Source organism: Methanobrevibacter sp. (genome assembly GCF_017427765.1).
In the GTDB taxonomy this organism is placed as follows: domain Archaea; phylum Methanobacteriota; class Methanobacteria; order Methanobacteriales; family Methanobacteriaceae; genus Methanocatella.
Genome location: NZ_JAFRSC010000034.1, coordinates 1 through 57,671 on the forward strand (window position 1 = coordinate 1; position 57,671 = coordinate 57,671).

At 34.9% G+C, this 57,671-nt stretch carries 54 protein-coding genes (1 of these 54 running past the window's edge); 30 read left to right on the top strand and 24 right to left on the bottom strand.

The features are described 5' to 3' along the window. The 9 genes from IJL02_RS11330 to IJL02_RS11370 all read left to right on the top strand — a co-directional run. Window positions 1-132 (top strand): 50S ribosomal protein L39e (locus tag IJL02_RS11330; RefSeq protein WP_292816608.1); only part of this gene is annotated, 132 nt, incomplete at its 5' end. 11 nt (window positions 133-143) lie between these two features. After that, window positions 144-389 (top strand): 50S ribosomal protein L31e, encoded by a 246-nt coding sequence (locus IJL02_RS11335; RefSeq protein ID WP_292816495.1) that lies wholly within the window; start codon window positions 144-146, stop codon window positions 387-389. A gap of 44 nt (window positions 390-433) precedes the next feature. Continuing rightward, a complete protein-coding gene (locus IJL02_RS11340) occupies window positions 434-1,108 on the top strand; it encodes a translation initiation factor IF-6 (RefSeq protein ID WP_292816497.1) in 675 nt (224 codons plus the stop codon). Window positions 1,109-1,132: 24 nt separating this feature from the next. Next, window positions 1,133-1,357, top strand: a complete 225-nt coding sequence (gene rpl18a / locus IJL02_RS11345) for a 50S ribosomal protein L18Ae (RefSeq protein ID WP_292816499.1) — start codon at window positions 1,133-1,135, stop codon at window positions 1,355-1,357. Window positions 1,358-1,373: 16 nt separating this feature from the next. Further along, complete coding sequence (pfdA, locus tag IJL02_RS11350; protein ID WP_292816501.1) at window positions 1,374-1,808, top strand: prefoldin subunit alpha; 435 nt, start codon at window positions 1,374-1,376, stop codon at window positions 1,806-1,808. Window positions 1,809-1,952: 144 nt separating this feature from the next. Next, window positions 1,953-3,398, top strand: coding sequence for a signal recognition particle-docking protein FtsY (ftsY, locus tag IJL02_RS11355; RefSeq protein WP_292816504.1), 1,446 nt, complete (start codon window positions 1,953-1,955; stop codon window positions 3,396-3,398). A 4-nt stretch (window positions 3,399-3,402) separates the two neighbouring features. After that, complete coding sequence (locus tag IJL02_RS11360) at window positions 3,403-4,455, top strand: CapA family protein (protein WP_292816507.1); 1,053 nt, start codon at window positions 3,403-3,405, stop codon at window positions 4,453-4,455. Next, entirely contained in the window at window positions 4,448-6,262 is a 1,815-nt protein-coding gene (locus tag IJL02_RS11365; protein WP_292816509.1) for a putative glycoside hydrolase, read from the top strand. The genes IJL02_RS11360 and IJL02_RS11365 overlap by 8 nt, the downstream gene beginning before the upstream one ends. Window positions 6,263-6,669: 407 nt before the next feature. Then, window positions 6,670-7,818 carry an Ig-like domain-containing protein gene (locus IJL02_RS11370; RefSeq protein ID WP_292816512.1) on the top strand — a complete coding sequence of 383 codons (1,149 nt, stop codon included), beginning with the start codon at window positions 6,670-6,672 and terminating at the stop codon, window positions 7,816-7,818. A 24-nt stretch (window positions 7,819-7,842) separates the two neighbouring features. On the opposite strand, the gene IJL02_RS11375 is transcribed toward IJL02_RS11370, so the two are convergent. Then, a complete protein-coding gene (locus IJL02_RS11375) occupies window positions 7,843-8,220 on the bottom strand; it encodes a DUF4258 domain-containing protein (RefSeq protein WP_292816514.1) in 378 nt (125 codons plus the stop codon). A 40-nt stretch (window positions 8,221-8,260) separates the two neighbouring features. Between IJL02_RS11375 and IJL02_RS11380 the strand changes: the two genes are divergently transcribed. Continuing rightward, entirely contained in the window at window positions 8,261-9,715 is a 1,455-nt protein-coding gene (locus tag IJL02_RS11380; RefSeq protein WP_292816516.1) for a sodium-dependent transporter, read from the top strand. Further along, window positions 9,712-9,993 carry a hypothetical protein gene (locus IJL02_RS11385; RefSeq protein ID WP_292816518.1) on the top strand — a complete coding sequence of 94 codons (282 nt, stop codon included), beginning with the start codon at window positions 9,712-9,714 and terminating at the stop codon, window positions 9,991-9,993. Before IJL02_RS11380 ends, IJL02_RS11385 begins: the two co-directional genes overlap by 4 nt. A 226-nt stretch (window positions 9,994-10,219) precedes the next feature. Here IJL02_RS11385 and IJL02_RS11390 read toward each other — a convergent pair whose 3' ends face one another. The 3 genes from IJL02_RS11390 to IJL02_RS11400 all read right to left on the bottom strand — a co-directional run bounded on the left by IJL02_RS11390 (window position 10,220) and on the right by IJL02_RS11400 (window position 11,443). After that, window positions 10,220-10,441: a hypothetical protein gene (locus tag IJL02_RS11390; RefSeq protein WP_292816520.1), complete on the bottom strand. Its 222-nt coding sequence runs from the start codon at window positions 10,439-10,441 to the stop codon at window positions 10,220-10,222. A 282-nt stretch (window positions 10,442-10,723) separates the two neighbouring features. Then, window positions 10,724-11,140: a HEPN domain-containing protein gene (locus tag IJL02_RS11395; RefSeq protein WP_292816522.1), complete on the bottom strand. Its 417-nt coding sequence runs from the start codon at window positions 11,138-11,140 to the stop codon at window positions 10,724-10,726. 9 nt (window positions 11,141-11,149) lie between these two features. After that, the gene (locus IJL02_RS11400; protein WP_292816524.1) at window positions 11,150-11,443 is read right to left on the bottom strand and encodes a hypothetical protein; all 294 of its coding nucleotides are present in this window, start codon (window positions 11,441-11,443) and stop codon (window positions 11,150-11,152) included. Window positions 11,444-11,658: 215 nt separating this feature from the next. Here IJL02_RS11400 and IJL02_RS11405 point away from each other — a divergent pair, with 215 nt between their 5' ends. Beyond that, entirely contained in the window at window positions 11,659-12,090 is a 432-nt protein-coding gene (locus tag IJL02_RS11405) for a hypothetical protein (protein ID WP_292816526.1), read from the top strand. A gap of 61 nt (window positions 12,091-12,151) precedes the next feature. On the opposite strand, the gene IJL02_RS11410 is transcribed toward IJL02_RS11405, so the two are convergent. The 9 genes from IJL02_RS11410 to IJL02_RS11450 all read right to left on the bottom strand — a co-directional run bounded on the left by IJL02_RS11410 (window position 12,152) and on the right by IJL02_RS11450 (window position 24,437). After that, the gene (locus IJL02_RS11410) at window positions 12,152-12,853 is read right to left on the bottom strand and encodes a type II CAAX prenyl endopeptidase Rce1 family protein (protein WP_292816528.1); all 702 of its coding nucleotides are present in this window, start codon (window positions 12,851-12,853) and stop codon (window positions 12,152-12,154) included. 198 nt (window positions 12,854-13,051) lie between these two features. Further along, a complete protein-coding gene (locus IJL02_RS11415) occupies window positions 13,052-13,468 on the bottom strand; it encodes a hypothetical protein (RefSeq protein WP_292816530.1) in 417 nt (138 codons plus the stop codon). Between the two features lie 4 nt (window positions 13,469-13,472). Continuing rightward, window positions 13,473-13,733 (bottom strand): hypothetical protein, encoded by a 261-nt coding sequence (locus IJL02_RS11420; protein WP_292816532.1) that lies wholly within the window; start codon window positions 13,731-13,733, stop codon window positions 13,473-13,475. Window positions 13,734-13,953: 220 nt separating this feature from the next. Then, on the bottom strand, window positions 13,954-14,844 hold the full coding sequence (locus tag IJL02_RS11425) for a DUF11 domain-containing protein (protein WP_292816534.1): 891 nt from the start codon (window positions 14,842-14,844) through the stop codon (window positions 13,954-13,956). Between the two features lie 32 nt (window positions 14,845-14,876). After that, window positions 14,877-21,089 (bottom strand): C1 family peptidase, encoded by a 6,213-nt coding sequence (locus tag IJL02_RS11430; RefSeq protein WP_292816536.1) that lies wholly within the window; start codon window positions 21,087-21,089, stop codon window positions 14,877-14,879. 35 nt (window positions 21,090-21,124) lie between these two features. Beyond that, window positions 21,125-22,000: a toll/interleukin-1 receptor domain-containing protein gene (locus tag IJL02_RS11435; RefSeq protein WP_292816539.1), complete on the bottom strand. Its 876-nt coding sequence runs from the start codon at window positions 21,998-22,000 to the stop codon at window positions 21,125-21,127. An 11-nt stretch (window positions 22,001-22,011) separates the two neighbouring features. Further along, a complete protein-coding gene (locus tag IJL02_RS11440; protein ID WP_292816542.1) occupies window positions 22,012-22,821 on the bottom strand; it encodes a toll/interleukin-1 receptor domain-containing protein in 810 nt (269 codons plus the stop codon). Further along, window positions 22,818-23,312, bottom strand: a complete 495-nt coding sequence (locus IJL02_RS11445; protein ID WP_292816544.1) for a hypothetical protein — start codon at window positions 23,310-23,312, stop codon at window positions 22,818-22,820. The genes IJL02_RS11440 and IJL02_RS11445 overlap by 4 nt, the downstream gene beginning before the upstream one ends. Window positions 23,313-23,684: 372 nt before the next feature. Then, entirely contained in the window at window positions 23,685-24,437 is a 753-nt protein-coding gene (locus tag IJL02_RS11450) for a hypothetical protein (protein ID WP_292816546.1), read from the bottom strand. A 139-nt stretch (window positions 24,438-24,576) separates the two neighbouring features. On the opposite strand from IJL02_RS11450, the gene IJL02_RS11455 reads away from it, so the two are divergent. Further along, window positions 24,577-24,750 (top strand): hypothetical protein, encoded by a 174-nt coding sequence (locus tag IJL02_RS11455; RefSeq protein WP_292816548.1) that lies wholly within the window; start codon window positions 24,577-24,579, stop codon window positions 24,748-24,750. Window positions 24,751-24,874: 124 nt separating this feature from the next. Here IJL02_RS11455 and IJL02_RS11460 read toward each other — a convergent pair whose 3' ends face one another. Genes IJL02_RS11460 through IJL02_RS11470 form a run of 3 tightly spaced genes read right to left on the bottom strand, consistent with a single transcriptional unit; the run spans window position 24,875 to window position 26,793 of the window. Further along, window positions 24,875-25,375, bottom strand: a complete 501-nt coding sequence (locus IJL02_RS11460) for a hypothetical protein (protein WP_292816550.1) — start codon at window positions 25,373-25,375, stop codon at window positions 24,875-24,877. Window positions 25,376-25,395: 20 nt separating this feature from the next. Then, window positions 25,396-26,193: a hypothetical protein gene (locus IJL02_RS11465; protein WP_292816552.1), complete on the bottom strand. Its 798-nt coding sequence runs from the start codon at window positions 26,191-26,193 to the stop codon at window positions 25,396-25,398. 12 nt (window positions 26,194-26,205) lie between these two features. Further along, window positions 26,206-26,793, bottom strand: coding sequence for a stage II sporulation protein M (locus IJL02_RS11470; protein WP_292816554.1), 588 nt, complete (start codon window positions 26,791-26,793; stop codon window positions 26,206-26,208). Window positions 26,794-27,063: 270 nt separating this feature from the next. Between IJL02_RS11470 and IJL02_RS11475 the strand changes: the two genes are divergently transcribed. Further along, a complete protein-coding gene (locus tag IJL02_RS11475) occupies window positions 27,064-27,999 on the top strand; it encodes a hypothetical protein (protein WP_292816556.1) in 936 nt (311 codons plus the stop codon). Between the two features lie 122 nt (window positions 28,000-28,121). Here the strand turns inward: IJL02_RS11475 and dmpI are convergent, their stop codons facing one another. Further along, window positions 28,122-28,310, bottom strand: coding sequence for a 4-oxalocrotonate tautomerase DmpI (gene dmpI / locus IJL02_RS11480; protein ID WP_292816558.1), 189 nt, complete (start codon window positions 28,308-28,310; stop codon window positions 28,122-28,124). Between the two features lie 30 nt (window positions 28,311-28,340). Then, the gene (locus IJL02_RS11485; protein ID WP_292816560.1) at window positions 28,341-29,240 is read right to left on the bottom strand and encodes a hypothetical protein; all 900 of its coding nucleotides are present in this window, start codon (window positions 29,238-29,240) and stop codon (window positions 28,341-28,343) included. A 203-nt stretch (window positions 29,241-29,443) separates the two neighbouring features. On the opposite strand from IJL02_RS11485, the gene IJL02_RS11490 reads away from it, so the two are divergent. From IJL02_RS11490 to IJL02_RS11510, 5 genes are all read left to right on the top strand, one after another. Beyond that, a complete protein-coding gene (locus tag IJL02_RS11490) occupies window positions 29,444-29,902 on the top strand; it encodes a deoxyuridine 5'-triphosphate nucleotidohydrolase (RefSeq protein WP_292816562.1) in 459 nt (152 codons plus the stop codon). Beyond that, the gene (locus tag IJL02_RS11495; protein ID WP_292816564.1) at window positions 29,899-31,431 is read left to right on the top strand and encodes a thiamine pyrophosphate-binding protein; all 1,533 of its coding nucleotides are present in this window, start codon (window positions 29,899-29,901) and stop codon (window positions 31,429-31,431) included. The genes IJL02_RS11490 and IJL02_RS11495 overlap by 4 nt, the downstream gene beginning before the upstream one ends. A gap of 67 nt (window positions 31,432-31,498) precedes the next feature. Then, window positions 31,499-32,521 (top strand): hypothetical protein, encoded by a 1,023-nt coding sequence (locus IJL02_RS11500; RefSeq protein ID WP_292816566.1) that lies wholly within the window; start codon window positions 31,499-31,501, stop codon window positions 32,519-32,521. An 18-nt stretch (window positions 32,522-32,539) separates the two neighbouring features. After that, on the top strand, window positions 32,540-36,169 hold the full coding sequence (locus IJL02_RS11505; RefSeq protein ID WP_292816568.1) for a right-handed parallel beta-helix repeat-containing protein: 3,630 nt from the start codon (window positions 32,540-32,542) through the stop codon (window positions 36,167-36,169). A gap of 84 nt (window positions 36,170-36,253) precedes the next feature. Then, the gene (locus IJL02_RS11510) at window positions 36,254-36,652 is read left to right on the top strand and encodes a hypothetical protein (RefSeq protein ID WP_292816570.1); all 399 of its coding nucleotides are present in this window, start codon (window positions 36,254-36,256) and stop codon (window positions 36,650-36,652) included. Between the two features lie 48 nt (window positions 36,653-36,700). Here the strand turns inward: IJL02_RS11510 and IJL02_RS11515 are convergent, their stop codons facing one another. The 5 genes from IJL02_RS11515 to IJL02_RS11535 form a co-directional block, all read right to left on the bottom strand. Continuing rightward, the gene (locus IJL02_RS11515) at window positions 36,701-36,967 is read right to left on the bottom strand and encodes a hypothetical protein (RefSeq protein WP_292816572.1); all 267 of its coding nucleotides are present in this window, start codon (window positions 36,965-36,967) and stop codon (window positions 36,701-36,703) included. Next, window positions 36,960-37,418, bottom strand: a complete 459-nt coding sequence (locus IJL02_RS11520) for a DUF2953 domain-containing protein (protein ID WP_292816574.1) — start codon at window positions 37,416-37,418, stop codon at window positions 36,960-36,962. Before IJL02_RS11520 ends, IJL02_RS11515 begins: the two co-directional genes overlap by 8 nt. A gap of 130 nt (window positions 37,419-37,548) precedes the next feature. Continuing rightward, window positions 37,549-37,968 carry a GerW family sporulation protein gene (locus IJL02_RS11525; protein ID WP_292816576.1) on the bottom strand — a complete coding sequence of 140 codons (420 nt, stop codon included), beginning with the start codon at window positions 37,966-37,968 and terminating at the stop codon, window positions 37,549-37,551. Window positions 37,969-38,367: 399 nt separating this feature from the next. Then, window positions 38,368-39,510 (bottom strand): alanine--glyoxylate aminotransferase family protein, encoded by a 1,143-nt coding sequence (locus tag IJL02_RS11530; protein WP_292816578.1) that lies wholly within the window; start codon window positions 39,508-39,510, stop codon window positions 38,368-38,370. 222 nt (window positions 39,511-39,732) lie between these two features. After that, window positions 39,733-40,713, bottom strand: coding sequence for a hypothetical protein (locus IJL02_RS11535; RefSeq protein ID WP_292816580.1), 981 nt, complete (start codon window positions 40,711-40,713; stop codon window positions 39,733-39,735). Window positions 40,714-40,932: 219 nt separating this feature from the next. Here IJL02_RS11535 and IJL02_RS11540 point away from each other — a divergent pair, with 219 nt between their 5' ends. Together IJL02_RS11540 and IJL02_RS11545 are read left to right on the top strand one after the other, a co-directional pair. Further along, complete coding sequence (locus IJL02_RS11540; protein ID WP_292816582.1) at window positions 40,933-41,652, top strand: 6-hydroxymethylpterin diphosphokinase MptE-like protein; 720 nt, start codon at window positions 40,933-40,935, stop codon at window positions 41,650-41,652. A 24-nt stretch (window positions 41,653-41,676) separates the two neighbouring features. Continuing rightward, window positions 41,677-42,795 (top strand): ORC1-type DNA replication protein, encoded by a 1,119-nt coding sequence (locus IJL02_RS11545; RefSeq protein ID WP_292816584.1) that lies wholly within the window; start codon window positions 41,677-41,679, stop codon window positions 42,793-42,795. 110 nt (window positions 42,796-42,905) lie between these two features. Here IJL02_RS11545 and IJL02_RS11550 read toward each other — a convergent pair whose 3' ends face one another. Next, on the bottom strand, window positions 42,906-43,085 hold the full coding sequence (locus tag IJL02_RS11550) for a hypothetical protein (protein ID WP_292816586.1): 180 nt from the start codon (window positions 43,083-43,085) through the stop codon (window positions 42,906-42,908). 88 nt (window positions 43,086-43,173) lie between these two features. Here IJL02_RS11550 and IJL02_RS11555 point away from each other — a divergent pair, with 88 nt between their 5' ends. The 9 genes from IJL02_RS11555 to IJL02_RS11595 all read left to right on the top strand — a co-directional run. Continuing rightward, window positions 43,174-43,587, top strand: coding sequence for an archease (locus IJL02_RS11555; RefSeq protein ID WP_292816588.1), 414 nt, complete (start codon window positions 43,174-43,176; stop codon window positions 43,585-43,587). Window positions 43,588-43,619: 32 nt separating this feature from the next. Next, a complete protein-coding gene (locus IJL02_RS11560) occupies window positions 43,620-43,940 on the top strand; it encodes a hypothetical protein (protein ID WP_292816590.1) in 321 nt (106 codons plus the stop codon). A gap of 197 nt (window positions 43,941-44,137) precedes the next feature. Beyond that, window positions 44,138-44,533, top strand: coding sequence for a hypothetical protein (locus tag IJL02_RS11565; protein ID WP_292816593.1), 396 nt, complete (start codon window positions 44,138-44,140; stop codon window positions 44,531-44,533). Window positions 44,534-44,546: 13 nt separating this feature from the next. Further along, window positions 44,547-44,951 (top strand): hypothetical protein, encoded by a 405-nt coding sequence (locus tag IJL02_RS11570; protein WP_292816595.1) that lies wholly within the window; start codon window positions 44,547-44,549, stop codon window positions 44,949-44,951. A 63-nt stretch (window positions 44,952-45,014) separates the two neighbouring features. Then, window positions 45,015-46,463, top strand: a complete 1,449-nt coding sequence (locus IJL02_RS11575; protein WP_292816597.1) for an RtcB family protein — start codon at window positions 45,015-45,017, stop codon at window positions 46,461-46,463. 6 nt (window positions 46,464-46,469) lie between these two features. Further along, window positions 46,470-47,228 carry an S-methyl-5'-thioadenosine phosphorylase gene (gene mtnP, locus IJL02_RS11580; RefSeq protein WP_292816599.1) on the top strand — a complete coding sequence of 253 codons (759 nt, stop codon included), beginning with the start codon at window positions 46,470-46,472 and terminating at the stop codon, window positions 47,226-47,228. A gap of 9 nt (window positions 47,229-47,237) precedes the next feature. Continuing rightward, window positions 47,238-47,558 carry a NifB/NifX family molybdenum-iron cluster-binding protein gene (locus IJL02_RS11585; protein ID WP_292816601.1) on the top strand — a complete coding sequence of 107 codons (321 nt, stop codon included), beginning with the start codon at window positions 47,238-47,240 and terminating at the stop codon, window positions 47,556-47,558. Window positions 47,559-48,111: 553 nt separating this feature from the next. Then, complete coding sequence (locus IJL02_RS11590; RefSeq protein ID WP_292816603.1) at window positions 48,112-48,693, top strand: 30S ribosomal protein S3ae; 582 nt, start codon at window positions 48,112-48,114, stop codon at window positions 48,691-48,693. A 655-nt stretch (window positions 48,694-49,348) separates the two neighbouring features. Continuing rightward, window positions 49,349-57,671 carry the 5' portion of an Ig-like domain repeat protein gene (locus IJL02_RS11595; protein ID WP_292816604.1) on the top strand. Its footprint extends 8,468 nt past the window's final position, so the window shows 8,323 of its 16,791 coding nt (coding positions 1-8,323); the start codon lies at window positions 49,349-49,351; its stop codon lies off the right edge, out of view.

The window sequence follows — 57,671 nt, forward strand, 5'->3', positions numbered from 1 at the left end:
AAAAAATTAAGAATGGCAAAAGCAAACAAACAAAATAGGAGAATTCCAATCTGGGCTTATGCTAAAACTAACCGTAAACTTAGATACAGACCAAAACCTAGACATTGGAGAAGAAACAGTCTTAAATTATAAGAGGGGTTAATATGGAAAGAGTTTACACAATTCCACTTAGAAATGTAAAAAATGTCAAAAGGACTATCAGAGCTCCTAGAGCTATTAGAGAAGTACAAAACTTCTTAACTAAACACATGAAAGCTGAAGAAGTTAAACTTGATGAGTCTATCAATCATGCAATTTGGGAAAGAGGTATTCAAAAAATACCTTCTAAAATTACTGTAAAAGCAGTTAAAGATGATGATGGTGTTGTAAAAGCTACTTTAGTAGAATAGCTACAGTGCCTTCGCCATATATTTGATTAATGTGAGGTAACAATATGTTGAAAAGAGTTGATATTGTAGGAAATCCGAATATAGGAGTATTTATTCTTGCAACTGATGATGTAGCTATTGTTCCTTATAATCTTTTGGATGAAAAAGCTGAAATAATTAAGGAAACATTGGAAGTTGATATTGTTAAATCTTCTATTTCCGGCAGTAATCTTATAGGATCTTTAGCTGTTGCTAATTCAAATGGTATCGTTGTTTCCCCACACATTTTAGATAGAGAAGTTAAGCAATTTGAAGAATTGGGCTTGAAAGTCGCTGCAATTCCTTCACAGTATACTGCTGTTGGAAATGTTGTCGCAGCCAATGATAATGGCGCTATCGTAAGTCCTTTCTTGTCTGAAGAAGCATGCAATGTAATTGAAGAGACTTTGGACGTTGATGTTGAATCCCGCTCAATCAGCGGAAGCGACATTGTAGGTTCTTTAATTAAAGTTACCAACAACGGATTTTTAATTACAAAAAATGCAATTTCCAGTGAAATTAACTTAGCTCGTAAAGTATTTGGTGTAGAAGGAGATATTGGTACTGTCGGTAAAGGTATTTCTTTAGTTGGAGCTTGTTCCATTGCAAATTCACATGGTGCAATAGTGGCTAAAGATAGTACTGGTCCTGAAATGGCTAGAGTTGAAGAAGCATTAGGCTTTTTAGATGATAATTTTTAATTAATATATCATGAGGGATTTTATATGATAACAAAAATTTACAGAGTTAAAGGTACTTTTGTAATGGGCGATGAATATCATAAATTTGTAAAAGAATACAAAGCTACTTGCGAAGCTGACATTGAAGAAAAAATCTACGAACGCTTTGGAAGTAAACATGCTATCAACAGGAATCAAATTTCTATCGAATCTATTGAAGAAATTGCTCCTGAAGATGTTCAAGACCCTATTGTAAAAGAGATTTTATAGATTTGTTGGTGTTACTATGGAAGATCAGCAAAGATTAAACAATCTTCTTAATGAAATGAACGCATACAGGCAACAGGCTGAATTAATTCAACAGCAAATTGACTTAATTCAAACCTCCATTGCTGAAGTGGATGCTCTATTCAATACTTTAGAAGATATTGAAGGCAAAGAATCCGTTGAAGCATTCGTACCTGTAGGTGCAGGTTCTTTTATTAAAGGAGAGCTTAAAAGTACTGATGAAATTATTGTAAGTATCGGTTCAGGTCTTGCTGTTAAAAAAGATGCAGACGGCGCCCGTGAAATACTCACAGGCCAAAAAGAAGATTTAAAAGATAGTTTGGATAAAATGTTGGCTAACTTACAACAGTGCACTGACATTGTTGCAAATCTTCAGGCTCAAGCTGAGCAGATTGCCGCTGCAGCTCAAGGCAACATGACCCAAATGAGATAAATACTTTTACAATTTTTTCAATTTTTCTATTTTTTCTATTTTTTTTCGTAATTCTTAACCTATTTTTAAATGCCTTTAAATAGTATAAAAAAGGTAAATATTAACAATATAAATTTTTAACTAAACTAAAAGGTTGGGTTAATTTTGTTTGAATCATTAAAAAAGAAGTTTTCACGTACCAGTGAAAAATTAGAAGAAGAGCTTATTGAAGAAGCTGAAGCAGAAGATAACCTTCAAGAGGAAAAAGGTACCAGATTTTCATTTTTCTCATTTGGCCGTAAAGATAAAGAGGAAGAAGAGAAAGAAGATGAATCTAATTTGCTTCCAGAACCTGAAATCGATGAGGCTCCTCAAGATGAAGTGGAATCTGTTGAGGATGAACAGCCTATAGAAGAGGATGAATCCGAAGATGATAATGAAGAAAAATCAGGGTTCCTTTCCAGATTCAGGTCTAGTGATAAATCAGATGATGAGGAATCTGACAGTGAAGAGTTAGAAGAAACCGAAGAACCGGTCGAAGAGGAGAAGAAATCTCACTTCTGGAGCAGAAATAAGGATAAAAGTGATGATGAAGATTCTCAAGAGGATGAATCTCTTGAAGATGATACCGAAGAGGAGAAGAAATCTCACTTCTGGAGCAGAAATAAGAAAGATAATGAAGATGTTTCTGCTGACGGTGAAGCCAAAGGAGGTTTATTCTCATTTGTTCGAGAAAAGACAATTTCTGAAAAACATGTGGAAGATATCCTATTCGAACTTGAAATGGAACTTCTGCAGGGTGATGTAGCTATGGAAGTTGCTTCAGAAGTTGTAGACAGTGTAAAAGATGACCTTGTAGGTAAAAAAATCAAAAGAAGCAATGACATTACAGAATACACTTATCTTGCTTTGAAAAATGCTGTAGCTGAAATCATTGACATTCCAGGTAAATCAATGACCGAAATGATTGAAGCCAAAAAGCAGCAAGGCGAACCTCTGGTTGTAATGTTTGTAGGTATCAACGGTACAGGTAAAACCACAACAATCGGAAAATTGGCCAACTATTATCTCAAAAAAGGTTACACTCCTGTAATTGCAGCATCTGATACATTCAGGGCAGGTGCTATCGAACAGGTTACTTATCATGCTGATAACGTTGGTGTTAAAATCATTAAGCACAAGAAAGGCTCAGATCCTGCAGCCGTTGCATTTGATGCTGTAGAGCATGCAAAAGCTCAGGGAAAAGAACTGGTTTTAATCGACACTGCAGGAAGAATGCAGACCAACACCAACCTTATGGATGAAATGAAAAAGATTAAAAGAGTCTCCAAACCTGATTTGGTCATATTTGTAGGTGATGCTTTAACAGGTAACGACGCAACAGAACAGGCTAAAAAGTTCAATGAAGCCATTGACATTGACGGAGTTATCCTCACTAAAGCAGATGCAGACAGTAAAGGTGGAGCATCTCTTTCAATTGGTTATGTAATCCAAAAGCCTATCATGTTTTTAGGTATGGGTCAGGGCTATGATGATATTATGGAATATGACGCCGACTGGATGCTTAATCAGTTGTTTTCTGAAGACGAAGCAGTAGAAGCTGAGGAATAAGTTTATGAATCCGAGATTATGTTTATTGCCGTTCATAGCAATTGTGGTAATGCTGATAGCATGGTTTGCTTTATTTGGAGGTATGGGCGAACAGCCGGGTGATGTTTCAATAGCTGTCACCGGTGATGTTATGTTTGCCCGTAATATGGCAGGTGTATTAAGCAGCGGCGAGTCTCCTTTTGCTAATGTCAGCAATGTTACTTCAAATGTGGATTTGCTTTTAATTAACTTTGAAAATGCGGCAACCAGCTCGAATAATGCTGTTAAAAGTGATATTCCTTTAAAATGTGATCCGAAATTTGTTGATCTTGCTCGTGCCAATAACAATACTGTTGCGGCTCTTGCAAACAACCATGTATGCGATTATGGTATTGATGGAATGAGAGATACCATTTCAAACCTTGAAAAGGCAAATATAACTCACTTTGGAGCTGGTGAAAATGAAGATGAAGCTCACAAACCTGTCAGTCAGGTAATCAACGGCAGAAATATATCCATATTCAATTATATGGATTCAAATAATTTTGCAGAATACAGTTATGACCAGATACCTTATGCTAACGGCTCATCACCTGGATATTCAGCATATGGCAGTGATGTTGCACAAAAACAAATTTCCGAAGCTAAAAAGGCAGGAAATGTCGTTATTGTATTCATGCATTATGGAAATGAATATTCTCTTTCACCTAACAGTGACCAAACAAAAATTTCCCATGAACTCATTGATGCGGGCGCTGATGTTGTAATCGGTTCTCATCCTCACGTTGTTCAGGGAATTGAGATGTATAACGGTAAACCAATCTTTTACAGTTTAGGTGATTTTATATTTGATTTGCAAAGAGAAAATACTCTCGATTCGTATTTTGTTCAGATAGACTTGGTTAATGACACTGGGGTCTGCACTGTTTATCCGGTTCATTTAACCAATTACGTACCTCATTATGTCGATGCGGATAGTGGAAATGCACTTTTAAATTCACTATCTCCGAAATGCAGTGAAATGGAAATTAATGACGGTATAGGAAAACTGAAATTTAATTTAACCGAAGGTGATTAATATTAACTTTAAAAAAATATTTGTCATTTGTGCGATTTTAAGCGTGCTTTTATGCTTAAGCTGTGTCAGTGCAAGTGATATCAATCAGACAACCCAGACGGCATCTGCAGATTTGGATGTGAGTGCTGCGGATGATAATAGTGCTGTTTTGAAAAGTAGTGATGAAAATGCGTTAGGTTCAAATTCTTCTGAGGTTATCCCTACAACTTATAAGACAACTTCAGGATCTTTATTCAATAAGAATGACAGATTTACCTTCCAGCTTTTGGATGAAAACGGTGCAGGCATTGCCAACAAGTCAATTCAACTCACTTTTAGCAATAAGGTTTCAAACTTTACTACAAATGCTAAAGGGGAAGTATCCTATAAGCTGTTTGCAAGAGGAAATCATGTAATCAGCTTTTTATTTGATGAAGATGGTTACGCTCCTGTAAGCGTTTCCAAAAAGGTTACAATAATTGACACATCAAAAACCACTCTTAAAGGTTCAAATTATGTGGCTTATGTTGGTGCGGACAATCCGTTCACCGTCACCCTGTCTGCCGCTGGAGTAGTGCTGCCTGACCAGAAGGTAAAAATTACAATTGTCGGCAAGACTTATACTGCAACTACTAATGCTAACGGTAAGGCTAGTTTAAAAATCAATTTGGCCAAACCAAATACATATCCTGTCAAATATTCCTTTAGCGCAACTAAAATGCTTAAAGCAAGCAGCGGTTCTGCAAAAATCACTGTTAAAAAAGGAATGCCGACAAGCATTGTAAGAATGAATTCAATCACTTATAAGCACCAGACAAGCGATCCTTTCATTGTAAAATATAAGGATGTCCGTGGAAATCCTCTGGCTTACAAAACTCTTGTATTTAAAATCAATAAAAAGACTTATACCAAAAAGACAGACAAAAACGGAATGGCTCAAATCGACATCAAACTGAATAAGGGTTCATATACTCTTACAGTTGATTCATACAATACTGCAGTTTATAAGAAATCTTCAAACTCTTATACTGTTAAAGTAAAATCCGATACTGTTTTAAACAACGGTTTCTGGCTGTTTGGAAGTGACATGAAAAAGGTAAATCTTAAAACAATGGCCGATTACGGTGTTAATCAGATATTTTTAAATTCATATGCGGTAACATTATATGGAAAATCTGCCGTTTCCAATTTCGCAACCCAAGCCAAATCACTGGGCATCAATGTGCACATCTGGATGCAGGTATTCAATGACGGAAACTGGATTGCAGCGGTTAACAAGGACGGATCATTAAAATATTCCCTATACAATTCAATCATTAACGATGCAAAGGATTATGCTAAAATTAATGGTGTTGCCGGAATTCACTTTGATTATTTGAGATTCCCTGGAACTGCATATAAGTACAAAAATGCTGTTGAAGCCATTAATTACTTTACAAAACAGGCCTGTGATGCTCTTCACAAGCAAAGCTCATCAATCATTGTTTCTGCTGCCGTAATGCCTGAACCTAATTCAATGAAGTACTATTACGGTCAGGATATTCCTACCATGAGCAAATATCTGGATGTTATTGTTCCTATGATTTATAAAGGAAACTATGGAGCAAGTTCTTCATGGATTAAAACCACAACAGAAGCCTTCATTAAAATGTCCAACGGTGCTCAGGTATGGAGCGGTCTTCAGGGTTACTATTCCGACAGCAATGTCAAAAAACTGCCGGTTTCATCAATGAAAAAAGATGCTGATAATGCAATTGCCGGCGGAGCCAGTGGTGTAATAGTATTTAGATATTCATTATTTAACCTGATTGACTTTGCAGCTCTTTAGGCTTTGATGTATGAATAACGCATTAAATGATGGTAAAATTAACCGATGAATGTTTAATTTAATTGATATGGCTTGTCATATCTTTTAAATTTCTTATTTTTTTTATAGCTTTTCTGGATATTTATATTTTTAATTTGTTAATAAGTCATTATTCTTAATTCCAATTCAACTGATTTGAATTTATTAAAGCCCAATTCTTTTTAGTTTATGTTTTTAATTCATTTTTTGATACATTTATATATATTTTAGCTAATTTAATTGATTTTAGATGGTTTTAGCTTTTAAAAAGATTTAAATAGTGTTTAAAATATAGTCATGTATACATGTATTTTTTTAGAAATTCTGGAGGTGAAATTATTTCGTTTAAAAATACAGTTGCACTCCTTTCAGTTGCTGTGATATTTTTTATGATAGTAGGTTGTGTCGCTGCGGCTGATGGTGATGCAGGCACTGCTTCGAATTCATCTCAAACACCTGAAAAGGAGGTAGTTCGAAACGCCTCATTCTGCAGGGTTCCCGAATCAAATTATATTGTCGGCGATACCTTTGAAATTACACTTAAGGATGATAATAACGGTTCAACACTCGCCAACAAAAGTGTCTATTTCCTGGTTAACAACAAAATAACAGACACATACACTGATGAAAACGGTTCAGCAAAGTTCCTGTTAAACCTGTCCAAGGGCACTTATGACCTTAAGGTCTTTTTAAATGAAAGCGGTTACAAGAAAACTCACGGTTATAAAAAGATATTGGTGCTTTCAAAACCTGTTTCTACCGTTAAGGGAACTGACTTAAAGGCTTATGCCGGAATTAAGAAAACTTTCAAGGTCACTTTAAATGCAGACGGCATGCCAATCTCAGGGCGTAAGGTCAAATTTGTCTTAAACAAAAAGACATATAATGCAAGGACAAACGCAAACGGTCAGGCTTCAATAACAGTCTATCTGTCTAAAGGAACCTACACTGTTAAATATTATTATGCCGGAGAACACAACATCAAAGCTTCTTCAGGAAAGGCTAAAATAACTGTGAATCTGAAAAATAATCCGTACAAGACAAAATACAGACATGTTTACATTGATGCAGACGGCGGATTTACCAAGGCTTTTCTAAACGACATTGCAAGCAAACTTCGTAAAGCCGGCTGGAAAGTTACCGTTTATGGAATCGGTCCAGGACAGCACAGCAAAAATTACAAGAAAGTGAAAAATGCTGTTTACATGCCGTTTTACAATGGACTGTGTGCCGCTACAATCAAAGAAATGACCTATAAGTATTACGGTGGAGTATTGAAAAAGAACAAGGCTGTACTTGCTCCTTCCTGGTATACTGATCAGTGGGTTTCTGAAAAGATGAGTCAATACAGAAACGACATTACCAAAATCAAATACCTCAAAAGGGCATGGGATGACAATTTCTCACCGTCCAAATTCAAAGGACTGAGCGAACCGGCCAAATTCATGACAAAAAATAACATCAAATATTCTGTCGGCGATACGACATACAAGATTGTAGAGCAGTTCCTCTATGGTGGATGGGACGCTCACCATTAATGAAGGTTTATTTTTTTTAAACCTTTACCATTTTCTTTTTGACAAGGCTTTAAGCCTCTTTTTTTCTATATTTTTCTTTTTATCTGACTGATACTGTTTTTTCTGGCGGTTGGTTGTTGTTTCGTTATTTCGCATTACTGTTATCAAATCTATATCGTTTCCTTTACAGGCCATCAGCACTCTGATTTCTCTGTAATCTTTAGATGGTGGTGCCTTAAATACCACGGCATATTTTTCCCGCTCAACGTGCTCCCAGCTGACAGGTTCCTCATTCATCAGACAGTCAACGACATATTCTCTTGAAATGCCGTTTTCATCAAGCCTTTCAATGAAATGTCTGTTTTCAAAGCACCAGTTAATGCTTGCGGTATCTCCCATTATAAATTTGTCAAAAACATTCATCAAGTAAAATTTATTATAATCTTACAATAAAAATATTTTCATGAGTCAACAAACACAATGGGATTCGTCACTTGCATTTATTTTTGCTATGATTGGGGCTGCTGTTGGGTTAGGTAACATCTGGCGTTTCAGTTATGTACTGTATTCTAATGGTGGAGGATCATTTTTTATCCCTTATTTTGTAGCAATAGCTATTATGGGAATTCCTTTTTTAATATTAGAATATGGTGTGGGTTTCAGCTTCAAGGAATCCTTTTCGAAGATTATGAAAGATATCAAGCCACAGTTTGAGTTTATTGCTTGGATTCTGGTTTTATTCGTGTTTATTGTTGTAATTTATTATATGGTAATTTTGAGTTGGGATCTGGTTTACCTGTTAAGCAGTTTCACGTTTAACTGGGGAACAAATACGGCTGAATACTTCGTACACAGTGTCGGCGGAAGTTCCAACCTGTCAAATGCCAGCTTTTTACTTATTCCAACAACCGTTGGCGTACTGATTTTATGGGTTGTTTTATGGTTTATTGCAAACAGGGATGTTGATAAGGGAATCGGTAAGGTTTCAAAGATTTTAATTCCTGCATTGTTTGTAATAATGGGTATTATCATCGTTTATGCATTGACACTTCCGGGTGCATCTCTTGGAATCAATACTCTGCTGACTCCGGACTGGAGCAAGCTTCTTGATGTAAATATCTGGCTTGCGGCATTTGCTCAGATTATCTTCTCATTAAGTATGGGTCAGGCAATTGCACTTACATACGCAAGCTATCTGCCTGAAAATTCAAAGCTCATTGACAATGTCCTTATTGTAGTCGCTTCCAACTCAGCATTTGAAATCTGTACTGCATTCGGAGTATTTTCAATTTTAGGTTACATGTCAGTTACGGCCGGAACTCCGATGGTTCAGCTTGTAACTGAAGGTACTGGACTTGTATTTATTGTGTTCCCAATGATTTTCAATATCATGGGACCGATTGGCCGTATATTGGCTCCGCTGTTATTCTTGGCAATTCTCTTTGCAGGGGTCACTTCAGCTCTCGGATTTTTCGAACCGATGCTAAACTCAGCATCTGCAAAATTGGGATGGTCCCGTAAAAAAACAGCTACAGTTTTAGCCGTAATAGGATGTGCATTTTCAATTCTTCTTACAACAGGAATCAGCAGCTACCTTGTAGGTATCATCGATGCGTTTGTAAACGAATTCGGAATATTGCTCCTGATTGGTGTACAGTGTATTGTATTTGCATGGTTCTATGGTGTGGAACATTTCCTTCCGGCTTTAAATGAGCACTCTACTTTCAAAGTCGGTAAAACATGGTCATTTGTAATAAAATACTTGCTGCCAATAGTTTTAATCATAATGTGGGCAATAGGTATTATACAGTTGTTCTCAACTGCAAAGACATTCGAAATAATCATTGATGTGATTATTATCGTTGCGGTATTCGTGTTTGGTGTTATTTTCACTAAACTCAAACCTGTAGAGGAATGATTTATATGGGGTTTGCAGAGGAATTCAAACAGGCAATCGATGTTAACGATGGAGGAAAAGCGGCAGACATTCTCTTGGCATGGCGTGATAGGGAAGACGCAAACCATAAGTATGCGATTATAATCTATGACGGTATGCCTCCGTCTCAAATACACTATTCCGAACTGCTTCAATGGCTGGATGAGGCTGATAAGATGACTCCCCGTGATGAGTCTCTTAAGAGCTGGTACAGGCAAACTGCCCTGATGGTAATCAACATCAACAAAAATCAGGGTTGAAAATGAGTAGGGGGCAAATCCCCTTAATTATTTTTTTTAATTTTTTGCAGGAATTGCTTCTGTTATATTATTGATTTTACGATTAATTAAATTAATTTTATTTTTAAAACTAGTGAAATTATTTATTGTTATTATTAATATATTGACTTTTAGGTTATTTTTTAAAAAATAGTTCTGCCAAGTATATATCATCAAATAAAAAAATATAATTCAGTAATTTTTTGGTTCAGTTAACAAGCTGGGCTTCAATGTAGGTGAGATACAGTGCATAAAGCCATACCAGAATGGAGATGAAACTGAATATTGAAGAGACCCACATTCCCAAAACGTTCAACACTATTGTAATTCCAAAGTAGGTAAGCCCTTTTTTGACATCACCAAGATATGCAAGACCCAAACCTGAAAAAATCACAGAGATTAAAAGTGCAACTTTCATGTTATCCGCCATATTATTTCCTCCAATCAATAGTTGTATTAATTAATTTGTGAGTGATTTGATGTAAATGATGATGTTTCAGATAAGAGAATCTAAGGGAAACCCCTTAGATTAACTTAAACTAAAAAATTTTTTTAGTATAACACGGAAGTGTTATAATAATTAGTATTTTTAAGATGTTATTTAAAGATTTACTTATTTTTGGATGCCTAAATATTTTTTGATTAAATTATTCCAATTGTATACAATTTAACATTTCTGGAGCAATTTTTATAAGATTTAAAAAAAATAGTTTTAGTTAAATTCCAGATTATGGATAATATTTTCCATATATTTGATGGCATCAGTGACTTCTTGTGGTGTTATATCTACAAAAGGATTATAGTCAGCTTTTGATCTTAAATCAAATAGATTATGCAATTCAGTTTTAATTTTTCTTTCACCAAAATTAATCAATGCATTTCTGATTTGTTTGTGTGAGCTGATTTGTTCTTCTCCATCTTCAAAATCCCAAGGTGATTTAGGTTTGAAGTTATGTGTTTCTTCAAGCCACAACTGACACATTAAATACGCACTATAATATGCTCTATTAATTATTGTTGAATTAATACATCGCTCGTCACAGTTTTTAGGGATTATTTGTTGTTTCAGTTGAGCTAATTTCAATGTCAACAAATATAGCTGAAACTGAGGATATTTAGTTATATTCATATTATCCCTCTATTTGAATATGATTACAGAATTAATGTAAAATTCACGGATTCCGTTGGCATTTGAAAAATTTTCCATATGTTCATAAAGTTTCTCCAGTATTTCATCAAGCTCTTCTTCTTTTGCACCATTCAATTTTTCAAATGAGTACACATAGTCTAGCGTGTCTATATCAGGTACTTCTTTCATGTTCATCGCACCTAAAGAATCAAAATTTTTTCCAAATTTTTCAATCTCTTCTGTGTAGATCTTTTCTGCTGGTGCCATTTCGCGTTTAAATTTCAAAAATCTTTGTTCGCTCATTTTATCACCAGAAATATTATGTCATTCATTAAACAAATAGTTTTTCTTATCTTTCATATTAATTTAAGGTTTTTAAATCAATATTTACTTTAATATGTAATTTTACACGCCTAGTTTAATATTTTGCTTTGAATTTTAAATATTTTTTCTTTCATTTTAAAGCAATTTTTTCAAATCATAACAACTTTTATTTAAGTTTTTACAAATCTTTAGCCATGAATCAAAAAATATTATTTTCACTTTTGCTGTTCGTTCTTGCTATTTTTGCAGTCGGATGCGTTGCGGCAAGCGAAAGCCAGATAACAATCAGTGGTGTTGATTTCAATATTCCTTCGGGTTTTGTAGAAAATACAAGCCAGGAACTCATTAATCATCATGTCTCTAAAGGATCAGTTTCATATGTTGAAAACGGAAAGGCGTTTACAAACAACAAAACTGAAGTTGGCCTTCTTGTAAGTGAATATGATGGATATGAGGTAACTGATGATGTTGTAAAGGCTATTGGCGGTAAAGCCAAAACAATTAGTGGTGTAGACGGTTATATTATGGAAGATGATGGCTATTATGTCTTCAGCTATCCTAAAGACGGTAAATTGGCAGTCATTTCCTGTGAAAATGAAGATCTGATTGGTCAATTTATTGCATGATTTTTTAAAATGATGCATTGAGTCTCTCCGGCAGGATGCTGGAGAATTCATGTATATAATGTTAAAATCCCATCAAAAATACAGTAAATACTACTGCATCAGTCAGCAGATGTGATATGTATGGAACAAGTATATTTTTAGTTTTAAGATATCCGTACATTTCAAATATTGTTCCAAAACCTTGCAACAGAATTACTGAAGCTAAAGTGGAGTATGGCGGAGCGTAGTGAAGCAGACCAAATCCTATCATAACAATGATTGCAGATACAATTATCGCTAATTTGCGGTTATCACTAAATTTGTAGATAAAACGCATGAGAAACATTAACGGTATGAATTTGAGTAATTCTTCACCCATCATGGAAAAGACCAATCCGATTGTACTTTCTATTGTAATTCCCATAGCTTCTGCAGTTGTTTCTACTCCTGAAAGTCCAAATGTGTCCAAAACAGTTCCGACTGAAAGGGAATAAATCATATATCCTATAAACATCACCACTGCAAGGATTATCTCATTTTTTGTAGGTTTGTAAATGAACAGTGAATAGTCCCAGTTGGAGTAATAAAGCAATGGAACAAGCATTATCAAACAAAATAACAGTCCGCTAATTATCTCTGAATTTGTTATTAATGTAGATACCATATAAACGATGTATGAAATAGGTACGCTTAATAACAATACAATCCAACCGGTTTTAGAAATTCGGGGATTGTGATTATAATACGGAAAATATCTTGTGCTGTCAAATTCTAAAAAGTTCATCTTATCACTACTAAATGTTTTAAGGTCATCATTTTTAATTTTTGTGGAAATTTGATGTTGATTTTAGCATGTGATGTTTTTTTTTAATTTTACGGGGGTCTTTGAATATGTTTGCATTTGATACTGGTGTGTGAATTATGGGAGCATATAAATTTTGTAGGCTGTATGTAAAATTTTAGGAGATTAAAAAAAATAGTTTTAGTTGAATTTGAGGTGTTTATATATTTTTTCCATGTGATTTATGGAATCGGCTACTTCTTGAGGTGTTATGTCAATGAAAGGATTGTAATCGGCTTTTTGTCTGAGTTTAAACAAGTTATACAGTTCAGTTTTCATATTTTTCTCTCCAAAATTTTTCAATGCCTCTCTAACTTGTTTGTGTTCGCCAATTCGCTCTTCATTTTCATCAAACTCCCAAGGATGTTTGATTTTAAAGTTTTTGACATATTCCAGCCATAATTCGCAGTAGAGAAATGCACTGTAATATGCTCTATTGATTATACTGGCATTAACACACCATTCATCGCAATTTTTTGGAATTAACTGATTTTTCAACATCAACATATGTAATGTTAGAAGGTATAGTTGAAATTGAGGATATTTTGTTATGTTCATTAAATCACCTTTTATATGAAATGATTGTGTTGTTTGAAAACTTTTCGATACCATTTTCTTTTGAAAATTTATCCATGTGGTTGTAGAGTTCTGTAAGGGTTTTGTCAAGAACCGCTTCACTTGTCCCATTTAATTTTTCAAAGCAGAAAATATAATCTTGTGTATCAATGTCTGGCATTTCTTCTAAGGTCATTTCACCTAAAAAGCCATAATTTTTCGCAAAATCTTTAATTTCTTTAGTATATGTTTCTTTCGCCGGTTCCATTTCCGATTTGAATTTGTCTAGTTTTGTTGATATTTTTCTCACCTCTTGAATTTTATTTTATAGAAAAATTATTTTTTCTACATTTAATATGTTTATCTTAATTTGATATATATTTTACTCATTAATTACTTTTAAATTATAAATTAAGGTAAATTTTGCACTTTCAAAGCAATTTTACAGTGTTAAAACAATTTTATCTGGTGTTGATTTCATCATCAAGTTAGGATTTGACTTTGTCATATCCAACAATTGCTGTTAATATGATTAAAAATATTGTGAAAATTAGTATTGGGATTTGTGAGTAGTCATAAGCAGCTATTGCGTTGAAGTTTTCGGCTGTTTGGTTGTTTCCCAATGTTAGTATGTTTTCTAGTGTGACTGTTTTTGATACTGAGTTTTGTTGTGTGGAACCTGTTGGGTTTTTGTTTGGGTCCGGGTCTGGGTCTGGATTTGGGTCAGGGTTTGGATTTGGGTCTTCGCCTCCGCCTTCTTCTGCTTCTTCTTTTTTGTCGTTCCATATTATGAATATTGCTCCGCCCATACTTGCCTGATGGACTGTGTGCTGTGATCCGTCTCTGTCATCGCTTGTTTCGGTTACGCTTGATGTTACTTTGGGTGATCCGGTTTTCATTGATGTGATAACGAAGTTGTTGAGCATGTTTTTTTCTTTGGAATCGGATGTGGCATATACTTTGTTTACGTATGTTCCTGCGGATTTTAGTTTGGTTATGACTGTCAGTGATGCGGTTTCAGAAGGTGCCAAATCGCCGATTGTCCATGTTCTTGTTTGCGGATTGTATTCGCCCATTGTGTTGTTGTGTGATATGTATTGGAGGTTGTTTGAAAATATGTCAAGTACTTTGACATTTTTTGCTGTTTCTCCGTTTGCGGCGAGTGTTATTGTCCATGGGACTTCAGAGCCGACCGGGTTGTATTTTCCATCTACATATGCAGGGGTCACGTTTACATTAACGGCTAAATCAACGTTTGATGAAGTGTATGTCCTTTCGGTTAAGACGTCTCCACTAACTGCGCTTTCCATGTCTGCAGATGTTAAATCTGTTGCGTTTTCACTGGCTGTCGCTGTTCCCAGTGAAAGTAGGATTATCATAATCGCCGTTAGTGTTAGTATGTATTTTATTTTCATTTTTTAACCGTTATTGTTGCTGTTTTTGTAACGGAATTGTAGTATTTGTCTCCGTTATATTTTATGGTTGCTTTGTATGTTCCTTTTTTGGTAATCTTTAAAGTGAATGTGGCCTGACCTTTGGAGTTGGTTTTTACTGTGTAGGTTTTGCCGTTTACTTTAATGGTAACCTTTGTATTTTTCATTACTTTACCTAAATTGTTTTTAAGTGTAATTGTGTATTTTTTGGTTTTTGCGCTTACCTTAAAGGTCTTTTTGTTTGCGGTAAGTTTTGGAGTTGCCTTTTTAATTACAACTTTCACCTGACAGCTTGCGCTGGAATATTGACTGTTTCCTTCAAATGTTATTGTTGTTGAGTATGTGTTCGGAGCCAGGTTAATTGCTAGGCTTGCTTGGCCTTTTGAATTTGTTTTGATTGTATATGTTTTGCCGCTGATTTTAACTTTAACGTTTGTGTTTGCTATTGCATTTCCTTTATCATCTTTTAAGGTCACTGTCAGTTTAGCGTTGGTTCCATATACTTTTTCAAGCCCTGAACTTGTTAGAACTGCTGGTTTTACAATTTTCAGGGTTCCGGTTTTTACAGTATAGCTGACTAAACTATCATCAGATAGATTTCCGTCAAGTTCATATTCTCCAAGGTCAATATCGCTTGTATTTAATATATATCCTCCAAGTTCTCTGGTATATTTGATTTTAAGGTTTTTAACATCTTCTTTATTGTTTTTGTTTGTCAATGTGAAATTCAAATCGCTTACTGTAAATGTATTTCCGTCGTCATTTACTAATCTGGCTAAACTTACATTATTTCCTTTAACTGCAGAGATATTGCTGAAAACCAGATATAATGGTGAATCATATGGGCAGTATCCGGTATACCATATTGCAGCTGCATTTTCATTGCCCATTTCCATTTTATTGTTTTTTAGATATAGCTGGCTTGTTGGATTGTGAGCATAAAACAGGATTGCTTCTCTGTTCAGATTGGATTTGAAGTTTGAATTGGAGATTTCAAGTGTGCTTTCGGAAAATATGCTTCCTCCATATTCTGTAGCCAGATCGTTTGTGAATTCACAATTTATTAACTTTGTTGGAGCATCATAACCTGAACATATTGCGCCTCCGTATATGGCACTATTTGAGTTAAATTTTGAATTTTTGATAATGCTGTCGCCGTCTAAACTGAGGGCTCCTCCATTATCTGTTGCACTATTGTTTTTGAAGTCGCAATTGGTTATATTTAAATCATTTTCACAAAGTATTGCTCCTCCGTATTGGGCGGTATTTGATTCAAATATTGAATTTTCTATTTTGTTTTTTCCTACTGTATAGAGAGCTCCTCCGTCATCAGCGCTGTTTGATTTGAAGACCGTATTATCTATAAATCCTCCCATCAGTGAGTAGACTGCTCCGCCCATATTTCCTGTGTTGTTTATGAATTTACAGTTTGTGATGTTTATATTTTCATATGCTGCCAGTGCGCCTCCCTGGGTGTCAGCGCTGTTTGATTCGAACATGCTGTCTTCAATATTAAGTTTATCGTTTGAATAAAATGATCCTCCATTATATGTTGCGCTATTGTTTTTGAAGTTGCATTTTATAACATCAACATAATCATATGATATTATTGCTCCTCCGTATTGGGCGGTATTTGATTCGAATATTGAATTTTCTATTTTATTTTCTCCTACGGTATAGAGAGCTCCTCCGTTATCAGCGCTGTTTGATTTGAAAAGTGTATTATCTATAAATCCTTCCTTCAGTGAGTAGACTGCTCCTCCCAGGTCTCCTGTGTTGTTTATGAATTTACAGTTTGTGATGTTCATATACTCAAATGCGGCCAGTGCGCCGCCACATTTGTCGGCTCTGTTGGATTCGAATAGTGAGTTTTCTATATTGCACGGACCATATGATATTATTGCTCCTCCATTAACGTAGCAATAATTGCTTTTAAATATTGAGTCAGATACAGTTAATTGTCCTTCGCAGTAAACAGCACCACCATATGCTCCCTCGTTGTCTGAAAAAGTACAGTTGTAAATGTTTAAGTTTCCAAATGCGATTATTGAACTCTCATTCGCTCCTATAATGTTAATATTTCTTAAAGTAACTTCACAATCATCATCGCTTTGGAAAAGACCTGATTTTGAAAGACAGTTTATTGTATGGCCATTTCCCTCAATAGTTAATGAATGGTCAATCACGATGACGTCCTGAAAATTCACATCATAGTAATAATCGTCAGTTAGGTTGATTACATCTCCCGCATCACTGTGAAAAATCATTGAATGAAGTTCGGTTAATGTGTTTGTTGTTGCAACATCTGTAACGCTGGATGTGACAACAAAATCAAATGTAACAGGTCTTGAATAATAATAATTGGATTTGAGTTTGGCTGAGAATGTATAATTTCCCTCTTTATCAAAACTGATTTTTAAAACACTTTTTCCGCCGTTAATTTTTGAATAATATGTTTCGCCGTTGATTTTTATTTCTACAAGCTGTTCATATGTCTCATTTTCACCCCATTCAGGAATATTCATGGAGATAAAAACGGTTTTATTGAGGGGAACTTCCTTAAATGAAACCACATTGAGGTTATACATATCGTAAGTGGAACCTATGCGTGTTCCCAGAGGTGTTACTACAGAAGTGGACAGCGGAGTATAATCCATTCTGCTGGTGGTGGTAAATGCCTTGATACAGGCCACCTGTGAAGTGTTTGCTTTAGCTCCAGTATATGAAAAGTTGTACTGGGAAGTTAAATCATTTAAATCCATCCAGTCTTTGGAGTTGTAACTGAAAAATGAAACGTTGCTTGGATAAATTTGTTTATATAATTCATCAGCCTGACAAACAGGGATATTTGCATCAATTAATTTTATGATGATTTCAAATTCATTGCTTTTGTTTAGTAGTAGATATTCATCCAGTCTTATTGTATGATATCCTGCTTGTGAATAAATTTTTTCGCTTTTGGCAACTTCTTTGCCGTTTATTGTAACAGTGTATGTGAAATAGGTTGGTTTTTCAAAGTATGTGGAAAATGCAGATAGAAATTCCTCATCTTTTGCTGTGAACTTATTTTTATAATAGATTTGGGTTGTATTTGTGCACAAAAAGTCTGTGAGGCCTGCAAAGTCGTATTGGTATATCTCCTGATATCCGATATCTGCTTCGTTGAAAATGAATGTGTATGTATGCATATATGGAGCAATTTCTTCTGAGAGTTTTTGTTCGTAAGACAGGTATCCGAAACCGTTATCTCCCCATTCATCTCCCCAGCTGTTTTTAAATATCCATGCACCTTTTGCATAATTTCCCAAACAGTCAATGCCGTTGTATTCATCGTTCCACCCGATAAGACTGACGGTATGCAGTCCGTTTGAAATATTATTGACTGTCCAATCAAAAATCACACAGACCGCTCCGGAATTAATTATTGCATTTTTAATTGCGTAATTGTCGCTTGTGTTTTGACGGGCAGGCAGGAATGCGATATCCTGAATGTAATATACCGGATAGAGATCTTCAGATAGTGAAGATAGTGGATTGTAAACGTCATATTCTTCATCTGCAGGTCCTAGCCAGCTTGCCAGATAACCCATAAACATGGTGTCATATCCTCCGGCATTTGAATCAATATTTAATCCGTATATTGATGTGACTGCCATCATATTTTTTGCGTTGTTTTCTGAAAAGTCATAAGTCTGTCCGGTTGCTTTTTTAAGGCAGGCTTCAAGTGTTGCAATACCTGCAAATGCCCAGCAGTTCTTTCCGTTTTCCTGATTTTGAACTTTTGTAATGTAGCCGTAATCTCGGGAATCATAAATTTTTGGCAGATAAGTTATATTGGATGTATAATTTATTAATGGGACTGAATTATATTCCTTTTTAAACTCATACACATTTCCGAAATTGGAATCCAGTTTTCTGTCTTCAAAATTAAAAATGAGTTTGCCGTCAATTCCATTAATGTCAAGTTCACTGTAATTCATATCATCATACCAATAACAAACCCCGTTCCTGTCTTCATTTATGGTCACTCTTGTGTTATTCTCAAAGACCGGCAGGACCCACCATCCGCGTGTTTTTCTGTTGTCATATGCAGTATATGTATTGAGGCACTCTCTTTTCTCATAGTCTTCAGAATTTATGTTGCCTATCACTGACATAATTTTAAGGCTGGTAAGATCGTCGCCATTGAAGTTATAAATTTGAATATCAAGGAATCGCAAATTCAAATCGCTGCGTGAATGTTGTGAATCATAGATTATTGTTCGGTTTGAATAATCATCATAATTTATAAAGATAATCTGGTCGTTAGGATTGTCTTCATCATGAATATTAACGTCAACAATATTTTCGGATTCAATCGGGGTAAAATTCATATCTGAAGCAAATTCGTCTCTTAGGTAGGCATAATAAGATAAATCTGAATGATAACCGTTAGCATTGCTAACTACATAAGTTAAAATATTACTGTAATTGCAGTATTCCTCACCGTTTGCATTGGAACCGTTAAAAAGACCTACAGCAAAATAAATATCCTCAAAAACATTTCCACTTTGGGGAATGTCTCCATAATATTCATCAACATATATTTTTGACCCTTTTTTTGCTGAAGAGTATAGGAAACGATTGTTTGTAATGTTGTTTATTTTTTGAGGGCTCCTGATGTATGCCGCACCGCCATTCTGTGAACTGGAAAGTAAAAATGTTGAGTTATCAAGGCTAAGAGATCCGTAAATGGTATAAAGTGAACCTCCACTATAGAATGCGGAATTATTGACAAATCTGCTATCTTTGATTTCTAACTCAGTATTTAGGGAGCATACCGCACCGCCAAAATCGGAATTACAGTTCACATATTCACAGGAATGGCTGTACAGCACGGAATTTAAACAGTAAATTGCACCTCCTCCATCGATAAGAGATGTACATTCATCAAATATGCAGTTTTTAAGCTGCACGTAATCATCATTAAAACATAGGGAACCTCCAAAACCAAGACAAGTGGAATTGTAAAATGTGTTGTTTTCTAAAAAGACCATACCGTATTTTGAGTAGATGTCCCCTCCGGCATAGAATGCAAAATTTTCACTGAATTTGCAATCTGCAATGTCTAATGCGGAATGGATTGAACAGATTGCCCCACCAATATTTGCCATGTCTGAAGTATTAAAAAATGAACCTCTACAGTGAACATTGGATTCTTGAGAAAAGATGCAAGTTCCATTATAGCCGGTATTGGCTGCAAAATTACAGAAATTAATATAAATATCTGTATTGTTGGCTGATAGTGTGCCTCCATAGTATCCATAATTGCCGCTGAAATTGCAGGAATTAAATGCGGTTTCATTATTTTCGGTTAGGTATATTGCACCTCCATAATATTCGCAAGCATTATCAAGGAATTTGCATTCAGCATATAATGGGGATTCGTCTCTATTTGAAAGGATGGCTCCACCATCATCTGCAGAATTTCCTTCGAAACAACATAATTCAAATGAAGGGCGGTAGTTTCCTCTTGAATAAATTGCTCCTCCGCTTAATGCCTCATTAAGATAAAAATGACAGTTGACAAATGACGGATATCTATTTTGGGCCATATAAACGGCACCGCCCATACCGTACGCATAATTTTCTTCAAAAATGCAGTTAACAAATGATGTGTAATTGTTGCCGCCTAAAAAAACAGTTCCTGTATCGGCTTCATTATCAATAAATTTACAGTTTTCAAATCTGATGTTGTTGGAGTAAATTGCACTGACAATGCCCGAATATTCATTGTAACCTTTCTGAAAGACTATATTTTTCAAAACGACATTGTCTGCTTTATTTATTAAAAGCAATGGGGAATCTACCATTCCATCAATAGCATGTCCTTTGCCGTCAATTGTTATTGATTTGGTGATTGTTATTCCGTTTCTGCTTTTAAAATCAGTAGTATAATGGTAATCATCTGTCAGGTAAATGGTTGAGTCTTTCGGTGCATTGTTTATCTGGTTTTGAAGTTCTGTGAAAGTTCTGAATTTTGAACTTTCTAAAGGAGTATCTTCGCTTAAATCTATAGATTCGTCAAGCTTTTGTAAAGCATAGCTCGAGTTGGTCATATCTGCAGATGTATCACTGGCATTTACTGCCGATAGCGTTCCAATTGCTATAGTCGTTAATAAAAAAATGAAGATAATCCTTTTATTAATCATAATATTATTATGTATTATAATATATTTATATTGTCCTATTTTGCGATAACATAACTTTCATTTGAAAGCATTTTGTCATTGATGTCAAACAATTTAAAGTCAATGTGGTCTGCGTTATTATTGTTTATAGGTCCTGACCAGATTTTTCCTGATTTAAACTCATCTGCGGTGGAATTTACCTCATAAACCAGATTGCCGTCTTTATCCATGAACTTGATGTTCATAAAGTATGACTCGGAATTTGAAGGAAGATTATAGGATTCTCCGTAGACTGTATATATGTATTTTCCCTCTGATGGGGAAACCTCAACGCCGGTGACGTTCATTTTAAAGGCACCGTCATCTGTTGTATGCTGGCCTGTCGGCACAATTACAAAAAGATAAACCAAAACAGCTATTACAGCTATCGGAATTGCAACAGCAAGAACCTTTTTGATGAGGTTTTCTTTCTTTTTAGGGTTGATTTTTTCAAACAAATCAACGTATTTGTCCTCAAGAGTTACCTTGCCTGCCGGCTTTTCAATGATTTTTGAGGTTGTTTTAACCAGTTTTTCAAGCTGCTTTTTGGTGTTGGGATAAGAAGGTATCTTATCCTGGGTTTCCAGTATAAACTCAAGATTGCCCTCAAGTTCTGCTCCGTCAATGTTGAGAGCAACAATCGGAATGTTTTTTGAAAAGGCAAGATCAGTTTCGGTAATGATTTGATTTGTCTTCTGGCTGTTTTTTGATAAAACCACAACAAAACACTTCGAATATGCTATTGCATCTGTAATTTCTGATACAGCCTTATCTGAGGACATGTCCTTTGTTTTAATCCATGATTTGATGTTGTTCTGCTTAAATATGTTGTAAATGCCGTCACAGTACTCGCCGTCTTTTTCATCATAGTATATGTAAACGTCATGATCCATTTTAAAAGCTCCTAAAGCTCGACATATTCCTCATAAAGGTAATTGAAGAGATTGTCGTCTGATGTGGTAAATCTTAAAACTGATTTTCTTGTTAAGAATTCATTTCTGATTACAAATCCGTGTATGATTGCCAAAATCCAGAATATGATAAATATCACGTTAAACATCTTAAACAACGGATATGATACAAACAGGAAATCTAAAACCTCGAAATAAAGTATAAAAATCATTAGTGAAGGAATCATATATAAAATACCCATCCCTGCCCACAGTTTTTTGGAGGCGCTTATTCCCATGTAGATAAATGAAGCCCAATAAATCGGTGTAAAAAGCAGGATAAGGGAAATGTAGTCCTTTTTGTGCTTTGATAAGTCCTCAGGAATGAAATTGGTCAAATCGACAAGTACCGGAACATCGGTTTTTATATCGCACAGCTCCTTTGCATCCTCAACCAAGGTTTCAAGCTTGTCTTCAGGTTTAGGAGACGCCATAAGCCACTGTGACACCTTAAGGTGATACTCCATATCTCCTTCAGGTTCTGAATTGTCAATATTGAATGAGATAATCGGCTTGTTTCGGGTAAAAGCCATTTTGATTTCATTGTTAACGTATTTTGATTCCTGCGAATTTTTGGAAAACACCAGAACAACGATTTTTGTTGTTTTTATGGCTTTTGAAATCTCGTCAATGTAGCTTTTTCCCGAAGAAATGTTTCTCGGCGCAATCCAGCAGGTAAGGCCGTTCTGCTCAAGGGCATAACAGATCTTTTCTGCTATGGCACTGTCCTTTGTGGAATAGCTAATAAAAACGTCCTGACTCATAATATCACCTTGCTGTTGAATACTGAATCTACGAGATATCCTCTGTTGTTTGCATCAAAAAGATAGACTGTAGTGTCTTTTGTAAAATTATGGCTGTTTTTGTCAAAGGAATCAATAGGAATAATCATGGAGTGGTATTTGAATCCGGATGCGTCTTCAAACTCCATAGTTACAACATAGCAGCTCTCATTAAAGTATTCGACAGTTCCCTGATTGACCTTGGAAAAATGACTTAAAAGATTAGTAAGCCTTGCATCGTTTGAACTCAATTTGGAAACGTTCATGTCATAAAAAGAGTATGCCGGATTTTTAAACACGACAGTATCGCCAATAACAGTGTAGTTTGAGCTAGCCGGATGATACATAGTGATAGAATCAGTAACGTTGTTTACCTCATCTATGTAGTCGTGGCTTAGAAATGCATAACCACTGTAAAGCAGTATGATAATTGCTGTTGCTATAATTAGGTATTCAATAGTCTTTTTGTTCATATCTAAAATTAAATCTATTATTGGTGATATTTAAATTGTTATGTTGTTGTAAAAAAAAATATTTACTGGTACATATATTGTCGCTCAATAAATACTCAGTAGAATCAATTCAAAATTACTACTCTTGGAGGCAATGAGAAAGATCGTCGATATGTCAAATCATTAATACGAACCAGTTTATGATGTTATATACATCTTTCAACAGTTACATTAATGTGGAAGGAGGATTATATGTCTTTTTCAAATTTAACATTATGGTGTAGGTATTCTTCGCTTTATTTAAGTAAGGAGGTTCATTTTATTTTTCATAGTATTTAAGTATGGGAATTGCAGTTTCCATGTTGGGCTTAAATCCCATACATTCTACTTTTATTAATAATCCTCATCTTCATAGTTGCTATAGTCATAATCATCATAACTGCTTGATGAACTTTCTGAATAATCATTATAGCCATAATCATTATAGTCACTGTAGGAATTATAAGAATTATAATAACTTGAATCATCATATCCGTCATAATAACCAGTGAAATATCCGTACTGAGCAGCTAGAATCAAATCATCTTCAGAATATTTGGTTTTATCAACACTGCTGGTATTTGTCGGTGTCGGTGAACCTGTTTGCTCGAGATTTGCATTTGCAGCTTCTCCCGGAGCTCCTAAAACCAGACTGTCAATCATGTGTTTTATAATGTCCAGACTGTCACTTCCGATAATGATATTGTCATGGGTTGCATTGTTGCTGATATAGACAATATAATAATGGGTTCCGTTTACTGTGTTTTCTTTAATCTGATAATTATTGTATGTTTCAACGTCTTTAGATCCGTTTATTAGCATGTCCCGTGCAAGGGCAAATCCTCCTGCACCAACAAGGCTGAAATCTTCCTGGCTGTTGAATGAAGTCATGGAAGTATGTTTGGACGCACAGGCGTAGGTTCTAATCCCATTAACATCTTTGGTCCATGAAGCATCATCCGCTTTTGGAGCGTCTATTGTTGTACCGTTGCTTAAGTTGATTTTTTCATATTCTACGCTTGGAAACAGTAAGGCATAACCAACAGAAATTGCAAGGATAGCTATTGTTGCAATCAAAGCAATTATAATGAGTTTATTTTTTTCCATTTTTATCACTAACTATTTACTTCTTGTTAATATTATATTTGAAATTTGAATTATTTATTTTTTATTATGTGTTTAGTGTAAACATCAAATCAAAGAATAGATTAACCACATCAGACAATATTATAATCAAGGTGATTTCATGGCTGATAAAACCAACATTGAACAAAGAATTAAACAGGCAAAAGATTTGAAGGAATCTTTAGAAGAAAAATTCGAAAAGGTTAAGGGTACTCCTAGAGGAGAGGAGTTCAAAATTCAGATTGAAAAGCTCGACGGTTTAATAGCTCATCTTGAGGATGAACTCAAAAAATAATTTCAGGTCAATTTTTCAATTTAACCAAATAAATCATTTAATCGATAATTTGCTATAAAAAATTAATCCAAATCAATAGTTAAGCGAGTATTTTAAGTCATCTGACTTTTTTAGATTATATAATCTACTTTATCAACATTAACACAAACCTGATGATGGCTAGAATTATTATAACAATAACAACCGCAATGGCTGTTCTTTTAAATCCTCTAAAAATCCCGCTTCCGAAATTTTTCAAATCCTTTCTGTCGCTTTTTTTCATGAATTCCTTTGCCTCATCATCTTGGCCGAAATATCTGAAAATGTCTCTGACGAGCTTTTTAGAGATGTTTGAAGCCATTGGCTGTGAACTGTACTTGCTCCATTCCTTGGTGTATGACTGAATTTGGGTGAGGCTTTCATTCAGCTTAATAAGACCAACAGACGCTATTCTTTTGGTATTCTCATCATAGGTTGTTGTGCGGATTATAATGTTTATTGTCCCGTCGTCGTAGGTTTTTACAGATTCGATTTTTGAAAGCTGCTTTGTGGATTTAACAATATTTTCTATTGCAGATATTATTTCGTCAGGTGTTTTTTCTATTGATGCCACTTCAGCTTCGCTGTTTTTGTAATCTTCATACATTTTATCATTTAATTATAATGTTAATCTTCATTGTTTTTTTTAATAAGCTCTTCCAGTCTGTCCAGTCTTTCATCATACTTGTCTATTTTTTTGTTGAAATGACGTATTAAAATGGCAGATGCCAATGTGGCTGTACCTACGCCGGAGAGAATATATCCTCCCCAAACCAGAAAAATGGAATTTATTTTTCCAGGAATTGATTGGCCTAAAACTGTATATCCGTTACTTGTAAATGCATTTGAAACCATGACAAGTGAATCAAGAGGATTAACTGATTCTACAACTTGAGTTATCAGAAAACTAACAAAGATTATTGTAAACAATAAGATTACTGTGATTCCAAGTCCGTTTGACTTAGTATAGGTTCTGAATTCATCGAAATACACTTTCATGAAATATATGAATATTGGGATGTGAATCAAATCAAGTAGTCCAACGAGATTTAGCCCGAATATCGTAAATGTCATTGAACTGAATGGAATCAGAAATATTAATAGGATTTTGTTTTTTATTGAGCTTTTATCAAGTGTTATTGCAAGATATAGTGAAAGGAAAATGTCAAATATTGCAAAATAGATTATATTTCCATCATCGAATATTAAGAAATACAGTATATTGATGAAAAACAGCGCCATCATTACAAGGTAATACATTTGCCTTAGGGAATGGACTTCCTCTTCGGGGAAATATTCTTTTGCATGGAATATCTTTAATTTTGAATCTTTAAGACGATTTAAAATAGCGATTCCGACAAACATCAGAACTAAAAAAATCACTATTTCAATTGCAAACTGGAGATATCCTAAATAAAAATTCATTTTTAACACTTTCTAAAGTCCGTAATACCATGTCACGATTCTTGGAGTAATGTGTCCTTCAATTATTGCTGCAACAGCTAAAAGAACAATCATTATTATAATAATTACTGCAATATCTTTAATGAAAACTTTATTCTCACTGAGTGTATCTCTAAGATTTCTGTTTTTGATGATCTTTATTTCCAGCTGTGTTATTTTAAATGCGGCTGCAAGTGCCAGTGCTCCTGCTAAATATTCAATTATTGCATGTGGGAGTATGCTTGATGCGGCAAACGCCAAATCCACTCCAAAAGGAGTTCCTATCATAACTCCATTAAATATCACTGAAATAACTGATATTATTGAAAATAAAATTCCTCCAATAATTATGATCAAATCAGCAGTTAGGTTATGGATAAAAAGAAATAGGGAACTTGTTTCAACAGTTTCGCCGTCGTTGGACTGGAGTGTCCTTAAATTATCAGATATCTGATTGTATTTTCCTTCACCATTAATAAATCCGATGCCGGCACCAACAACTGCTGATCCAAGCATTATTAGAACTGTAATTAATATTATTTTCTTGTTTCTTTTAAAAAATCCGTCTTCAATAAGTTTCATATTAATATTTAATGTTGTTTTATTATATAATTTTTAGGTATGAATACTGCAGATTTTCTAAAATCATTCATGTTTTATTCTTCGGTGTTTTCTTTTTCTTTTTGTTTTTCTTTAAGGTTTTCAATTCCGATAATCAAGATTTTTCCTCCTTTTCAATTATTGAAAGTAACATGTCTAAATTACTGTTGGTTGTTATACCATATAAATATTTAGGTATACCTAAATTTTATTAGCCAATCTATTTAAAAAATTATCAACAAACTATATTCAATGAGCAGAAAATACATCCGGGAGAATAAAAACTCATATACAATTGTTAAAAACTCCAAAACATATGCAAAAATCAATAATTTGGATGATGCAATTTTTATACGGGATTTTTTAGTAAATAACGATTGGGATTTGGATAGGACACCTCAAATTATAAAAAACAATGATGATTATCTGGTTTTAAGTGTTCTGGATGAAAAAATTCATATTCTTGCAAAATATAAAACCGAACCGGACCTTGAAACTGTTGAGAAACTCACAAAAAAGCATAAAAGAAACCCGAACAACTCAAAATATGGTCTCAATATAACACGGATCTTTTCCACATTCATAATCAAAAAGCAGATTGCAGGTGACGATTACATATTCGGATATTATGACAATCTTGAAGATGCCGAGTTTGTTCGAAATTTCCTTCTCGATAACAGCTGGAACGTCAATGAATTCGGGACGATTAACTTCTGCGGTGAGACAAACACATATAAAGTCGTAAAAGTGATTGACGATAAGGTATACGTTCTTGATTCATTTGAAGATGAGAATATTGATTTGGATAAAACTTACCAGGAGTTTTTAGCAAAAATCTCCAAGCACAAATACGGTCTTGCCAGCTATCCCCATCTTGATTTGCTGGTCGATGACATTGAAGGACTGGAAGATGAACTGGGGGTAAAGGCAGCTGATGAGGTATGGTCCTTTGATAATATTTCAGATGAAAAATCGGCTTTAAAAGATATTGTCTTTACATTGACTCCATTTGAAAAAAGCATTTATGATTCAATAGATGAAAAAACATCTTTTGAGGATATTAAACGGTCAATGATAAGATACAGGTCCAAAAACTTCGAAAAGAAGATTGAAAGGAATTTGGATAATTTAATCGATAAAAACCTGATTGAAAAGGTTGACGGCCATTACGAAAAAACAAAATTATAAATATTTTTTAAATCTAATATGTTATTGTATTTGCATTGCAAATACTTAGTTCTTTTTTGGTTTGAACTATGGGAAATTCCTAGGAATTTCCCTTTTTCAAAACGCAAATTAAAAATATTTCTCTATTCTCTGTCGCTTAACAGTTCTCCAGCCACTCCAATACTTTCTTTTGGATAGGCCTGCACAAGTACAGTTATTGCTTCAATAGGCAAATCATAAGCCTCAGCAACAACTTCACTTACTTTTTTAACCATTTCTCTTTTTTTCTCTACACTGATTCCGTCATTTCCACCAATAGTTACAACAGGCATTTTTATCACCATTTTATTATTTAATGAGCTTTATAATTGATTAATTTCGTCAATGCTTAACCCAGTTGCCTGGGATAATTCTTCAATGTCAATTTTATCTTTAAACGCTTTTGCAATTTCTTGCATGCTTTCTTTTCTACCTTTTTCTATTCCTTTTTCCATTCCTTTTTCCATTCCTTTAGCTTCACCTTCCATTTTTGCTTCTGAAATCACTTTCTTGTTTACTTCATCAATCGCTCGCTGGATGGTACTTAATGCTTGTGGTGTCATTTTTATCTCCTTTTTAATATCCTGTTTTTCTTTTTCTGTAAGTAAATTATCAATTTCAAGTTTTACAACTGATTCAATGAATTCAAATCTACTTTCATCAAACAATTCTTTCTTTTTAAGAAGTTTGCATAATCCTTTAAGCTTTTGCGCTTTGTTTTTACAGTCTGAAACAATGCACATTATCATTAATGTGATTTCCTCACTTGCTGTTAGTCTTTTTTCTGATTTTACTTTTATATTAATTTTTTCCATTATCTCATCAAAATCAATGTCTCCCAAATAGAAATATTGTGGATTAAAACATTTTGTTTTCCCTATTCTTTTGATTTCTTCTGGATTTTTCCTATGGCCGAAGTTAATAATTACTGTTTCTGTTAATGTTTGATATCTGACCTCTACAAGAATATTATATCCGAAAAATCGCTCCAAATCATTAGATGTCGCTTTTGGATATTGAAATTCAAAATTATGGATTGTACCATCATTCAGTTCACATAAAAAATCCAGATATAATTTTTTTCCTTTAATCGTTGTTATTTCTGTTTTCAGTTCTTTTTTCAGCTCTCCTTTGATGCCTATGTATCTTAAAAAATCATTTCCATAGACTGTCGCAATTATTTTCATAATCACGTCAAAAATGTCATGGATATCACGGCTCATTTTTTCACCAAAGTATTTTTTTAGCTAGCTAATTAACTAAAACAAAACATGTTCATGATTATTAATTTAATCAACCGATAATATATAATTTTTCTTGTAAATAAAAGCAATTTAACAGAGTAAAAGCAATATTGATGTCATTTAATGGTTTAAATATCTATTTATAGTATAATTATTAAAAATGTATATAAGGATTTGATATTATGCTTGGTGAAGAAGAACTAGTTAAGCTGTTTCCAGATTTCGCTGATTTGGTGCAACCTTCCGGAATTGATTTGGAACTTGATAAAATTTATATACAAACATCTTCAGGCTCACTCATTGACAATGAAAAGAATTTGCCTGAAATTGAAGAACTTGAAGGTGATGTCTACACCCTAAAACCTCATACTGCATATCTGGCAAGCATCAAAAGGAAAATTAAAATACCTAAAGGCTATACCATGCTTTATCTTCCACGCTCAACACTTCTAAGGTCATTCGTTTCTGTTCAGACCGCAGTGGGGGATCCGGGCTTTTATGGAACATTAATGTTTATGATTTACAATCACGGCGAGTTTGAATATAAAATCAAGTCAGGTGACAGGATAGCTCAGGCAGTGGTTTTTGACGTTGAAGGCTCAGGAGAATATGACGGCTCTTATCAGGAGGCAGAAGAGTGAACGTAGCCGATAAATTTGTTGAAATCCTTGAGGAGGAAGGTATTGAACATGTTTTCGGAATACCTGGTGAGCAGATAATGCCTCTTTACAGGGCACTTTCCGCTTCAGGAATTGACCACATCCTCACACGCCACGAACAGGCTGCTGCCCATGCCGCTGACGGATATACTCGCTCAAGCGGTAAAATTGGCGTTTGCATTGCAACTGCATCTCCCGGCGCGCTGAACTTTACAATGGCTCTTGCAACTGCATTCAAGGACAACGTTCCTATTCTTGTAATCACAGGAGATAATGAGCTTAAATACAGAAACACGGATCATTTCCAGACACTGCCTCAAGTGGAAATATTTAAAAACATCACAAGAGCATCATACAATCCTTTAAACGGGACTGAAGCAATGTACGTTTTAAGGGCATCCATATTCGAGCTTAAAAACAATCCTAAAGGCCCGATTCATATTAACCTGTCTAAAGATGTTCTGCTTGAAGAGGAATTCAAGGATTTCGATTTGTGCTATCTGTGTGAGGATGACCTATCAAATATCTCAAAAGCACAGGAGCTTATTGATTCATCCAAAAGGCCGTTATTAATATTGGGTGCAGGTGCAATAAGCGAAAAAAATACTATAGAAACTATTTTAGATAAATTTCACATTCCGGTTACCACAACGTTTCACGCCAAGGGAATAATATCTGAAGAAAACGAACTGAACCTTGGAATGGTTGGAATCAGGCAGACTCCAAGGGCAAAATACGCTTTTGAAAATGCCGACTGCATCATTGCATTGGGCTTAAAAGCCAGTGAAAGGACACTGCCTAAAATTCCAAACAATCTGATTCATGTAAACATCAACAGGGATGTTCTGGTTGGTGATTATCCGATTCATGGTAAAGTTTCAGACTTTTTAGCTGAAATAAACTTCAGGCATACTGAATGGATTGGCGAAATATTAAAGATAGATGATGCTTTGGAAATTGAAGGACTCGATAAGGACAGGTCTCCTCAAGCAGCCATCAAAAGGATATTGGAAAGATTTCCCGACAATATTGTCGTATCCGACGCCGGAAGCCACACCACATGGACAACGTTGCTTAAAAAATCCCTAAAGCCAAGACAGCTTCTCTTTTCAGGAGGACTTGCGCCGATGGGTTACGGCCTGCCTGCAGCTATCGGAGCAAGCATTGCAACCGGTGAGAAAGTTATCTTAATAAATGGAGACGGCGATTTTCAGATGAACCTTCAGGAACTTGCAACATTAAGGCAAAATAACCTGGATGTCATTGTTTTCATTTTAAACAACTCTGAATACGGCATTATAAGGCAATGGCAGGAACAGTTCTATGGCATGAAGCCATATCAGGTAAAACTGGAAAACCCTGACTTTATAAAACTGGCTTCAAGCTATTCAGTTGATGGCGTGCGCATTGATAATCTCCAGGATTTGGATTATCTGCTTGAAAAAGACCTCACAGGACCTCTTGTAGTTGAAATCATTGTTGAAAGTGAGGATATTCCTCTTCCTGAGTAATGGCAGTTAAATTAAATAATAGTTATTACAGATATTGTATTATCGGTTTACAACCCAGGTGATTTAAATGGGATTTTTTGATAAATTCAAAAAAAACAATAGTACTACAAATACTTCCAACAAAACAGACTATGCCGTTGAATTTAAAAAGGCTTTTGAAGCTCTTGATATTGACAAATGCCTGGAAATAGGCAAAAAATGGGAAGAAAACGACAAGGATGCCAATTATTTTTATGGCTCAACCATGCTGTTTTCGGCAAATACTCTTTTTACTCCGCAAATGCTTGCCGATTTGTACAGGGATGGTTTAAACACTCCAAATGTCACAAACAAAGAATTGGCTTCATGGTATAAGGACAATGCATTGGCACTTCTTGAAAAAAGGGCAAATGAAATGGGATTAACTGTAGATCAGGTTTTAAACAGCACTCCGTCCCAACCGAATCCTGCACCTGCAAATGATGACAGTCTTCCTGATGAAATTGATTTTACAGTATTCAATCAGCGTACAAATGAGAATTTCACATTCCATCTAAAAAAGAATCAGTATAGTGAATATATTGCGGATTTGGATTCTACAAAGAACATATTCGATTATTGCTTTGGCGGAGACATAATAACAGTAACCTATTCGGTATATGACGACGGAAGCTATAAGGACCTTCCGGTTGACTATAACATAATGGATGCCGATTATGTTGAAAACGTGATGAGAAACGATCCGAGATTTAAAGCGCAGTACGATTTGACAGTAAAAATCGAAGGAAGCAGCTTCTATAAATCAGTTACAAGCAACACCCTGGAGAGAATTGACTTTTCAGGTGTTGAGGCAGATTTCAATGAAATCAAAAAACACATGCTGACTCATCTGTTTGACATGGACAATTCCCTGCTTGTCGATATAAGTGTCGGCGATGAAATCAAGGCAGATATCGCAAATGTGGACAATCCTTTCACTTCATTCCAGCAAAAATACGGAACATATGATTTAAAAATCAAAAAAATCGAATTCGTTTCACGCTTAAGCAAACCTGACGGAAGAAAAAACATTCCAATGACAAGCGCAATCAATGTATTTAAAGAATACTGATTACCCAACGGTGATTTTGTGGGCTTTTTAAACAAGATTAAAAAGGCGATTCAGACTAAAGAAGAGGAGGATTTTCAAAAGCCTCCTAGTGAAAACGTCTCTTTTAAAGCGTCAGATTCATTCAGCGATTTGGACAGGCTAATTCATAGCGGCAGCCATGAAATTAATCTAACCGGAGATATTATATTATCTGGCGATGAATCCGCTTTTTATCGTGACGGAATCCATATTGGCGTTGACAATCTGGTTATTGATGCAAACGGACATGCAATCGATGCAGGATTCAAGACACGCATTTTTAAAATAGGTGCCAACAATATCACATTTAAAAACGTCAAGTTTAAAAATGCAATATCTTCCGAATCCGGCGGAGCAATTTTCAACAATGGAATTTCTGTTAAATTTTTCAACTGCGAATTTACAGGCTGCAGTTCACAGACCGGAGGGGCCATTGCAAATTATCCTAACTATTCTATGGAATTTGACAGCTGCAAGTTCTCCAACAACAAATCCTCAGGGCCTGCAGGCGCTATATTCAATGGCGGAAACATCACCATAAACAATTCAGAATTCATAAATAATCAGGCAAAGGAAGGCGGAGCTATAAATACTCAAATCATGGCATCAGTGGAGATTGTCAATTCACAATTCATCGCAAATACTGCCTCAGGTGCCGGAGCAATATTTAGTGCTAGTGAAGTTAAAATCACATCTTCTGATTTTCAAAACAACACATCAACCCGTTCTGCCGGAGCCATTGCAAATGGTGGTGGAGGAACATTAACTGTTGAGGATTCCACTTTTTCAAACAACTCTGCTGAAACCGATGGAGGTGCAATACTTTCAGGATTCGGTGAAATTAAGATAATTAAATCCAAGTTCATCAAAAACTCCTCAAACGACACAGGAGGAGTTATAAAAAATATTGGTATTATAAATATTTGTGGCTCTGATTTTAAGGCCAATTCATCGGATAATATCGGTGGAGCTATTTATAATGATAATGAAGCGACATTATCCGGATGCAGATTTGAAGATAACATTTCACAATCCCGGGGAGGTGCACTATACAACAGCGGCCCATTAACTGGAAATGAACTGATTTTCATTAACAACGCTTCAAAAGGCGGCGGGGCATTATATAGTGACAGGGATATGAGCCTTAAAGATTCCACATTTGAAAATAACGCTTCCAATATGGGGGCAGCGATAATGAATGACCGCTGCTCATCCGTTCTGGACAATGTTGAATTCATTAATAACGAATCAGACATGAGAAGTGTTGTTTACAATATGGGTGGTGAAATTAAAGCCGCTTCATGTAAATTTCTAAATCATGAGGTTAGCTATGAGCTAATCTATAATGAAAATGCCTCTTTAACGTTTATTGATTCTATTTTTGGGGATAATAAATCCAGATCCACAATATTTAATGACAAAAATTCAACGTTATCCATATTCGGCGGTGAATTTTCAAAAAACAGCTGTGAGATTTCAGTAATTGAAAATGAAAATCAAGTAGGTATTGACGAGTCTGCTTTTGACAGTAACGTCTCAGCTAAACAGTTCAGTGAAAATATCTACAATAAGGGGCATCTGACCTTAACAAAACCCAAATTCAAAACACTTAACCAAAACAAATGCATATTAAACGAAAACCATATTGATGTTAAAAAGATAATGAGGGAAGAAATCGAAGATAACATCCAAAATCTGGGTGAAGTCGAGTATTTCATGGAATCTGAAGACAAACAAAACGGATTTGAACTGCTTGATGATTTAATACGTAACAGTAACACTCTGGAGATTAATCTGGCGGAAAACATTCAACTTAAAAATAATGAACGCGAATTTTATGAAGGCGGAATAGAATTAGACAGAGATAATCTAATAATTAATGGAAACGACCATATCATTGATGCAAACTCCAACTCACGTATTTTTTACATAACCGGTAGGGATATCACGCTTAAAAATATCATATTCAAAAACGGTTCGTTTTTAACCCAAGCAGAGAGAAACGCTTCAGGCGGCGGAGCCATTAAAATAGTTAAAGATGCTTCGCTAAAGCTTGAAAACTGCAAATTTCTGGACAATTCGTCTGAGGATTATGGCGGTGCAATTCTAAACAACGGTATTTTAAATTGTGAAAATACAGAATTTGAAAACAATCTTTGCGATTCATTTGGCGGCGCTGTATTTAACAGAAATATATTTATCAGCAAAAATGACCAGTTTAAAGACAATAAATCTGAAATTGCAGGGGCAATTTACAATTGCGGAGATCTGACTGTTCGAAATATCACACAACAAGGCAATAACTCTAACATTTCATATCCTATTTTCAACAATAACATCATGAAATCTTTCGATAATCCTGAAAACATTATTTATAATATTGGTAGCCTTAATAAGGAAGATATGGTTGCTAAATCCTTCACATATCTCAACGGCCAAATTTCCTCATCAGATAATATAGCTTTAGACACAGACATTGTCTTTGACTATAAAAGCGATTTGGAATTTAAGGAAGGATTGCTGATTGAAAAAGACTTAATTATCAATGGAAACGGATTTTCAATCGATGCAGCAGGCATTGCATCATTTTTCAACATTAAAAACCCGGAAAATGAAGTCACATTTAAAAATATATCCTTTAAAAATGCATTTTCACATAAACTGCCAATATTTGACAACAAGGGTTTAATCAGATTTGAAAACTGCAGATTCATCAGCAATAAACTGGCTGATGACGCTCACTTTATCAAAAACGATAAATCCCTAAAAATCATAAACTCAGTCTTTTCCAATAACTCATCTAAAAAAGGATCCATTATCCACAACAACAAATCAGTTGAAATAACCGGTTGTGAATTCCTAATCAATGAAACCGGCGTGAATTTCGGAATCATATATAATTTCCATGACGCAAAACTGGATAATTTGAGTTTCAATACAAACTATTCAAAGGATTATATTATTGGTAACGGTGATAAGGCAAGCTTGGCGATTAACAACAACGAATTTATAAATAATGTATTGGATATTTCAGTTATAATCAATTTGGCTAGTTTGCAGCTTCGAAACTCACAATTTAAGAAAAACATATCCAATTTAAAATGCAGCTGCATGCTATCTTCAGGCACGCTCAATGCTGATGAATGTTCGTTCATTTCTAATGTGGGCAATTTCGAAGCGGGAGTTATCCTTAATCATGGTAAATCTGTTTTAAACAATTGCGAATTTAAAGATAATATTTCAAAACAAATTGGCGGAGCCATATCAAATTCAGGTGAGTTAACTCTATTAAATTCATCATTTATCAACAACTCTGCTGACTGGGGTGGTGGAGCGATATATAATGCCGGTGATTTGGATATATCTCACTTAAAGTTCATAAACAACAAATCAAAAACTACTGGGGGAGCTATTGACAATAGCGAATCTATTTTGTCAGTTTCAGATTCACTATTCGATAAAAATCAGGCTGATAGGACAGGTGGAGCAATATATGATCAAGACGGTTCATTGAATATCAAAAACACAACATTTACAGAAAACGTGGCAAAAGAAGATGGGGCAATCCATTCAACTGCTAATGCCAATTCAATTGTAAAATGTTCATTCCATAATAATCATCCAGAATAAAATATATTAATTTCAGCTGTAAACAAAACATTTTTTAGAAGAATTTAAAAATCATTAAATTTAAATATATATTTAGGTGATAAAATGGGATTTTTAAGTAACATTTTTGGCTCCGGCGATGATTCTGTTTTGGGTCTTGCAAAAAAGATTAAAAAGCTTCTGGAAAACGGGCCTTCTGAAGTAAATCTGACTGACAACAATATTGGGGAATTTCAGAAATTATCTCAGGAAATTAGAGATAAATATCCGGACCACTTCTATTCAAGTTGCGTATGGCTTTTTGAATTGACTGCCACTCGAGGAGTTTATGTTTCTGGGCCTGGTGTGGATGAGATGATTAAGGAATATATAGTAAAAACAATCACTCTGGAAGGTGAATATAATCCTCAGTCCTCCGAAGAAAAGGAAGTCAAGCGATATTTTGTCAGAATACTTAATACCTGTGTAGATATGGCAAACAAAAATGGAATAATTTCTGTATAAATAGATTAAGGTTATTGCCTTGCGCATTTTCAAAAAAAGGCATTAATTTTAATTTTCTTTTTTAAATTTTTTAACAAAATTACGAACAATTGCATCTATTTCGTCCTGACCATGTAGGGGTGCATAATAAAACTCATCGTTTTCTTCATAAATTAGGCCTACAGGAAGAATTTCTGCTGAAGTTAACCTGTTGTTGATGAGGGTAATGTCCCGTCTGAAGACAAATGTGAATCCGTAAAGTTCACAGAATAGATATTGGCTTGTGCTATCAAAATCAAGAATATAATCTATTACCTGTTTTACAAACTTATCCATTCCTCAGCCCCCTTATCAGTTTTCGAACATCCTTTTTTGAAATAAGTTTGATTGCCGGACCCATTAACTTCAACAGATTGATGTCAAGGGAATTTTCCCCTTTTACATCAAGGATGCTTCCATTAAATGACGGTTCGGCGGACAATCTTGCATTTTCGTGAGTGCTGTTTACAATAATAAGTAAGCTCCAAATGTAGCCGATGTATTTTGCCGTGTCTGCATAGGAGTCAAGGCCAAAAATGATGTGATTTTCAAGTTTTGAGATGTGAATGCATTGGGTAAATGACTTTAGAAATTCCTTAAAGTATTCAAAACAGGGCTTGGCCAGTTCAGCCAGCTTTCTTGGTTCAATTTTTTCGGAATCCTCTTCGCCATCTTCCTCATCATCTTCATCTTCTTTTGGAAAACGGCTTGAGTAAACTTTAATTTTTTTTAAAATAAGTATTTTCAAACATCCTTTAAATTTACTGCCGGTTTTATCATAAATAAAAGTTATTCTAACTCCTATATACAATAAAATAATAATAAATAAGATGATTATTAGGATAATCACCCATAGGATGTTTAACATGTAAATGTTCCTATTCTTCGTCAGTATCTATTTTTGTGGTGAATTCAGGTTCTATATATTCTGATTCATCATATTCTTCATTGGAATTTGAATCCAAATAGCTTTTTATCAAATCAGTAATCATTAAACCTAAATCGGACAATGCTTTGTTTGTTTCGGTTCCTTTACTTAAGTCAAGTACGCGAACGCCTTCTGCAGTATTTCCTTTTTTAGGGATTAACACCATGGAAATAGGTTCTATTCCAGCACCGGCTCCAACAGCATCGCTTCCTTCGCTTCCTAAAATGTTTTCTCCAGCTCCGAATCCTACTCCCATTCTCATTACTGGAATTAAGATTTTATCTTCGGTTTCGATTGGTGATCCGATTACATTGTCTATATTAATGAGTTTATGTAATTCTTCTACTGATGTTTTTATATTTTCAGACATAGTTTCACATCCTAATTGTTAATTTAAGTTTGTTGTTAATGTTTAAAATATTTTTACTATTTGTTTAATTTGAAAAATTAGTAATACTTTTTTTACTTATAAGACATAAGTTTCAAGTGTAACTTTTTTCTTATAACATGTTCTTCAAGTGTAAAGAGGTGCGTTTCAAGTGTAACTTTTCACTTATAACTTGTAACTTTTACCTTGAGAGGTGCATTTCAAGTGTAACTTATCACTTATAACTTCTCATTATGTAAAAAATATATTACTTATAACTTATACCAGAAATTTTCAATAATGTAAAAAATAATTTACTTATAACTTCTCACAGATTCCAAAGTCAAAAAAAATTATAACTTATAACTAAAATTTCAACAAAAAAAAGAAAAGTTGACAGAATCATAAGTATGATTCTGCAATGGATGCAACACCTGCGCCTGCATCGTCTATTACGCCTAAACCTTTTAATGTCATACCAATAGCTGCAAAGGTTTGAGTTAATTCCTTGTAGGAAATATTTCCCATGTGTCCGATTCTGAAAATGTTTCCTTTTAAGTGATCTTGACCTCCGGCCAATTCTACTCCGTATTTGTCACGGGTAGTGCCTCTAAAGTCAGCATCAGTGATTCCTTCAGGCATTTTTACGGCAGTTACTGTAGCAGATGAAACAGCTTCATCAGCAAATAATTCCAGGCCTAAAGCTTTAACGGCATCTACACTGGCTTTAGCAGCTTTGTGGTGACGTGCAACTCTAGCGTCAAGTCCTTCTTCCATAACCATTTTCAATGCTTCGTTCATTGCATAAGTGAGTGAAACTGATGGAGTGTATGGAGTTTCAGGTGGGACTTTGTCTCCGCTTTTTCTTACAGCTTTCATATCTAAATAAAAAGTATTGGTTTCCACTTTATCAACAGCAGCCCATGCGTCGTCGCTTAATGTAATTGCTGCCATACCTGGTGGTGCTGCTAAACATTTTTGAGATCCGGTAAGACACACGTCAATGCCGAATTTTTCTACATTTACTTTGTCTCCTCCAAGGGAAGATACGGTATCTACGATGTATAATGCGTCATAATCTTTCATTACTTTACCGATTTCTTCGATAGGTGCAGCTACACCAGTTGAAGTTTCATTGTGGATTACGCTAACAGCTTTAATATCTTCATCAGCTTCTAAAGCTTCTTTAATAGCCTCAGGAGTTACAGCAGTTCCCCATTCTACTGCTAACTCTTTAGTTTCAATTCCATGAGTGTTAGCTATTTTCATGAAACGTTCTCCGAATTTTCCACCAACAACGTTTAACATTTTTTCTCCAGGAGCTACAGTGTTAGCAATTCCTGCTTCCATAGCGGCAGTTCCTGATCCAGTTAATAAATAAGAATTATTTGGGGTTTGGAAAACTTTACTCATTAATTCAGTAGTTTCAGTTAAGATTTCACCATATTTAGCGCTTCTGTGGTTAACAACAGCTTGTGACATTGCATTGAGTACTCTTGGGTGTACTGTTGTTGGTCCCGGAAGCATTAATAAAATATCGTTCATTATATTCCTCCAAAATATTAGCTTACTTAAAGCTATATATATCTTTAATTTTTATACTTATTAAATATTTTTAACATGCTATTTTATTCAGTTTTTTTAAGGTAGGATAAACGTATTTTATTATATTGTTCATTTTTTCATTAAATCAATTGGATACTGGTTAATATATGGTGGGTTATATATCGTTTAGTGGAGAGGAAATAACATTTAAAGGAATTTTTGTTATTTTTGAAGCAGTAATGTGTTGATTATTTTTTGGGCTTGTGGGGTGTTTAAGTCGTCTAATGATTTTAACTGTTCTATTCCTTTTTTGTACTGATTTATTTCTGCATTTTTTTCTGTTATTTCTGCATTTTTTTCTGTTAGTTTTGCATCTTTTTTGGTTAATTCAGCGTCTTTTTCTATTAATTTTTGGTTTTGCTGTTCTATTTCCTGATCTTTTTTTTCGAGTTCTTCGCCATATATGCTGTATACAATCTCTTCCATATCATCTTTGTATTTTCTCATCTTCATCGCCTCCAATAGTTTGTTTTGCTTTTCTATGTCTGGAATATTTTTTAATACCATTGTCATTAATATGACTGCTATATCTCTTTTTAATTCTTCATCCGGAATATTTGATTTGGAAAATACTTGAGCTAAGGATTCAGTAATCTGCGATGCATATTTTTGTGAAATATATTTTGGTATGAAGGCAATATCCAAAGCCTCATTATCACTTAATTTGATGTTTTGTTTCACTTTGTTAATAACATTTTCACATTTCTCCCAAAGTTCATCATCTGAAAAATGTATGTAATGGGGGCGGATAATGTCCGTTTCGGTTATTTTGTATTCCTTAGGAAAATTAATGTAGTTTTTTTTGCAGGTTACGGCAGTATACATCGGAAGGGAATATATGAAACTTCCGAAAGTTTTGTATTTAGCAAATTTTTTCAAGGTTTTTTCCACTACATTTTCTGACTCGTCTTCTAGGTCAATTAACATATACTCGGTTAATTTTCCTGTTAATTCGTCTTTTTTTCCTACAGAGTATAATTCATCCATTCTTCCGGTTTCCATATTCCTCAAAACGACTTCAGTGGGATATCTTCTGCAGTATTTTCCGGGAAGCCCCAGATATTGGTGCTGTCTTTTTCTAAATGCCATTGAAGAATATTTCATCGTTGCATCATATGTATGAAACGGTTTTTTAACTTTCATAGTTTTCACCTTAAATTTCAGATTTCCGGAAATAATTTTTTAAAACAACGCTGTTGCATGTAATAGTCTAAAACAGTTCATATATAAGCTTTTAAAGTCAAAAGGGAATTATTGATTTTCATTTGTAATTTAACCAGTTTAAAACAATTTTTAAATTGTCCTATAACAACAAATTATTTAATTAATTAAAAGCTAAAATTAATATAGTGAGGTTTAAATATGGAATTTGGACTCTGGGAAAAATATTACATTGAAATTCTTGAAGATTTTGGTTTTTCACGCCAGGCAGATGAGGAATCTGCAAAATTACTTGATGAAATTTTATCAACTGAAGGTTGTCTTACTTTAGATGATTTAAGCCAGATTGTAGGCTTTTCAGATAAATTCATAGTATTCGGTGCCGGGCCTTCTCTAAAGGAACACATTATTGAGTTAAAGGAAAATTACGATTTAAAGGGCTATGTTCTGGTTGCAGCCGACGGTGCAACAACAGCAATGATTGAAGAACGTCTTGTTCCGGACATTGTTGCAACAGATCTGGATGGAAACATTGATGATATTCTTTTGGCCAATTTAAAAGGTGCAAACATAGCAATTCATGCACACGGTGACAATATTGAAAAAATTGCATCTTTAAGCTCATTTTTCAACAACGTATTGGGTACAACCCAGGCACAGCCGGTAGGAAATCTCTACAACTTCGGAGGATTTACAGATGGGGACAGAGCAATATTTCTCTCAGTCGCTCTGGGCGCATCACAAATAACTCTCGCCGGAATGGACTTTGGAGATATTGTAACCAAATATTCAAGACCTAATCTCGAAAACGCACTGGCAAAGGCTGATGATTTTAAAAAGAAAAAACTTGTTTACGCTGAAAAGTTCACCAAGTGGGTCAGCGATAACGAAAACGTGGAAATCATTAATTTAAAGGAATAATTTTTTATAATAATTCAAATAAAAGTGGATAACATGGGAATTGAAGATATTTTAATGTATGATGAAAGTCTTTTTCAAAACATAAATGCATTTGACCCGGATTACATGCCTCCGAACTATAACTTCAGAGATACTCAAATGGAGGCTATGGCAATGGCAATAAGGCCTGCAATGAAAGGTGGCCAGCCATCAAATGCGATTATTTTGGGCTCACCTGCAACAGGAAAGACAACAGCTATTAGAAAAGTATTCGAAATGGTTGAAAAAAATACAGAAAAGGTAGTATGTGTTTATATCAACTGCCAGATTCATACAACCCGTTTTGGAATATTTTCTCAAATCTACAAAAAGATTTTCGGCCATGTTCCTCCAGAAACAGGTGTTCCGTTTGCAAGAATCTATACACAAATCATGCAGGATCTTCAAAAAAATAAAAAGTCACTGATTGTTGCGTTCGATGACATCAACTATCTTTTCCAGACCAATCATGCCAACAAGGTTGTTTATGACATACTTAGGGCTTACGAGGAATATCCTGGTGTTAGAACCTCTATTTTTGCAATACTGTCTGATTTGGAATTCAAATATGCATTTGACAAAAACGTAAATACAGTATTTATCCCTCAGGAAATCATGTTCCCGCTTTATACCTACACACAAATAGAAGACATCCTCAAAGACCGTGTCAAGGCAGGATTCTTCCCGAATGTTTTAGGTGATGATATCCTTGAGCAGATTGCAATGTATACTCTTGAAAATGGCGATTTGAGAGTGGGAATCAATCTTTTAAAATCCTGCGGCAATATTGCTGAAGCTTCAGCCAGCCGTGAAATTACTCAGGAGCACTTCGATAAGGCAATCGAATCATTGGTTTCTGTCAATGTCTCTGAAACCCTGAAATCTTTAAATGATGATGAAAGAGAGTTGCTTAAGATGATCGTTAACTACGATGGTGTTTATACTGCAGGTGAACTTGGAGATGAGTATAAGCAAAAAACCGGCTCCAGCTATGCATCATTTAATAGAACCCTTGATAAACTTGAATTTGTAAGATTGATTGATACCAAATTCACAGGAAAAGGGGTTAGGGGCAATTCACGCCAAATAATATTGCGTTTCACCCCAGAAGATTATACTATCTAGCTTTTCCTGTCGGGAAATTAGTTTTTTCTGTTAACATTAGAGTGTATGCATGGTAAGCTTATAGTCTAATGTGCAACTAAGGGTTTGGTATTGTAAAATCAATTAAATCCTTAGATAATAAACGGATTTTGAGCTGCAACAACAGAAATAACAGATAAAAGTAATGCTGCTATTACTACAAGCATTACCATGCAAGATTGAACATCTATGTCGCTGTATGCAATTTCATCTACTATTGAACTTCTTTTTCTTAAATCAGCTTGTAATGTGGTGTCATTATTTCTCAACATTTTAATCACTATATTAAAATTGTCGAAAGTTTATATATAAACAAAGAGATAGAGAGCATTTGATAAGTAATATTTTTGAGGTAAAATCATGAAAGAGTATGAATATTTCGAAGTAACTGCCGATATTGGGCTTAAAGCTTATGGAAATAACATAAATGAAGCTTTTGAAAATGCAGGCCTTGCGATGTTTAATATTATCACTGACACTTCAGATGTTGATGCTGCAACCGAAATTTCATTCGAGATTACCTCTGAAGATGAAGTATCTCTTCTTTATGACTATTTGGAGGAGCTTCTCTTTCACCATGAAGTCGATTTCATGCTTTTCAGCGAATTTCATGTTGAAATCGATGATGATTTGCATTTAACTGCAACAGCCAAAGGTGAAGAGATAAACTGGGACAAGCATGAGAGAAAAACCGAAATAAAGGCAATAACATTTCATAAGATGGATATCATAAAAACAGACGTCGTAGAGCTTCATGCTATTTTGGATTTATAAGGTTTATATAATATTAAAACATATTAATTCCCATGAAAAGAACTCGTACTATAACAAGAACATTTGAAATGGCGATGGGATTAATAGGATCTGTCATAGGAATTTTTTCCGGTTCTTTTTTAATCTTTGTAGAACACATTGGACAGGCTCATGCTCCATTTTTAGGTATAATAGCTATCATTGCATCTGTTTTAGGCATTGTATGCAGTTATTATGTCAAAAAGAACGCTGAAGTTGCAGGTGTAGGTTTTATAGTCGCAACAATGTTTGTCATTATCGGTTCTGACTACATCAATGCAATAAGTGCAATATTTTTAATGGTTGCCGGTGTTTCAGCACTCTTTAGAAAATAACTCTTTTTTTACAATATTGATTTTTGCTTAGATTTTTAATCTGGGCGTTAACATAATCTTTTTTAATAAGTTGGTCCATATTATATTTTAGATTGAAATTTCAAGTAAAATTACTTCATTTTGAAGTCAATTTTCTCACGTGAGAACAATATTTCTATGTAAAGGCAATTTTGTTAAATAAAAGCAAAGGTGAAATAATGTTCGATTGGATTAAATTTGTGATTTTAGCATATGTGTTGATTGATTGTGGAAATGAAGAATCAGTTCGAAGTGGCATTTCTAGATTATACTACGGCTTTTTCGGTATTTCGAGGAGATATTTAATTAATGTAAAACATAAGTATAAATTGGCTAATAATGGGGTCAGCGTTCATTATGATGTCTATAAAGAACTTCGTGATTCCAAAGATGGTACTGAACGGGAAGTTGCAGAAATATTAAATAATTTACGTTCCATCCGCAATAAGGCGGATTATCATGCCGATGAAGAATATAATAAAGAATTTTTTGAAAATTTTTTACAGGATTATAAAACTGATTTAGTTGTGGCATTTGAAGCGTTACAATATTTAAAAACACATCCGAATTATTAATGGGGATTTTATAATGAGTAAGGGTTTTAATAAACAAAAAGAATATATTAATAAGTTAAATAATGATGAAGAATTATTTGAAAAAGAATTCCATAACATTAAAAGAACATACCCTATGGATGACTCTAAAAAGATTCATAATTTTTTAAAGAATAATCCGGGAATTATTTTAGTTTTAAATGATGTTAAACAGTTAATGGATGAATATATTCCATATTCAATATTTAATTTAACATTGGATGAGGATCCGATATTTGTGCCTCAGCTTCAGTTGGTGGTTAAAGCACCACGGGACAAATTTGAAAATGGGTTCAAAGAAGATGTTAGAAGAATTAATTCTGCTATTGACCCCTTTCTTTTAGAGTTTGATTTAAGTGTTGAATTTTTTATTTTTAGACAATTGCTTCGTGACGAGTAAACCACCAAAACCTTATTTAATCATCACATATAAATATTAAAGCATAATATTTTAGTGATGCTTATGACAATTAAAGACGAAATTAAAAAAGTTAGAGATAATGTTTATGAAATTCCGGGCTCTTTTGATAAAAGAATGAGGGCTTCTGGAAGATTCTACATCGCTGATGAATATTTCGACGAACTGGAGGAAGGAGCTATAGAACAGATTGTCAATATTGCCTGTCTTCCGGGTGTTCAAAGATATTCCATCGGCCTTCCCGACATTCACTTCGGATACGGATTTCCAATAGGCGGTGTTGCTGCGTTCAGCTTAAGAAACGGTATTGTATCACCTGGTGGAGTAGGATTTGATATCAACTGCGGAGTCAGATTAATCAAATCAAATCTGACACTGGAAGACGTTGAAGATAAACTGGATGAGCTTACAGAAAAGCTGTTTAAAAATATCCCGTCCGGTGTTGGAAGTAAAGGTAAAATTAAACTCAATGAAGATGAAATCAATGACGTACTTGATTTAGGCGCTGAATGGGCCGTCAATAATGGATATGGATGGGCTGAAGATTTGGAAGTTTTAGAGGAAAACGGAAAAATGGAAGATGCCGACTCAAGTATAGTTTCTGATAAAGCTAAAAAAAGAGGAATTCCTCAATTGGGTTCACTTGGTTCTGGAAATCACTTCCTTGAAGTTCAGATAGTTGATGAAATCTATAATGAAGAAGTGGCTAAAGTTTACGGTCTTGAAAAGGGAATGATTGTAATAATGATTCATTCAGGTTCAAGGGGCTGCGGACACCAGGTATGTTCCGATTATTTAAGAGTAATGGATAAGGCTTATAAAAAATACAAAATCCAAATTGATGACAGGCAATTGGCCTGCGCTCCTCTTGATTCAAAAGAAGCGCAAAACTATATTCAGGCAATGGCTGCAGCTGCCAATTATGCATGGGCAAACAGACAGCTGATGACTCACTGGATTCGTGAAACCTTTGAAGAAGTCTTAGGTAAATCCGCAAAGGATATGGAAATGGATATAGTTTATGACGTGGCTCACAATATCGTCAAGATGGAAAAGCATAAGGTTTACAACCGTGAAGAGGAAGTATTGGTTCACAGAAAAGGAGCAACCAGGGCATTTGGACCTGGAAGAGAAGAAGTTCCTGAAAAATACCGTGCTGTAGGACAGCCTGTACTTATTCCGGGTACTATGGGAACCGCTTCATATGTATTGCACGGAACTGAAAAGGCAATGGAAGAAACTTTCGGTTCAACCGCTCACGGTGCTGGAAGAGTTCTTTCAAGGTCAAAAGCTAAAAAAGACTATGATGCAGATGAGATAACTGCTGATTTGGCTTCCAAAGGAATTAAAATTAAGGCTACAAGCAAACATGTCATTGAAGAAGAGGCACCAGGTGCCTATAAGGATGTTGACAGTGTGGTAAGAGTATCTGACAGCACAGGCATTGCAAAACTTGTTGCAAAAGTTAAACCGTTATCTGTTTGTAAAGGGTAGTTTAAAATGATTGGTATAATTGGTGGCAGTGGTGTATATGAAATTACACAAAAAGCGGATTCCTGTGAGGAAAAATTAGTCAAAACGGACTATGGTGAAGTGAAAGTTTCACTTTTGGAGATTTTTTCTAAAAAAGTGGCATTCATTCCACGTCATGCGCAGGGCCATTCCATTCCTCCACATAAAATAAACTTCAGAGCCAATATCGATGCTCTAAAATCAGTAGGCGTTACTAAAATAATAGCAACCAACTCAGTAGGTTCCATGAACGAGAATATGGCTCCGGGCTCTTTTGTAATTCCAAATGACTTTTTGGATTTCTCACAAAATAGGGCTAAAACCTACTTTGAGGATAAGGTCGTTCATATAGATGTTACAGAACCGTATTGTCCGTATTTGCGTGATGTTCTGGCCGAATCAGGTGATGTGACTCTTGGAGGAACATATGTATGTACTGAAGGGCCAAGATTCGAAACTCCGGCAGAGATAAAAATGTTTAAAATGCTTGGAGGAGATCTTGTTGGTATGACAGGGCTTCCTGAAGTCACTTTGGCCCGTGAAAGGCAGATGTGTTATAATTCCATATGTATAGTATCCAATTATGCATCCGGAATATCCGACCAGGAGCTGACTATTGATGAAGTATTTGAGATGGTGGCTCAAAAAGAGACAGAACTGCTTGAATTAATATATAATTTCATAAGAAATATTGATGAGACTAAGGACTGCACATGCAATCATGCTTTGGATGGTGCAGAAGTTTAAGGTGATTTTATGCGTTTGGCTGTGGTATCTTCTGACGGTGAAAATGTTGATTTGCACCTCGGAAAAGGTAAAAATGTATTCGTTTATGACTATGAAGACGGATTGAATTTCGTTGAAAAGAGGGCTGTTGATATAGATGAGAATTCAAAACATCAGGGAAGTAAAGTTCTTAAAGCTTGCGAAGACTGTGATGTTCTGATTGCTGTTGAATATGGTTTTAAATCTAAAATTAAAGCTGAAGATATGGGAATTAAGATAGTAACTGATGAAGGGCCTATTGATGATGTTTTAAACAGATATATTGACCATTACAACTTTATGAAAAATTAATTTTTTTCATAAAATTATTTTCATTTTTCTTTCAATATTCTTGAAGCAAACATTCAAAGTATAGGAATTTTGCATCGCAAAATCCATATTATCAAGGCAAAAAAATATATTGTAAACTATTTTTCAGTCTATTGTAACAATTTTTGAAATTCATTGTAAGGTCTTTATTTTTAATTTAAAGGATTATAATTCATTTTTTACATGTATATTGTAAACTTTGAAAAATTTTATTATTTTAATTATTTTCAAAATCTGGCCGAATTTTTAAAAATTCAATAATCTTTATATATCATGAGTAAAATATGTAACTATAACCTTTATGGGCGGGTTTTAAAAATTAAAACTTAAATTACAAATATTTCTTTAAATAACGAGAGTAAAACTCTCAATAGTCGAATAAACGATTATAAATCCATACTTATTTAAAATCGTTTTTTGGGTTTATTTTGTAAAGTATTTTATAAACTACAAAATTTAAGGCTATTTTTAAAATTTTAATGGCGTTACGCTATATTACTAAATATATAATAAATTTTATTAAACGGTAGATATAATGGCAAAAGCAAAATCAAGACGTAGAGTACGTGATACATGGAAAGAAAAGTCCTGGTATACTATCAAAACACCAGTGAACTTTGAAGACAAAGAAATTGGAGAAACTCCAGCAAAAGATCCAGAACTTCTCATTGGAAGAGGCGTAGAAGTTACTATGAGAGAATTAACCGGAGATTTCTCAAAACAATACATCAAACTCAGATTTGAAATCGATAATGTTGCAGGTGACGTTGCAAACACCAAATTCACAGGTCACAAAACAACAACCGATTATGTAAGAAGTATGATCAGAAGAGGAACTTCAAGAATCGATGCTTCAGCAATCGTTAAAACCAAAGATGACCGCAAATTAAAACTCCAAGTATTAGCTGTAACCATCAGAAGAGCTAAATCTTCCCAACAAAGATTCATGAGAAAAACCATTGAAGATTTACTCAGAGAAGCAGCAGCTGAAAAATCATTCGATGAGTTAGTAAAAGTTTGTGTTAACGGTAAATTAGCATCTGAAATTTACCACAACGCTAAAAAAATCTACCCTCTCAAAAGGGTTGAAATCATAAAAAGTAAAGTAATCAAATAGGATTACTTTTTTTTACTTCTTTTTTTTAACAATATTTTCATTGTTTATTTTTTTGTTGTCACCATTAAGTGTGGCGAAGCCAAATTCTCATACGATATGGTCAACACAATTAAGGTACAATATAATTGATTATCCGATGCATCAAATGTTAATGTCATCAAAAAAACTATATTATTATGCAGCACATCTTCGATATGGTGCAAGCGTTGATAATTTTCATACAACCGAAAACAAATGGTATATAGGTAAACCGCACACTTCATCAATTTGCAATTTTTTTCCTGAAAATGATCATGTTAATGTTATAAAAAATATACAATAGATTCAAAAATGCGTGCTGGTGGAAATCATATAATTTCATCGATTGATGTTTTTGTGTATTTGTATTTTGTATGCTTATGAAGGTTTAAAATTAATTTTATTTTCCTATTTTTTTGAGGGTTCATATCTTTTTCATTTCATCCGACTTCAGATTTCTTTTTTTTGACAAAATATATTATACAAAAAAGAATATATATCTTGTTTTCATATAAATTATATGTTATATATTTAATCGTCAGTTTGAATTATCGTGAAAGTTGGATAAAAATTGATGAATATGATGAATAAGAAACGAATATTTCTCAGTATTTGTTTGTTCATAGTGTTTTTTTCCATGCTTTCAGTTGCATCCGCTGCTTTAGTGGATAATGATACAAAATCAACTGCAAACGATGATTTAAACACTGTTTTAAGAGCGAACAATCAAGGGGAAATTTTAGGAAATCCCGCAGGTAATTTCACTGGGTTAGATGGTCTTATCGATGCAACCCCAGATGGCCAGATCCTTCCTCTAGATTCTAATTATACTTATTCTAGCGGTGATGAAGCTTTTGCTAACGGTATTCTTATAGGCAAAAACATCACTATAAACGGAAAAGGCCATACTCTGGACGCTTCTAATGTAGCTACTATTTTCAATATTACCGGTAATAATCATGTAATCCTGATGAATATTACTTTTATTAATGCTAACGGAACCAATGGCGGTGCAATTAAATTGGATTCCAAATCAACTCTTGAAATTATTAGTTGTAATTTCATTAATAACCATGCACAAAATAATGGTGCAGCCATTTATCTTTCAGATTCATTTTCCACTTCATCATCCCTAAAAATTACAGATTCAACTTTCATCAACAATACTGCCAAATCCGGTGGAGCCATTTATTTGAATGAAAGCTCAACCCATTCATCTACAATAGAAAATTCATCTTTTATAAATTGTACTTCTAGTGGTGATGGTGGTGCAGCTTTTATCAGTGCAAGTAATGTGGCATTTAGGAATGTCATATTTGAAAATAACATTGCAGGTGATGACGGTGGTGCTGTTTACTGGCAAGGCAGCAATGGAATAATCTACAATATAACCTGTACAAACAACAGGGGTATAAGTGCCGATAAAAAAGATGGTGATACTTCAAGTTCTCGTGGTGGAACAATTGCCATCACAGGTTCAAATATCACTGTTTCCAAATCCAGATTTATTAAAGGATCTGCATATATGGATGAAAGTAAAGATTATTCCAAAGTTGATGGAGGTGCTCTATTCATTACAGGTAATGATGTAACTATAGATGATGTGGACTTTATCAGCTGTAATGCTACCAATAACGGTGGTGCTGTATATGTAATTGGTAACAGGACTCACATCTATAACTGTGAATTTACTGATTGTACTGCAAGAGATGGTGGTGCATTATTTGTAAATGGTACTGAATGTACTTTGTATAATACTACCTTTACTGGTAATATAGCTAACGATGACGGTGGTGCTATTTATTGGAACGGTGGTAACGGATACATATATAATATCACATGTGATAACAACCAGGGAGTAAGCGGATATGACCCTCTTGAAGGTAAGTACTCAAGTACTAGAGGTGGAACTATATGTCTTACAGGTTCAAATGTTACTCTTACCAAATCAAGTTTTAGCCTATCTTCTGCTTATATGGATGAAAGTAGGAATTACTCCAAAGTTGATGGTGGTGCATTATTCATAACAGGTGATGATGTTATCATTAATGATACTGTATTTACTACATGTTATGCTACCAATAACGGTGGTGCAATATATGTTATCGGTGATAGGACTCATGTATATAATTGTGATTTTACTGATTGTCTTGCAAGAGATGGTGGTGCATTATTTGTAAACGGTACTGATTGTACTTTGTATAATTCTACCTTTACTGATAATGATGCTAATGATGACGGTGGTGCAATCTATTGGGAAGGTGACAATGGATACCTATATAACATCACATGTGTAAAAAACAAAGGAATTAGCGGATATGACCCTCTTGACGGCAAGAACTCAAATTCAAAAGGTGGAACAATCTGTCTTACCGGTTCAAATGTTACAATTGATGAATCATCATTCAGCATAAGTTCCGCTAAATCTGACGGTGGTACTTTATTCATAACAGGTAATGATGTAAAGGTTTTACACTCCAATTTCACAGATTCCATCGCTACTGCAAGCAGCGGAGGTGCTGTATATATCATAGGTAACGAAACTCATATTTTTGACTGTTACTTCGATGACTGTAAAGTTAATGTGAATGCTGATTATCGTGGTGGTGCAATCTATGTAGCAGGTAATGACGCAAACATCACAAAATCAACTTTTACCAATACCAAAGCTCTTGTAGGTGGTGCAATATGCATTAACGGTACCGGCACTATTGTGGACGGTTCAACATTTTCACACAATGATGCGGTTTCCAAAACAGGAGGTACTGGTGGTGCAATCAATATTGACGGAGCAAATGCAATTATTAAAAATTCAGAATTTTCATATGGTACTGCTGTAAACTATGGTGGTGCAATAGCAGTATGGGGATCAAATGCAGTACTTTTCAATAACACTATTGACAATTCAAAAACCACAAAATTTAATGGTGGTGCGGTATTTGTAAGCGGTACAAACACTACAATTTCACTTTCAAATTTCACCCAGTGTAATTCTTTAGGTGATACTTACTCCCGTGGTGGAGCTATTGATGTTGAGGGTGACGATACAAACATACTGAACTGTAACTTTGATGACTGTGACTCCCATTATGGTGGGGTCATTTATGTAAGCGGTACCAATGCAAATATTGATGGGTCCACCTTTAAAGATAGTGAAGCTAAACAGGGTGGAGCAATCTATGTAGAGGGTACTGATACTGCTATATCAAACTCTAATTTCACAGACATTTCTGCTGATAATTATGGCGGTTCAATTTATGTTGCAGGAGCCAATGCAAATATTTCAACCAGCAATTTTGTTAGAAGCACTGTTAAGAATTATAATGGTGGTGCCATATATGTTGCCGGTGAAAATACCAACATTGAAAAGTCCAACTTCACTTCAGCCAGTGCTACAAATTCTAGAAACAAGGCGCTTGGTGGTGCAATCTATATTCAAGGTGCAAATGCAGTCGTCAAGGAGTCAGAATTCGATGACTGTAAGGCAAGTGAAGGTGGAGGTGCCATTTACGCATACGGTAACGATGCAAAAATCGAGGATTCCACATTCAACTCAAGCACAGCAAAATACGGTGGAGCAATCTACTTAACATCCTGGGGTTCATCAATTACCCGGTCCAACATAACAGGAAGTACTGCTACCTACAATGGTGGTGGAGTATATGTTGCAGAAGGAAGTATCCAAATATCCGAAAGTAATTTCGATTACTGTATAGCTAGCGGTACTGCTTCAAGCAATGGTGGTGGAGCTATTTATATTAACGGTCCGGATACTCATATTTCAGCATCCAACTTTTCAGGCAACAAAGCACCTAATTCTGCTGCTCGTGGTGGAGCTATTTTCATCAAAGGGGAAAGAACAGTCATTGAAGGTTCAGAATTTGATGACAGTACTGCCAATCAGGGTGGTGTAATCTATATTGAAGGTAAGGATGCACTCATTGACACATCCTCATTTTCCAACAGTTCATCAAAAGCATCTGGTGGTTCAATTTATGTTACAGGGGATGAAGCAACAATAAGACTCTCCGCTTTTGATAATATTACTGCAAAAAATGGTGATGGTGGAGCAATTTATGTAGATGGTGAGAGAACTGACATATTAAACTCATCATTTTACAACTGTACAGTTAATGGCAAAAGAGGTGGAGCAATTTACATTGATGATATAGGAACTACAGTCGCCTATTCCAATTTCACCCTGTCAAAAGCTGGAGAAGCGGGAGCAATATATATTCGTGGTGAAAATACCACAATTTCATATTGTAATCTAGACAAGAATGTTGCTAACACTGCTGGAGCAATCAAGGTTTATGGTGACGATACAATCATATCAAATTGTAATTTCACCTATAACATTGCAAAAACATCCACTGGTGGTGCTTTAGATATTGGTGGTGCAAACGCATCTGTATACTACTCCTGGTTTGACCACAACGATGCAAAATTGGAAGGTGGTGCAATCAACTGGCTTGGTGGACACGGGGATGATTCAATTATAGGATCAACATTCACTAACAACAGAGGTAATGGTACCTCCAGAGGTGGAGGTGCTATCTACTGGGCACAGGGTCTTCCTATTGCATCAGGGGGTTTAATTAAAGATTGTATATTCATTAACAACACTGCTGCAGGAAAACACGGTGGAGCGATTGACTGGTTCCAGACATTGGATAGTGTAATCGAAAACTGTCTGTTTATCAATAACACTGCTAGTTCTGATGGTGGAGCTCTCTATACTGGTGACCAAGGCGGTAATAGTGTAAACTTAACTATTATATACTGCCAATTCTACAATAACACTGCAGGAAAATATGGTGGTGCTATTGCAAATCAGATGGCTAATTCATATATTTTCAACAATACCTTTGACGGAAATAAGGCTATGGCAGGTGGAGGAACCATATTGATGAAGGAAGGTCCCGCCGATAACTGTATAGTCGACCACTGTTATATTTTCAATTCATATGTCGGTAATTTAGCTGAAAAATGGGGTGAAGGTGGTGGAGCAATTCTCATTGGTATAGATTCAAATATCACTATTTCAAATTGCGCAATCATGAATTCCACAATCTATAGGGGACCTGGAGGTGCAATTGCAATAGGCGGAGATGACTGTTCATTAATCAACGTTTCAATTCAGGATTCCTCAACACAGAATGACGACGGTGGTGCAATATACTGGAAAGCTAAAAACGGTAACCTTAATAATGTTACTATATTCAATTCATCAACACATTCCAGGGACAGTTCCAGATCATCCAATGGGGGCGCTATCTACATATCCGGTTGGTACTGTAATTTGGATGACATCAAAATATTCCAATCCTCTGCAAACAATGATGAAAATTGCGCAAAAACCAATTATGGTGGAGCTATTTATGTCAGTGGTTCATATGATGTATTGACTAATATAATAATCGACAATGCATCTTCAAAAAATGTAAAAATGAATGCTGCGGGAGGAGCAATCTTCTATGATGGATATGGGGGTACCTTAATCAATGCAAGCATTTCAAACACATTTGCAACAGGTAATGGTGGTGCAATCTATTGGAAAGGCAGTACTCCTACATTAATCGCCAACATTTCAATCATATATTCCCAAACCGAAGTAATCGATTCAGTAAATACTGCTGATGGTGGTGCAATCTATACAACTACTGTTCGTGAATTGAACAATGTTTCTATAAACGGGTCACGTGCTTATAAAAATACAGGAGATGTCCATGGTGGCGCTATATATATGAAAGATGGTCAGATTTTAAACAATGTCACCGTTGTAGGTTCACGCGCTTCAACAGATGATGGAACATCAATGGGTGGTGCTGTTTACTTCATGAGAGATAGGGGTTCAACCAATGTATGGGTTTACAATTCAACATTCGAAGAAAACAATGCTGATTTGGGAGGTGGATTATACTTCCAAAAAATAACTGCCCGTATATATAACACTTCATTTACAGGCAATGTCGCTAATCAAAATGGAGGTGCATTGTACAGTCAGAATGAAGATATGTTTATATACAATTCCACTTTAGACCATAACAGTGCTAAAAAAGGAGGAGCCATATTCTCTCAAGACGGTCATATTCAAATTTCCGATTCAAGTTTTGAATTCAACACTGCTGAAGGGGAAGGTGGTGCAATCTATTATAATTATATTAGTAAAGCAGGATCAAGTGTATTGTTGAGGGTTAATTTGCTCAACAACACTGCATTCCAAGGTTCAGCAATGTATGGTACCCAATTCAATAAGATGTCTTTAACTGATGTTACTCTTCTTGACAACCAGGCAAATTCAAAAGAATTTATAGAAAAACATGTTGGTGTAGATAGTGAAGGCAACAATTACACCAGCGCAATATTTTTAGGATTCGATAATTTATTAAATGCAATCTGGCAGGAAAGCACATATGCTCTTTCATGTACCAATGTAACATACTGGGGTGTTGGCGGCAAGAAAAAAGCAAATTCTGCTCCAACACAAAGCAACAGGGAAGTAAATATAAACGTCACTGTTGAAATGTATGATGGAAGAGGAGCGCAAATTACAACAGCTGATCTTGTAACAGATAAAGACGGTAAAGTCACATACAATTTCGATGCTAAAGACGGTGAAACATACTATTTCGCATATGTACATAAAGCTGACAGATACTACACTTATTTAAGAGATACTCTGTCAAACAGAAGTATTGTTAATATCTACGTTCACAATCCTCTGTTCTATTCCCAAAATCAGACAGTTCTCATTGAACTTACTGACGGTGCATGGGGTAACCTGAACGGAACAGTTACAGTAACATTCAACGATACTCAACACACTACATTCGAAATTGTGGTAATTAACGGTACTGGATCTAAAACCAATATTTCAGGCCTGCCTATAGGAATTTACAATGCAACTGCTTCATTTAAAGGTGATTTGAACCATACCGGTGATACAGATTGGGCCTTATTTGAAGTGATTCCGTATAATGATTTGCATATTACAAAAGGAGTTGACATAACTGCAGATTATGTAAACGTTTCAGATATTATAGAATACACAATAACCGTGACAAACCACGGGCCAAGTAAGGCTTATGGAGTAAACGTAACAGAAAGGTTAAGTCCATATCTCAAATTAGTCAGAAGCAAAGCAACCACAGGCAGTTATAATCTCACAGGCGGCTACTGGTATATCGGCGAGTTGGACGTTGATGATTTCGAAAAACTGACCATAGTTGCAGAAGTTATTCACATGGGACCTATAACCAATACTGTTTGGGTAACCGGTTTAGGAAACGATACAAACCTCACAAACAATGTCGCTTCAGCACGCAACTTCACAGCTTTAGATATTGTTGATTTGCGTATCTATAAGGACGTCAATGTCACAACCAATGTTGTCAATGTACTGGATGTAATCAAATTCAACATTACAGTATTCAATGACGGACCTTCCAATGCAACAGGTGTTATTGTAGAGGAACTTCTGGATGATCATCTGGAAATGATTTCCAACAATCCAAGTGTCGGTACATACAGCAAAGGTACCTGGAATATAGGTAACTTATTAAAAGGAGCTAATGCGACTTTAACAATCGTTGCTAGAATTGTCTATTCCGGTAATATATCCAATGCAGTTCACGTTTCCGGATTTGAAAATGAAACAAACTATACAAACAATTATGCAGCTATTAAGAACCTTACTGCAATAGCTAACGTTGATTTGAAAATCACTAAAATAGTCAATGTAACAGGCATTGTTAATGTGACTGATAAAATCAAATTCACAATTACCGTTACAAACAACGGTCCATGTAACGCTACAGGAGTATATGTAAGTGAAACTTTAAGCCCACACCTTAAGATTCTTTCCAATAATACAAGTCAGGGCAAATATGACGGTTCTACATGGATTGTAGGTAATTTAAATAAAGGAGATGTTCATAATTTAACAATCATTGCTGAGGTAATGTCTGCAGGCACAATTTCAAATGCAGTTGCAATATTCGGTTCAGACAATGATACAAACAAATCCAACAATAACGATACTATCGAAAACATCACATCCGTCAATATTGTTGATTTACAAATCAACAAAACTGTTGATGTTACAAGAAATGTCGTTAATGTCAGCGATATAGTAATATTTACTATTTATGTTAAAAATAACGGTCCTTGTGATGCTACAAATGTAAATGTAACTGAAAAGTTAAGCCCTCATCTTGAAATGGTTGACTATCATACATGGGCTAGTACTTATAATGTTACTGATGGTGTCTGGTATATTGGTAATTTGGCTAAAGGCGATTGGAGACAATTGGTTATTCATGCTAGGGTAATTTCAGCCGGAAACATTACCAACGTGGTTGTTGTATCCGGCAGTGAAAACGATACCAACAAATCCAACAACAAGGATGAGATTCCTAATATCACTGCAGTAGACATTGTTGATTTGCAGATTAAAAAAGAAGTAAACACTACTGCTAGTGTTATCAATGTAACCGATTACATCAAATACACAATTACTGTATTCAATGACGGACCTTCAAACGCTACTAATGTAAATGTGTCTGAAGTTTTAAGTCCTCATCTTAAATTAATTAATGCTACAACCCAATTTGGTACTTATAATGTAACTGAGGGTATCTGGCATATTGGTGAGCTTAAAAATCAGTCTACAGCCATATTGACTATTGAAGCTCAAGTAATAAGTGATGGAATCATTTCAAATGTGGTTGTTGTAAACAGTACAGAAAAAGACACTGATTTATCAAACAACAGAGCTGAAATTAACAATATCACAGCAGTATCAATTGTTGATTTGCAAATCAAAAAAGAAGTAAATGTAACTTCAACTGTTGTTGATATGCATGAAATAATCAAGTTTAATGTCACTGTTTATAATGCAGGACCATGTAACGCTACTAATGTGTATGTCTGTGAGCCTTTAAGCTATAATCTAGTGC

Coding starts and splice junctions, on each gene's coding strand:
- IJL02_RS11450 (WP_292816546.1), bottom strand. CDS start 24,437: ATGGAAAAAAATAAACTCATTATAATTGCTTTGATTGCAACAATAGCT.
- IJL02_RS11425 (WP_292816534.1), bottom strand. CDS start 14,844: ATGATAATCCTACTTTCACTGGGAACAGCGACAGCCAGTGAAAACGCA.
- IJL02_RS11395 (WP_292816522.1), bottom strand. CDS start 11,140: ATGAATATAACTAAATATCCTCAGTTTCAGCTATATTTGTTGACATTG.
- IJL02_RS11550 (WP_292816586.1), bottom strand. CDS start 43,085: ATGTTGAGAAATAATGACACCACATTACAAGCTGATTTAAGAAAAAGA.
- IJL02_RS11430 (WP_292816536.1), bottom strand. CDS start 21,089: ATGATTAATAAAAGGATTATCTTCATTTTTTTATTAACGACTATAGCA.
- IJL02_RS11360 (WP_292816507.1), top strand. CDS start 3,403: ATGAATCCGAGATTATGTTTATTGCCGTTCATAGCAATTGTGGTAATG.
- IJL02_RS11435 (WP_292816539.1), bottom strand. CDS start 22,000: ATGGATCATGACGTTTACATATACTATGATGAAAAAGACGGCGAGTAC.
- pfdA (WP_292816501.1), top strand. CDS start 1,374: ATGGAAGATCAGCAAAGATTAAACAATCTTCTTAATGAAATGAACGCA.
- IJL02_RS11540 (WP_292816582.1), top strand. CDS start 40,933: ATGGAATTTGGACTCTGGGAAAAATATTACATTGAAATTCTTGAAGAT.
- IJL02_RS11500 (WP_292816566.1), top strand. CDS start 31,499: ATGGGATTTTTTGATAAATTCAAAAAAAACAATAGTACTACAAATACT.
- IJL02_RS11420 (WP_292816532.1), bottom strand. CDS start 13,733: ATGGAACCGGCGAAAGAAACATATACTAAAGAAATTAAAGATTTTGCG.
- IJL02_RS11385 (WP_292816518.1), top strand. CDS start 9,712: ATGATTTATATGGGGTTTGCAGAGGAATTCAAACAGGCAATCGATGTT.
- IJL02_RS11585 (WP_292816601.1), top strand. CDS start 47,238: ATGCGTTTGGCTGTGGTATCTTCTGACGGTGAAAATGTTGATTTGCAC.
- IJL02_RS11525 (WP_292816576.1), bottom strand. CDS start 37,968: ATGTCTGAAAATATAAAAACATCAGTAGAAGAATTACATAAACTCATT.
- IJL02_RS11335 (WP_292816495.1), top strand. CDS start 144: ATGGAAAGAGTTTACACAATTCCACTTAGAAATGTAAAAAATGTCAAA.
- IJL02_RS11515 (WP_292816572.1), bottom strand. CDS start 36,967: ATGGATAAGTTTGTAAAACAGGTAATAGATTATATTCTTGATTTTGAT.
- IJL02_RS11445 (WP_292816544.1), bottom strand. CDS start 23,312: ATGAACAAAAAGACTATTGAATACCTAATTATAGCAACAGCAATTATC.
- IJL02_RS11405 (WP_292816526.1), top strand. CDS start 11,659: ATGAATCAAAAAATATTATTTTCACTTTTGCTGTTCGTTCTTGCTATT.
- IJL02_RS11455 (WP_292816548.1), top strand. CDS start 24,577: ATGGCTGATAAAACCAACATTGAACAAAGAATTAAACAGGCAAAAGAT.
- IJL02_RS11465 (WP_292816552.1), bottom strand. CDS start 26,193: ATGAATTTTTATTTAGGATATCTCCAGTTTGCAATTGAAATAGTGATT.
- IJL02_RS11565 (WP_292816593.1), top strand. CDS start 44,138: ATGTTCGATTGGATTAAATTTGTGATTTTAGCATATGTGTTGATTGAT.
- IJL02_RS11530 (WP_292816578.1), bottom strand. CDS start 39,510: ATGAACGATATTTTATTAATGCTTCCGGGACCAACAACAGTACACCCA.
- IJL02_RS11475 (WP_292816556.1), top strand. CDS start 27,064: ATGAGCAGAAAATACATCCGGGAGAATAAAAACTCATATACAATTGTT.
- dmpI (WP_292816558.1), bottom strand. CDS start 28,310: ATGCCTGTTGTAACTATTGGTGGAAATGACGGAATCAGTGTAGAGAAA.
- IJL02_RS11575 (WP_292816597.1), top strand. CDS start 45,015: ATGACAATTAAAGACGAAATTAAAAAAGTTAGAGATAATGTTTATGAA.
- IJL02_RS11590 (WP_292816603.1), top strand. CDS start 48,112: ATGGCAAAAGCAAAATCAAGACGTAGAGTACGTGATACATGGAAAGAA.
- mtnP (WP_292816599.1), top strand. CDS start 46,470: ATGATTGGTATAATTGGTGGCAGTGGTGTATATGAAATTACACAAAAA.
- IJL02_RS11375 (WP_292816514.1), bottom strand. CDS start 8,220: ATGAATGTTTTTGACAAATTTATAATGGGAGATACCGCAAGCATTAAC.
- IJL02_RS11400 (WP_292816524.1), bottom strand. CDS start 11,443: ATGAGCGAACAAAGATTTTTGAAATTTAAACGCGAAATGGCACCAGCA.
- IJL02_RS11410 (WP_292816528.1), bottom strand. CDS start 12,853: ATGAACTTTTTAGAATTTGACAGCACAAGATATTTTCCGTATTATAAT.
- IJL02_RS11560 (WP_292816590.1), top strand. CDS start 43,620: ATGAAAAGAACTCGTACTATAACAAGAACATTTGAAATGGCGATGGGA.
- IJL02_RS11380 (WP_292816516.1), top strand. CDS start 8,261: ATGAGTCAACAAACACAATGGGATTCGTCACTTGCATTTATTTTTGCT.
- IJL02_RS11570 (WP_292816595.1), top strand. CDS start 44,547: ATGAGTAAGGGTTTTAATAAACAAAAAGAATATATTAATAAGTTAAAT.
- IJL02_RS11460 (WP_292816550.1), bottom strand. CDS start 25,375: ATGTATGAAGATTACAAAAACAGCGAAGCTGAAGTGGCATCAATAGAA.
- IJL02_RS11440 (WP_292816542.1), bottom strand. CDS start 22,821: ATGAGTCAGGACGTTTTTATTAGCTATTCCACAAAGGACAGTGCCATA.
- IJL02_RS11555 (WP_292816588.1), top strand. CDS start 43,174: ATGAAAGAGTATGAATATTTCGAAGTAACTGCCGATATTGGGCTTAAA.
- IJL02_RS11470 (WP_292816554.1), bottom strand. CDS start 26,793: ATGAAACTTATTGAAGACGGATTTTTTAAAAGAAACAAGAAAATAATA.
- IJL02_RS11340 (WP_292816497.1), top strand. CDS start 434: ATGTTGAAAAGAGTTGATATTGTAGGAAATCCGAATATAGGAGTATTT.
- IJL02_RS11490 (WP_292816562.1), top strand. CDS start 29,444: ATGCTTGGTGAAGAAGAACTAGTTAAGCTGTTTCCAGATTTCGCTGAT.
- IJL02_RS11390 (WP_292816520.1), bottom strand. CDS start 10,441: ATGGCGGATAACATGAAAGTTGCACTTTTAATCTCTGTGATTTTTTCA.
- rpl18a (WP_292816499.1), top strand. CDS start 1,133: ATGATAACAAAAATTTACAGAGTTAAAGGTACTTTTGTAATGGGCGAT.
- IJL02_RS11370 (WP_292816512.1), top strand. CDS start 6,670: ATGATAGTAGGTTGTGTCGCTGCGGCTGATGGTGATGCAGGCACTGCT.
- IJL02_RS11415 (WP_292816530.1), bottom strand. CDS start 13,468: ATGAACATAACAAAATATCCTCAATTTCAACTATACCTTCTAACATTA.
- IJL02_RS11510 (WP_292816570.1), top strand. CDS start 36,254: ATGGGATTTTTAAGTAACATTTTTGGCTCCGGCGATGATTCTGTTTTG.
- IJL02_RS11535 (WP_292816580.1), bottom strand. CDS start 40,713: ATGAAAGTTAAAAAACCGTTTCATACATATGATGCAACGATGAAATAT.
- IJL02_RS11485 (WP_292816560.1), bottom strand. CDS start 29,240: ATGAGCCGTGATATCCATGACATTTTTGACGTGATTATGAAAATAATT.